At 42.5% G+C, this 57671-nt stretch carries 49 protein-coding genes and 3 tRNA genes (1 of these 52 running past the window's edge); 23 read left to right on the top strand and 29 right to left on the bottom strand.

Annotated elements, in window-relative coordinates; all coding sequences use genetic code 11:
• Nucleotides 1-374: 374 nt before the first annotated feature.
• Complete coding sequence (locus BUB08_RS10975) at nucleotides 375-2837, top strand: ABC transporter permease (RefSeq protein ID WP_073001745.1); 2463 nt, start codon at nucleotides 375-377, stop codon at nucleotides 2835-2837.
• Between the two features lie 329 nt (nucleotides 2838-3166).
• On the opposite strand, the gene BUB08_RS10980 is transcribed toward BUB08_RS10975, so the two are convergent.
• The gene (locus BUB08_RS10980; protein WP_073001747.1) at nucleotides 3167-4360 is read right to left on the bottom strand and encodes a M24 family metallopeptidase; all 1194 of its coding nucleotides are present in this window, start codon (nucleotides 4358-4360) and stop codon (nucleotides 3167-3169) included.
• A gap of 311 nt (nucleotides 4361-4671) precedes the next feature.
• Between BUB08_RS10980 and BUB08_RS10985 the strand changes: the two genes are divergently transcribed.
• Complete coding sequence (locus tag BUB08_RS10985) at nucleotides 4672-5358, top strand: ABC transporter ATP-binding protein (protein WP_073002250.1); 687 nt, start codon at nucleotides 4672-4674, stop codon at nucleotides 5356-5358.
• Between the two features lie 43 nt (nucleotides 5359-5401).
• Here BUB08_RS10985 and BUB08_RS10990 read toward each other — a convergent pair whose 3' ends face one another.
• Nucleotides 5402-6178, bottom strand: coding sequence for a type III pantothenate kinase (locus BUB08_RS10990; RefSeq protein WP_073001749.1), 777 nt, complete (start codon nucleotides 6176-6178; stop codon nucleotides 5402-5404).
• Nucleotides 6179-6300: 122 nt separating this feature from the next.
• Nucleotides 6301-9498 (bottom strand): UvrD-helicase domain-containing protein, encoded by a 3198-nt coding sequence (locus tag BUB08_RS10995; RefSeq protein ID WP_073001751.1) that lies wholly within the window; start codon nucleotides 9496-9498, stop codon nucleotides 6301-6303.
• Between the two features lie 510 nt (nucleotides 9499-10008).
• Here BUB08_RS10995 and BUB08_RS11005 point away from each other — a divergent pair.
• Complete coding sequence (locus BUB08_RS11005) at nucleotides 10009-10302, top strand: hypothetical protein (protein WP_073001755.1); 294 nt, start codon at nucleotides 10009-10011, stop codon at nucleotides 10300-10302.
• 1 nt (nucleotide 10303) lies between these two features.
• Here BUB08_RS11005 and BUB08_RS11010 read toward each other — a convergent pair whose 3' ends face one another.
• Entirely contained in the window at nucleotides 10304-10693 is a 390-nt protein-coding gene (locus BUB08_RS11010; protein WP_073001756.1) for a DUF3859 domain-containing protein, read from the bottom strand.
• 112 nt (nucleotides 10694-10805) lie between these two features.
• On the opposite strand from BUB08_RS11010, the gene BUB08_RS11015 reads away from it, so the two are divergent.
• From BUB08_RS11015 to BUB08_RS11025, 3 genes are all read left to right on the top strand, one after another.
• A complete protein-coding gene (locus BUB08_RS11015; RefSeq protein ID WP_139249679.1) occupies nucleotides 10806-11150 on the top strand; it encodes a hypothetical protein in 345 nt (114 codons plus the stop codon).
• Between the two features lie 132 nt (nucleotides 11151-11282).
• The gene (locus tag BUB08_RS11020; RefSeq protein ID WP_073001760.1) at nucleotides 11283-13646 is read left to right on the top strand and encodes a TonB-dependent receptor; all 2364 of its coding nucleotides are present in this window, start codon (nucleotides 11283-11285) and stop codon (nucleotides 13644-13646) included.
• Between the two features lie 123 nt (nucleotides 13647-13769).
• Entirely contained in the window at nucleotides 13770-14663 is an 894-nt protein-coding gene (locus BUB08_RS11025; protein ID WP_139249680.1) for a hypothetical protein, read from the top strand.
• A 76-nt stretch (nucleotides 14664-14739) separates the two neighbouring features.
• Here BUB08_RS11025 and BUB08_RS11030 read toward each other — a convergent pair whose 3' ends face one another.
• Both BUB08_RS11030 and BUB08_RS11035 read right to left on the bottom strand, forming a co-directional pair.
• On the bottom strand, nucleotides 14740-15690 hold the full coding sequence (locus BUB08_RS11030; protein ID WP_217651603.1) for an aldo/keto reductase: 951 nt from the start codon (nucleotides 15688-15690) through the stop codon (nucleotides 14740-14742).
• Nucleotides 15691-15898: 208 nt separating this feature from the next.
• Nucleotides 15899-16978 (bottom strand): DUF3810 domain-containing protein, encoded by a 1080-nt coding sequence (locus BUB08_RS11035; protein WP_073001762.1) that lies wholly within the window; start codon nucleotides 16976-16978, stop codon nucleotides 15899-15901.
• A 142-nt stretch (nucleotides 16979-17120) separates the two neighbouring features.
• On the opposite strand from BUB08_RS11035, the gene BUB08_RS11040 reads away from it, so the two are divergent.
• Nucleotides 17121-18068: a hypothetical protein gene (locus tag BUB08_RS11040; RefSeq protein ID WP_073001764.1), complete on the top strand. Its 948-nt coding sequence runs from the start codon at nucleotides 17121-17123 to the stop codon at nucleotides 18066-18068.
• A gap of 117 nt (nucleotides 18069-18185) precedes the next feature.
• A complete protein-coding gene (locus BUB08_RS11045) occupies nucleotides 18186-19352 on the top strand; it encodes a dipeptidase (RefSeq protein WP_217651604.1) in 1167 nt (388 codons plus the stop codon).
• 30 nt (nucleotides 19353-19382) lie between these two features.
• On the opposite strand, the gene BUB08_RS11050 is transcribed toward BUB08_RS11045, so the two are convergent.
• The 4 genes from BUB08_RS11050 to BUB08_RS11065 all read right to left on the bottom strand — a co-directional run bounded on the left by BUB08_RS11050 (nucleotide 19383) and on the right by BUB08_RS11065 (nucleotide 22286).
• A tRNA-Val gene (locus BUB08_RS11050) sits at nucleotides 19383-19457 on the bottom strand.
• 68 nt (nucleotides 19458-19525) lie between these two features.
• The gene (locus BUB08_RS11055) at nucleotides 19526-20818 is read right to left on the bottom strand and encodes an NCS2 family permease (RefSeq protein WP_073001768.1); all 1293 of its coding nucleotides are present in this window, start codon (nucleotides 20816-20818) and stop codon (nucleotides 19526-19528) included.
• 11 nt (nucleotides 20819-20829) lie between these two features.
• The gene (locus BUB08_RS11060) at nucleotides 20830-21516 is read right to left on the bottom strand and encodes a DUF5020 family protein (RefSeq protein ID WP_073001769.1); all 687 of its coding nucleotides are present in this window, start codon (nucleotides 21514-21516) and stop codon (nucleotides 20830-20832) included.
• 110 nt (nucleotides 21517-21626) lie between these two features.
• Nucleotides 21627-22286 (bottom strand): DUF2461 domain-containing protein, encoded by a 660-nt coding sequence (locus BUB08_RS11065; RefSeq protein ID WP_073001770.1) that lies wholly within the window; start codon nucleotides 22284-22286, stop codon nucleotides 21627-21629.
• A gap of 45 nt (nucleotides 22287-22331) precedes the next feature.
• Here BUB08_RS11065 and BUB08_RS11070 point away from each other — a divergent pair, with 45 nt between their 5' ends.
• Nucleotides 22332-23000, top strand: coding sequence for a 2-C-methyl-D-erythritol 4-phosphate cytidylyltransferase (locus BUB08_RS11070; RefSeq protein ID WP_073001771.1), 669 nt, complete (start codon nucleotides 22332-22334; stop codon nucleotides 22998-23000).
• A gap of 16 nt (nucleotides 23001-23016) precedes the next feature.
• Here the strand turns inward: BUB08_RS11070 and BUB08_RS11075 are convergent, their stop codons facing one another.
• On the bottom strand, nucleotides 23017-24105 hold the full coding sequence (locus BUB08_RS11075) for a mannose-1-phosphate guanylyltransferase (protein WP_073001773.1): 1089 nt from the start codon (nucleotides 24103-24105) through the stop codon (nucleotides 23017-23019).
• 192 nt (nucleotides 24106-24297) lie between these two features.
• On the opposite strand from BUB08_RS11075, the gene BUB08_RS11080 reads away from it, so the two are divergent.
• Nucleotides 24298-25038 (top strand): MlaE family ABC transporter permease, encoded by a 741-nt coding sequence (locus BUB08_RS11080; RefSeq protein WP_073001775.1) that lies wholly within the window; start codon nucleotides 24298-24300, stop codon nucleotides 25036-25038.
• Nucleotides 25035-25793, top strand: coding sequence for an ABC transporter ATP-binding protein (locus BUB08_RS11085; RefSeq protein WP_073001776.1), 759 nt, complete (start codon nucleotides 25035-25037; stop codon nucleotides 25791-25793). Before BUB08_RS11080 ends, BUB08_RS11085 begins: the two co-directional genes overlap by 4 nt.
• Before the next feature lie 51 nt (nucleotides 25794-25844).
• On the opposite strand, the gene BUB08_RS11090 is transcribed toward BUB08_RS11085, so the two are convergent.
• From BUB08_RS11090 to tatC, 12 genes are all read right to left on the bottom strand, one after another.
• Nucleotides 25845-26930 carry a hypothetical protein gene (locus BUB08_RS11090; protein WP_073001778.1) on the bottom strand — a complete coding sequence of 362 codons (1086 nt, stop codon included), beginning with the start codon at nucleotides 26928-26930 and terminating at the stop codon, nucleotides 25845-25847.
• Nucleotides 26930-27169, bottom strand: coding sequence for an acyl carrier protein (locus BUB08_RS11095; protein WP_073001780.1), 240 nt, complete (start codon nucleotides 27167-27169; stop codon nucleotides 26930-26932). Before BUB08_RS11095 ends, BUB08_RS11090 begins: the two co-directional genes overlap by 1 nt.
• 5 nt (nucleotides 27170-27174) lie before the next feature.
• A complete protein-coding gene (locus tag BUB08_RS11100) occupies nucleotides 27175-27918 on the bottom strand; it encodes a GNAT family N-acetyltransferase (RefSeq protein WP_073001782.1) in 744 nt (247 codons plus the stop codon).
• Entirely contained in the window at nucleotides 27915-29405 is a 1491-nt protein-coding gene (locus BUB08_RS11105; RefSeq protein WP_073001784.1) for an AMP-binding protein, read from the bottom strand. The genes BUB08_RS11100 and BUB08_RS11105 overlap by 4 nt, the downstream gene beginning before the upstream one ends.
• Before the next feature lie 15 nt (nucleotides 29406-29420).
• Nucleotides 29421-30395: a polysaccharide deacetylase family protein gene (locus BUB08_RS11110; protein WP_073001786.1), complete on the bottom strand. Its 975-nt coding sequence runs from the start codon at nucleotides 30393-30395 to the stop codon at nucleotides 29421-29423.
• Nucleotides 30395-31318, bottom strand: coding sequence for a hypothetical protein (locus tag BUB08_RS11115; RefSeq protein ID WP_073001788.1), 924 nt, complete (start codon nucleotides 31316-31318; stop codon nucleotides 30395-30397). The genes BUB08_RS11110 and BUB08_RS11115 overlap by 1 nt, the downstream gene beginning before the upstream one ends.
• A complete protein-coding gene (locus BUB08_RS11120; protein ID WP_073001790.1) occupies nucleotides 31311-32633 on the bottom strand; it encodes a polysaccharide deacetylase family protein in 1323 nt (440 codons plus the stop codon). The genes BUB08_RS11115 and BUB08_RS11120 overlap by 8 nt, the downstream gene beginning before the upstream one ends.
• A gap of 20 nt (nucleotides 32634-32653) precedes the next feature.
• A complete protein-coding gene (gene radC / locus BUB08_RS11125) occupies nucleotides 32654-33352 on the bottom strand; it encodes a RadC family protein (RefSeq protein WP_073001792.1) in 699 nt (232 codons plus the stop codon).
• 121 nt (nucleotides 33353-33473) lie between these two features.
• On the bottom strand, nucleotides 33474-33725 hold the full coding sequence (gene rpsT, locus BUB08_RS11130) for a 30S ribosomal protein S20 (protein WP_073001794.1): 252 nt from the start codon (nucleotides 33723-33725) through the stop codon (nucleotides 33474-33476).
• Nucleotides 33726-33756: 31 nt separating this feature from the next.
• Nucleotides 33757-33828, bottom strand: a tRNA-Glu gene (locus BUB08_RS11135).
• A 164-nt stretch (nucleotides 33829-33992) separates the two neighbouring features.
• Complete coding sequence (gene lptB / locus BUB08_RS11140) at nucleotides 33993-34715, bottom strand: LPS export ABC transporter ATP-binding protein (RefSeq protein ID WP_073001796.1); 723 nt, start codon at nucleotides 34713-34715, stop codon at nucleotides 33993-33995.
• Between the two features lie 30 nt (nucleotides 34716-34745).
• Nucleotides 34746-35627 (bottom strand): twin-arginine translocase subunit TatC, encoded by an 882-nt coding sequence (gene tatC, locus BUB08_RS11145; protein ID WP_083570720.1) that lies wholly within the window; start codon nucleotides 35625-35627, stop codon nucleotides 34746-34748.
• Between the two features lie 186 nt (nucleotides 35628-35813).
• Here tatC and recQ point away from each other — a divergent pair, with 186 nt between their 5' ends.
• Nucleotides 35814-37997, top strand: coding sequence for a DNA helicase RecQ (gene recQ / locus BUB08_RS11150; protein WP_073001798.1), 2184 nt, complete (start codon nucleotides 35814-35816; stop codon nucleotides 37995-37997).
• Between the two features lie 91 nt (nucleotides 37998-38088).
• Nucleotides 38089-39507: an adenosylhomocysteinase gene (gene ahcY / locus BUB08_RS11155; protein WP_073001800.1), complete on the top strand. Its 1419-nt coding sequence runs from the start codon at nucleotides 38089-38091 to the stop codon at nucleotides 39505-39507.
• 54 nt (nucleotides 39508-39561) lie between these two features.
• Here the strand turns inward: ahcY and BUB08_RS11160 are convergent, their stop codons facing one another.
• Nucleotides 39562-39996 (bottom strand): Rieske (2Fe-2S) protein, encoded by a 435-nt coding sequence (locus BUB08_RS11160; protein WP_073001802.1) that lies wholly within the window; start codon nucleotides 39994-39996, stop codon nucleotides 39562-39564.
• A gap of 62 nt (nucleotides 39997-40058) precedes the next feature.
• Between BUB08_RS11160 and BUB08_RS11165 the strand changes: the two genes are divergently transcribed.
• The 8 genes from BUB08_RS11165 (at nucleotide 40059) to BUB08_RS11200 (ending at nucleotide 48958) form a co-directional block, all read left to right on the top strand.
• Nucleotides 40059-40445 (top strand): hypothetical protein, encoded by a 387-nt coding sequence (locus tag BUB08_RS11165; protein ID WP_073001804.1) that lies wholly within the window; start codon nucleotides 40059-40061, stop codon nucleotides 40443-40445.
• A 150-nt stretch (nucleotides 40446-40595) separates the two neighbouring features.
• Entirely contained in the window at nucleotides 40596-41069 is a 474-nt protein-coding gene (gene greA, locus BUB08_RS11170) for a transcription elongation factor GreA (RefSeq protein ID WP_073001806.1), read from the top strand.
• 8 nt (nucleotides 41070-41077) lie between these two features.
• A complete protein-coding gene (locus BUB08_RS11175) occupies nucleotides 41078-41470 on the top strand; it encodes an HIT family protein (RefSeq protein WP_073001808.1) in 393 nt (130 codons plus the stop codon).
• Between the two features lie 153 nt (nucleotides 41471-41623).
• Nucleotides 41624-45274 carry a DNA polymerase III subunit alpha gene (gene dnaE, locus BUB08_RS11180; RefSeq protein ID WP_073001810.1) on the top strand — a complete coding sequence of 1217 codons (3651 nt, stop codon included), beginning with the start codon at nucleotides 41624-41626 and terminating at the stop codon, nucleotides 45272-45274.
• A 45-nt stretch (nucleotides 45275-45319) separates the two neighbouring features.
• Complete coding sequence (gene trxA / locus BUB08_RS11185; protein ID WP_073001812.1) at nucleotides 45320-45637, top strand: thioredoxin; 318 nt, start codon at nucleotides 45320-45322, stop codon at nucleotides 45635-45637.
• A gap of 78 nt (nucleotides 45638-45715) precedes the next feature.
• A complete protein-coding gene (locus BUB08_RS11190; protein ID WP_073001814.1) occupies nucleotides 45716-46645 on the top strand; it encodes a DUF58 domain-containing protein in 930 nt (309 codons plus the stop codon).
• Nucleotides 46646-46756: 111 nt separating this feature from the next.
• A tRNA-Asn gene (locus BUB08_RS11195) sits at nucleotides 46757-46833 on the top strand.
• Nucleotides 46834-47062: 229 nt separating this feature from the next.
• Nucleotides 47063-48958, top strand: a complete 1896-nt coding sequence (locus BUB08_RS11200) for a CocE/NonD family hydrolase (protein ID WP_073001816.1) — start codon at nucleotides 47063-47065, stop codon at nucleotides 48956-48958.
• A gap of 417 nt (nucleotides 48959-49375) precedes the next feature.
• Here the strand turns inward: BUB08_RS11200 and BUB08_RS11205 are convergent, their stop codons facing one another.
• Nucleotides 49376-51040, bottom strand: coding sequence for an AMP-binding protein (locus tag BUB08_RS11205; protein ID WP_073001818.1), 1665 nt, complete (start codon nucleotides 51038-51040; stop codon nucleotides 49376-49378).
• A 183-nt stretch (nucleotides 51041-51223) separates the two neighbouring features.
• On the opposite strand from BUB08_RS11205, the gene BUB08_RS11210 reads away from it, so the two are divergent.
• Both BUB08_RS11210 and BUB08_RS11215 read left to right on the top strand, forming a co-directional pair.
• Nucleotides 51224-51892: an HD domain-containing protein gene (locus tag BUB08_RS11210; RefSeq protein ID WP_073001820.1), complete on the top strand. Its 669-nt coding sequence runs from the start codon at nucleotides 51224-51226 to the stop codon at nucleotides 51890-51892.
• A 24-nt stretch (nucleotides 51893-51916) separates the two neighbouring features.
• Entirely contained in the window at nucleotides 51917-52306 is a 390-nt protein-coding gene (locus BUB08_RS11215; protein ID WP_073001822.1) for a VOC family protein, read from the top strand.
• Between the two features lie 77 nt (nucleotides 52307-52383).
• Here the strand turns inward: BUB08_RS11215 and BUB08_RS11220 are convergent, their stop codons facing one another.
• The 4 genes from BUB08_RS11220 to BUB08_RS11235 all read right to left on the bottom strand — a co-directional run.
• Nucleotides 52384-53652 carry a family 10 glycosylhydrolase gene (locus BUB08_RS11220; protein WP_217651605.1) on the bottom strand — a complete coding sequence of 423 codons (1269 nt, stop codon included), beginning with the start codon at nucleotides 53650-53652 and terminating at the stop codon, nucleotides 52384-52386.
• Nucleotides 53653-53782: 130 nt separating this feature from the next.
• A complete protein-coding gene (locus tag BUB08_RS11225) occupies nucleotides 53783-55204 on the bottom strand; it encodes a DUF5018 domain-containing protein (protein WP_139249681.1) in 1422 nt (473 codons plus the stop codon).
• 38 nt (nucleotides 55205-55242) lie between these two features.
• Nucleotides 55243-56868: a RagB/SusD family nutrient uptake outer membrane protein gene (locus BUB08_RS11230; protein ID WP_073002255.1), complete on the bottom strand. Its 1626-nt coding sequence runs from the start codon at nucleotides 56866-56868 to the stop codon at nucleotides 55243-55245.
• Between the two features lie 45 nt (nucleotides 56869-56913).
• Nucleotides 56914-57671, bottom strand: the 3' end of a protein-coding gene (locus BUB08_RS11235; protein ID WP_139249682.1) for a TonB-dependent receptor. The gene runs 2689 nt beyond the window's last position; only the last 758 of its 3447 coding nucleotides appear in the window; its start codon lies beyond the right edge, outside the window — the gene reads right to left on this strand; its stop codon occupies nucleotides 56914-56916.

The following is a 57671-nucleotide window of genomic DNA, read 5'->3' on the forward strand; positions in this document are numbered from 1 at the left end:
TCTCATTTCAAATCAAAAAATCAAAGAACGCTCGTAGTAAATTATATATTAAACAATTACGATCAAACAGATTTAGATTAACGCATCACTAATAATAATTGGAAATGTGTAATGAATAATAAAAAAAAGAACAAAAGTATAACCGGCCGTTTACAAATTAAGAAAGCTACATTTCCGTAATTATCAATTGTTCATTACTCATTATTAATTAAAAAAACAGGCAGGCTACAGCCCGTAAATCTGCTAAAGCATTGCAATTTGAAGTATATAACTATATTTAAATTATCAGGATGAAAAAGTCTATAAAACAACACAATAATTTCTGACTCTAACGATTCACAGGAAATAATCAAACCTCAAAAAACCAATATATAATGAACATAACCATACACTCAATTCTGTCAAATCTAAAAAAAAGAAAAACTCTGGCAGCATTTCGTTTCGTAGGATTGCTAATTGGCTTTACTGTATTTCTGTATATCTTGGGATTAAATACCCGCGAAAAAAGCTACGACCGCTTTTGGGAAGATGCGGATAGAATTTACCGGACTAGTCTTTCTTTATCGCAAAACGGAGAATTAATGACCCGTTCGGCTAAAAATTTCCCGGGGTCGGTACACCTTTTAAAAGAAGAAATTCCGGGAATTGAAACCGCTTGCACTTTTTATAAAGACGTAATTACCATTTTTACCGAGCAGAAACAGTTTTCAGACGTGCAGTGGCTGTGGAGCGACACTACGTTTTTTAATGTGTTTCCAAGAAAAATAATTGAAGCATCCAGTTTCAATTTATTCAGCAATATACATGGAGTAATGCTTTCGGAGAGCTTTGCCCGGAAACTTTTTGGCAACGAAGATCCGCTTCAAAAGGTTTTTAAACTGAACGAAGGCTGGGAGTTTGTGATAATCGGTGTTTTCGAAGATATTCCTGCCAATAGTCATCTTTCGGTAGATGTGATTGCGGGGGTAAATTCGTTGTGGTACTACCTGAGCCATTTCGACAATAAAACCGGGAAGCTAAACGATAACCCCGAATATCGTCCGTCAAAACTCGATCCGTATGCACAGGGAGCCTGGAGTGCTCCTGCCGAGTATCGTCCGTATTGTTACCTGAAGCTGGCAGAAAACACAGCAATTCGCACGGTCGAACAGCAAATTCCGGTAGCGATGGAAAAAATAGCTCTCCCCAAACATTTAGCTGATACCGACATAAAGTTTGAACTTCAGCCAGTAAGCGAAATACATTTACGTTCGCATCTCGAACACGAGTACCAGACTAACGGCAGCCAGTCGCGGGTTAATTTCTTATACCTCATCGCCTTGGTGGTGCTTTTGGTGAGTACTGTTAATTTTATAAATCTGAGCAGCATTAGCTGCATGGAAAGTGGAAAGCAATTTGCAATTCGTATGATTAACGGAGCCAGCGAACTATCTGTTGCCCTTATTCTATTTTTCGAAAACTTTATGTTGAGTCTTGTGGCACTGCTGTTTTCTTCGGGACTGGCTGTTTGGGGGACGATAGAAATGCAGGAAGGGCTTATTTTTTATCTCGAAAATAATTTGTTATTGCTAGCCTTTGTGTTGGTAATTGCCCTGGTGGCAACGCTTATTCCGTATTATTCAACCCTAAAAGGACGTTTCCCCGACTATTTGAAAACGCAGACAAAAACGCTTCCCGGCAATTGGAAAGGACGGAAATCACTTGTCGGGCTACAGTTTACCATCTCCATTATCCTGATTGCAGGTACCCTGTTGATCGATAAACAACTGTCGTTTATGTCGAACTATTCGCTTGGTTTTCAGCCCGAGCAAACCCTGTTTTCGCTTTCACCAATGAGTATGAACGGAAAGCCCGATATTGTTTCACGTCTTTCGGCATTTAAAACCGAAGTGCGTAAAATTCCGGGCGTAAAAGATTTTGCTGTTTCTTCGTCGATTCCAGGCAAAGAAATCTCGCGTTATGCCGAAGACTTGCGACTCGACGAAAATGCCGAACCCTTGCCCGAAGTTTTTCAGTTGGTAAGTGCCAGCGAGGACTATACTTCGGTGTTTCAACTTAATCTTTTGGCAGGAACCAATCTTTCCGAACAAAAAGAGTGGCAGTCAAACGAAATATTGATAAACGATTTGGCTGCAAAAACCATGGGATTTGCCAATCCTGCTGATGCAGTAGGACAGTACATCGGGTTCAGGGGTAAGGTGAAGCAAATTGCCGGGGTATTTGCCAACTACCATCATCTTTCGCTAAAAAATGAAATTGCCCCGATGATACTTGCTCAGGATTTGGAATGGGATTACTCGGTAGGCTACTACACGCTACGCTACGAAGCTCGTCGCACTGCCGATGTGTTGGCAGCAGTAGGGCGTTTGTGGGAAGATATTTACCCCGGCGAAACCGCTGACTTCCAGTTTACCGACGAACGTTTTGCCAGTCAGTACCGTGACGAACGACTATTTAACCGGCTGCTGACCACGAGTTCGCTTATTGCCCTGTTTGTTTCCTGTATCGGGCTGTTTGCCATTGCTTCGTTCGATACAAAAAAGCGGGTACGTGAAATCGGTATTCGAAAAGTAAACGGTGCAAAAACATCTGAAATTCTAACCTTGCTAAACAAGGACTTTGTAAAATGGACAACCGTTGCCTTTGTTATTGCTACGCCAATCTCTTGGTACGCCATGAATAAGTGGCTCGAAAACTTTGCATATAAAACTACGCTGAGTTGGTGGATTTTTGCCTTAGCTGGTTTGTTGGCACTGGGAATTGCACTGTTAACGGTGAGTTGGCAAAGTTGGAGAGCAGCGACGAGGAACCCGGTGGAAGCGTTGCGAAATGAATGAGTTAATAATGAACAATTGGGAATGTGTAATGATTAATTTAAGAAATGACCAACGTTGTAACCAATCGTTTACCTAAAACGGAAAGCTACATCTCCGTAATTACTAATTGTTCATTACTCATTATTAATTAAAAAAAGCGGGCAGCAACAAAAAACCCGATGGAAGCGTTGCGGTATGAATGAGTTAATAATGAATAATTGGGAATGTGTAATGAATAATAAAAAAGGAACAAGAGTATAACCGATCGTTTACTAATCAAAAACGCTACATTTCCGTAATTACTAATTATTAATTACACATTACTAATTGAAAAAAGTTGATTTTTTGCTCTATTCGACCAAAATCAGTCCCGGGTTATTACCGGTAAGACACCTTCCGCCGCCGGGAGCAACCACAAATGTATTTTCGATGCCCACCATTCCGATGCCTTCAATGCCTTTTTTCGGTTCAACCGCAAAAACCATATTTTCTACCAACGGGGCTTTAAATCCTTTTGCCAAAACCGGATACTCATCAACCGTTAAGCCAATGCCGTGTCCCAAAAATTTCACCTGGCGGCTGCCGAATCCCATAAAATTCTTCAAAAATTCGGAGCTGAGTCCTCCCATTATGGTTTCATAAATAGTTTCAGGAACATTTCCGGGAATAAGCATTTCAGCCACCCGATTTTGCACGTCAACACATTTTTGATGAATTCGCTGCACTTCGTCAGAAAGTGGCTTGCCAAACATATACGTCATGGTTTTATCGGAGTGGTAACCGTTTACAGCAACCGCCACATCAATAAAAACAAGATCGCCTTTTGTCAGCTTCCGGTGCCTGCTACCAAAGCTGGGAACAGCAGGGCTTAATCCCAGGTTTCCTCCCGGCCCGTCGAAATTGGTAGGATGCAACGAGCTTTCACCAAATCCCAGCTGCCCAAGAGCCATTTCAGTATCGAGCATTCCAAAGCGCACACTCCCCTGATGCCCTTCTTTCACCATCACCGGATACATTTCAGCAGCCAAATCAGCCTCCGACATCCCTTCCCTGAGCAGTTCGGGAACACGTTCTTCCAGCACGCGCTGATGTATGGCAGCAGCCTTTTCCATACACTTCAACTCCCAGTCGCTTTTTACAGAGCGGGTTTGTGCAATCTGAAAATCAATGGGTTTATAAGAAACAAATGAGAAATGCTTTTGAAAACGCTGAAACATAGCCAACGGAACAAACTCTGTTTCCAGAAATACTTCACCGGGAAATTTAGAGTATTCACGTGCGGCGTCCCGATAGCTGTTCATGTGTTTTATTAACGGAAATTCCGACTCTTCCAGCGAACGCTCGTAGCCATGACGTGCCCACAAAACAGCCGCATTTTCCCGCTCAATTATCAACATTCCGTCGGGCATCGAACCTGTAAAATACAACAGGTTTATCTTGCTAAAAACAACAGCCAGTTTCCAATCCGGACACTGTTCATCCATTATTTCCCGAAACTTGATTAAGCGTGTCTCCAGTTCTGAAGCAGGTACGCGGTCGTTCATAATTTTCAATTTATTGAAACAAAAATAGCAGAACGATTATAAAACAGGCGGTTGACGCCATTTTGTCCATCTAAAGTTAGCTCTATGTAAACTTTAGAGGACGGAGAGTTGAAACAACGCAACATATCTCCGCTTGACAAAATATCATACAAGCGCTGTCAATTTTTTTGACACTCATTTGTTCTGCTTACCTTCTACTTTTCTGTATATCTTTTATTTACGAAAAAGGCATTGTTATTGACCCGCTTTTTGCGAAACCGCGTAATTTTAACCTAATTTGGTCAATCGGTTCTACGCAAAAAAGATTATACATGATACTTCTAAAAAATGTCGACAAATACTACGATTCCAGATTTCAACGGACTTTCGTTTTAAAGGGTGTGAACCTCGAAGTGAACCAAGGGGAGTTTGTTTCCATTATGGGGCCGAGCGGAGCAGGAAAATCAACCCTGTTAAATATCATCGGTCTGCTGGACGAGCCCGGCGCCGGCGAATACTATTTTTGGGATGCTCCGGCTCATCAGATAAAAGAGAAACAAAAAGTACAGTACCACCGCAGCCACATCGGGTTCATTTTTCAGGCATTTCATCTGATTGATGAACTTAATGTTTACGAGAACATTGAAACGCCGTTGATTTACCGCGGAATTAAAGCGAAAGAACGAAAAGCGCTGGTTGCCGACCTGCTCGATCGGTTCAACATTGTAGCCAAAAAAGATTTGTTTCCGAACCAGCTTTCAGGCGGACAGCAACAACTGGTGGCAATTGCACGGGCAATTATCGGTAATCCCAAACTGCTGCTTGCCGACGAACCAACCGGAAACCTGCACTCTGAGCAGGGCGAAATGATAATGAAACTGTTGAAAAATCTGAACGAAGAAGGAATGACCATCATACAGGTTACACATTCCGAAGAAAATGCACGATATGGAACACGCATTGTGCGCCTCATCGACGGTCAGGTGCAAGAAGACTCTCCGGTTGTTAACCGCAAATAAGTTTCTGGAATACAATAAAAATTCAGCAAAAAGGCTGATTCTGTTATTTTGGATCTGTGCAAAAAGCGTTTATCTCCACCAGCCCGTCCAGAGTCAGCATGCGCTCAATATTCCGGATATTTTTTGTTAACGGGGCAACCACCGAACTCAACCCGCCGGTGGCAACCACCGAAATTTTCTCGCCTATTTCTGCTTCGGTTCTTTCAATCATCGAGTCGACCAGCCCGGTATAGCCGTAAACAATACCCGATTGAATTGCATGAATGGTATTTTTCCCTAAAACCGACGGAGGCGTAGTAAGGTGAACATGCGGAAGCTGCGCTGTTTCTCCGGCCAGTGCAATCACCGCAGTCTCCAGCCCCGGAGCAATGGCCACCCCGCGTATTTCGGCATTTTTGCCAATGGTTGTAAACGTAAGTGCAGTGCCAAAGTCAATTACCATGGTCAGCTCACCATATTTCTGAAAAGCGGCCACTGCATTTGCGACCAGGTCAGCGCCTATTTCGTATGGATTCAGAATTTTAATGGGCAACCTGGAATAAATTTCAGGACCTACAACCGTAATTTTAGCACTGGCAAACAAGCCCTGCAACATTTCGGAAAACGGGCGAACCAACGACGGAACAACGCTACTCAGAATAATATTATGCACGCCCGACCGGAAAACTTTTCCGGCCGCAAGCAACGAGCGAAAAATAACTTCGTATTCATCAGCCGTTTTGTGATGATCGGTCTGAATACGCCAATGATTTTTCCATTCGCCGTTATCGTTTATTCCAAAAACAACGTTAGTATTTCCGATGTCAATTGCCAGCAACATAATACGCTTGTTTAATTTCAAAGTACAAATATCAAATTATTTTTAATACCTGCCTGTTTCAAACCCGCCCATCTGCAATTTTTCCTGTTTCTAAACTTTTTGATCGGCCTTTCAATTCACCTTCAAAACAAACTCAGCTGATTGTCTTTCTCTTCCGGTTTTTGGCACGAACCGCTTTTCTCCTGTTGAACCAGCTCCTCCTGAATTGCACCCAAAAAAGGGCTTTTTGCAAAAACAAATTTCCGGCCCCGCAAAACCCTGCTCCGCGCATTGGTCAAAAACAGCAGTTTTTTTGCGCGGGTCATTCCCACATACAGCAGCCTTTTTTCTTCCTCCTCGTCCACTTCTTTTTTATACAAATTATAGGGAAGCAACCCGTCTTCGCACCCGGGAATAAACACACATTCAAACTCCAACCCTTTTGAAGCATGCAGCGTCATTACCGAAACGGCTTCCAGGTTTTTATCATGGGTGTCACTTCCGGCACCAAGTTTCAGAAATTGAATCAATTCATCTGCAGAGTTCATTTTTTCTGACAGATGCAAAAACCGGTTCCAATCCTCCGGATTAAATGCCTCAGCCGAAAAATGCGTTTCCTTAACAAAATTCAAAAATGGAAGCAACCGGCTATCTTTCATCTTATTGCGAGCCAAATCAAATTCCATTTTAGATATCGACTGTTTTCTGAGTTGAAAAACCGGAGCTGCCTGTTCGTAAGAATCAAAAGCAAAAGCACTGAGCATGTCGCAGAAAGCAGAAAAAGGCTCCCGCTGAAAAAAAGCGTCTGTGCCACTTTCCTGATACGGAATGTGGTGGTCGCACAATGCTTTTACAACAGCTTCAAACTGGCTGCGGGTGCGACATAGCACGGCAAAATCTGACAAGCTGTTAATGGTTTCACTTTTATCGCCACCAGACACCGAACTGTCGATTGAAAAGAAGCTGACTCCGCCAACCAACTCCTCAATTTTCCGGGCAATAAATTCGGCTTCGGCAGCGCCGGTCGGCTGTTCCGAGATGGAAATCTTTACTCCTTCATTTAACCCTTCGAGAAAATCGGAACTTTGATTCAACACATTGGAAGAAGCTGATAAAATGGTCTGCGAACAACGGTACGAACGCGTAAGCCGGAACACACCGGCATCGGGATAATCTTCAGCGAACTTTTTAATGTAACCTGCATCGGCTCCCCTAAAACCGTAAATCGACTGATTGGCATCGCCCACCACGCACAGGTTCGAATCGGAATCGGGCGCCAGCAATCGCAGCAGCTGATACTGTGTATCGTTGGTATCCTGATATTCGTCTACAAAAATGTACCGGAATTTCTGACGATACTCCCCTGCCGCTGCATCGTTTTGCGACAAAAGTTGCAGCGGCTTCTCAATCAGATCATCAAGATCGAACGCATTTAACTTCTGCAATTGAGTTTCGTACAGCGAGAAAAGCGGTGTTGCCAGATGGCTTCCCTTTTTTATTTCAGAAATTTCCGCGGAAATTTTCCTGGCTTCGTTTCGGTTAACTTTCTGTATCGATTTTATAATTTCCAACTTCAAATCTTCATCCACCAACAGAAAATTTTCGTTCCGCCCCAACTCTCCATAAAACGATTTCAAAATGGAAAGCCCGAATGCATGAAAAGTAGAAACAGCTATTTCTGCAGCTTTTAATCTGTTTTTCAGGAGAGTTTCCAGCCGTTCTCTAAGTTCAGCGGCGGCTTTATTGGTAAAAGTAATGGCCAGTATTTCCTGAGGCAAAGCAATATGGTTGCCCACCAGCCACGCAATTTTGCTAGTCAGCGTCTTGGTCTTCCCGGTTCCCGGCCCGGCAACAATCAACGACGGCCCGCAGGTGTGTTGCACTGCTGCCAGTTGTTCAGGATTCAAATCGTTAAAAACACTGTTTTCCGAAGGAGAAATCGCTTTGTCTTCATCTTTTTCAGCATCCTGATTTTGGATCTGCTCTTTTTGATGCAGCAGATTCCTGATACCTTTCAAATCAAAATCAATCAGCGCTCTCTTCGAAGGAGGCAATGGTTTTTCCTCCTGAAAGAGCGAATTTGTGGCTTCAAAGCTTTTCGCCTCGCCAGGCTTAAAAACATTAATTACTCCGTACTCTCCGTCAAATCCCTCCTGAATGTAAACTTCCCGATTTCTCATCCGGCGAATTGCCTCGGCCAGTATCGGAGATGACTTCGATTTGATTTCTTCCAGCGGAACTTCTAACAAAATATCAAGCTCTCTGCCCAGCTTCTGAATCGTTTGCATGTACTTGCCATCCACTTTTTTTGAGTTCACTCCCACACCTGTAATTTCCGCCAGCATCTCTTTTAGCGGAATTATCGATTGAAAAGGCAGCCGGTTGGGGCGTTCTTCTACATTTACCCGGTCAGACAAATGAATTACACGGTTCATCACACCAACTGTTACCGGCTTTCCACACTCCGGACAAACATAGTTGTTACGCAACGTGTTAACCGGATCCCAACAAATGTTACACTTCCGGTGCCCGTCGTAATGGTACTTCCCTTCCTGCGGAAACATGTCGATGGTTCCCTGGTATTGCTCCGGATTTCCGGTACGCAAAGCGTCGGTTATTGCGCCGTAACTAACATCTGTATTAAAAATATTAGCGTTGCGCCCGAGGCGTTCGGGCGAATGAGCATCAGAGTTGGAAACCAGCGTAACTTTATCCAGAAACGAACAAAGCCAGTTCATGGGCGGGTCGGTAGACAATCCGGTTTCGATGGTGTTAATGTGAGGAGACAAATCAGCAAAGCATTCTTCCAGCGAATCGAACCCCGATTTTGATCCCAGCATGGAAAACCAGGGGGTCCAGATATGGGCAGGAATGAAATAGTTGTTTTCATTGCAATCGAGTACTATTTCCAGCAAATCGCGGGAGTCGAGTCCCAGAATTGGCCGCCCGTCGGAGGTAAGATTTCCGCCCAGGTTAATCAGCCGCTGGTTAATTTTTTCGGCATCTTCAAACCCGGGAGCCAGAACCACATTGTGTACTTTTCGAACCTTTTCTCCCCGTTTATAAATATTACTGATTTCTGCAGTAAGCAAAAACCGTGTTTCGTTATTGCCAAACGGCGAATCAAGCCGGTATTCTTTTTTCAGTTTAAACAAGCCGTTTCCATCAGGTTCGGTTTTTTCCTTCAACTCATTGAGCCAGCCCGGGTGGGTAAAATCGCCCGTTCCCACTACTTTTATTCCTTTTAGTCCCGCATAATAATCCAGGTATTCTGGAGTAAGCATTTTACTGGTCGCCCTCGAATAATGAGAATGTATGTGTATATCTGCTACAAATTTCATGATACTGTTTGTTACTTACAAAGATGCAAAGGGCAAAGCAAAATTGTCCTTCTTTTTCTGAAAACAAACTTAAAATTATTGTTTCGCTTCGCCTTTTTCCGCGAAACTGCGTTTCTCCGCTCCCGGGTTTTCCGGGTCATTTTCGTTTCAAAAAGAATAATGGTTGAAGTTGCACCCACCAGATTATAAGCTTATTTCACTATCATTTTCACAGAACATTCGCAAACCCGATTGAATGATTCAAATTCAGAGACTGCCAATGAAGCCATTTCATCAACAAGAAAACAGATACGCGTTCGTTTCGTTACGTTACTACTTTAGCGGGGATTCTGCTTCAAACAAAAAATCAGGAAATTCGTTTTGGGCAGCAGAAAACAAAACTGCGTTTTTTGCAGTTCAAACACCGGACGGCGGGAAAACCGATGAATTTACTGAACATGTTTTTTTTCAGGACATCCGATTTGAAAATTTGTTAACTTGCGAGCCAAAATAACGTAATTTACAAAAGCTATGGCAAGCAAAAGAGATTTAAAAAAAGATATTGATTTATTGATGTCGATGGTGCTGAACGATTGTTTTTACGCCCTGGAATATAACTCAAAAGTAGATGCACAGGCCGTAATGAAAATTGCCAGCGATGTTATTGAAAAACACCGCGAATTCAGAATCAGAACCAACCACACCGACGGGAAAGACAACCCAAAATTGGTAAAAGAATACTATAAAGCGCTGGTAGCCGACTTATTAAAAACTGCAAACGAAGCTTTTGATTCGCTTTCGGAAGAAATAAAAAAAGTAGCCTAAATTACTTTTTGACCAGTTCAAATACTTTGCGGGCAACCACTTTTCCTTTGTGATAAGTGGTTAGCTCCCAGTTACCCAATTTATCGTCCAGGGGTTCCCACACACAATCGCCCAAATAAAAACGAAAATCGTTGGTACGGACAAACTGCTCGCCTTCAAAGGGCGGCGCGGTATTTCCGTCCTCATTTTTAAATGGCGGATGCTCAATTTTAAAAGACACAGCCTCCCCTTTTCCTCCTGCAATGTGCAAAACGTAACCGAACTCTGTTCCGATTTCGGCCTCAATGCGTGTGGTAAAATCCAATATTTTAGGAATATCGGAACTCTCCCGCTCCCATTGGGAATACTCTCCGTAACTAATCATTTTAAACACCGGTTTACGTTTCGCCATTGTTAAATAATATTTCAAGGTGTGAATAAAAGAATTCCTGTGAAATTTTATCTACTATTTTTATATCAATTTAGTAAGGAAGGTGGTTTTTATTAGAAAAAACAGCAAGTTGTTGTTTGCACTGTTCGTGCCGATATACTTTTTTATCGCACAAAATTCTCTTCAGAACAGGCATACACACATCAGTGCCCATGGCATTGTAATAACTCACTCACACCCTGTAAATCACAACAACAGTGAGCCAATTAATGCCCACGACCACTCAAAATCAGAGATTTGCTTTTACCACCTCGTTCAATTCGGTTATTTTGTAACAGCCCCCGAAATTCATTTCACCCCCCAGGCTCAGCCTCTTCCTGAGAATATTTTCATTCCGGAAGAAAAAGCAACCCAACAACTATTTTTCTGCCATCACCTTACGCGTGGCCCTCCTGCATTTTTAAATCCCATCGTTTAACAGGCATGTAAAATCACAATTATTAGGGATTTTACAACTTACTACATCAACCTACTTTTACGCCTGTAAGAAAATTCAAAAAACCAAAATTTAAACGAAAACCGAGTTTCGTTTACCAAAAACATTTACCAGATGAGATTTTATGCAATTCTTAACTTATTTTTCTATTTAATTATTACAAGCAACCTAAACGCCGATGAGCCGGATAAACGGCTAAATACCGATGCGATGCTTTTTGGCGATGTAAAATCAGGAGGCGAGCATATTCCGTTTGCTTCAATAACTATTAAAGGCACAACCATTGGCACGGCGGCAGATGCAACCGGCCATTTTAAACTTACTGACTTGCCAACGGGAATGCAAACAGTAATGGTTTCTGCGGTTGGATACAAACCTTTTTCAAAAGAGATGGAGATGAAAGCCAACAGCAGTGTTACTATTCTGGCAGAGCTGGAACCCGACAATATCGGGATTGAGCAGGTAGTGGTTTCGGCCGACAGAAATGCCAAAAGCAGAAGCAAAACCCCTACCATTGTAAACAGTATTAATCCAAAGCTATTTCAGCGTACCCAGAGTGTGACACTGAGCGACGGACTGAACTTTTCGCCCGGACTTCGCATGGAAAACAACTGTCAGAACTGTGGTTTTTCACAGGTAAGAATGAACGGGCTGGAAGGGCCATACACGCAGATACTTATTAATTCCCGCCCGGTGTTCAGCGGGCTGGCCGGTGTTTATGGCCTCGAACTAATCCCCGCAAATATGATTGAACGGGTGGAAGTAATCAGGGGCGGCGGCTCAGCCATGTACGGAAGCAACGCCATTGCCGGAACTGTTAACCTGATTACAAAAGATCCCATTGCCAATTCGTTTTCTGTTGCAAGCAATTACAGTTCGGTCGGAATGGGCGCCAGTCCTGCCGGAGATTTCAACCTGAACCTGAATGGTTCTTTTGTAACCGACGACTACCGCACCGGAATAACCATGTACGGGTTTTACAGGGACAGAAATCCGTACGATGCCAACGGCGACGGCTACTCCGAACTTTCTGCCATTGACAACAACACGTTGGGGGCACGCTTTTTTCAGCGCGTGGCAACCCGCGGAAAAATCACAATAGACTATTTCCATATTAATGAATTCAGAAGAGGCGGAAATAAGTTTGACCTTCCGCTTCACGAATCCGATATTACAGAAAGTGTTGATCACTCCATTAACTCCGGCTCAGCAACATTTGATTTATTGATGCGCGAAGCCGACAAACTGACTGTTTTCTTTTCGGCACAGCAGGTCGACCGGAACTCATATTACGGAGCGAACCAGGATCTTTCAGCTTATGGAGAGACAAATGACTTTACATTTTCGTCGGGAGTACAGTACCTGCGGCAGCTTGACTATTTTATTTTTGCGCCCGCTACATTAACCGGAGGTCTGGAAATAAACGGGAGCCAGCTCCAAGACAAAAAACTTGGATATTATGATATTGAAAAGCAAGTTCATATGGAAAATACACCCGTTGCCGACCAGCACATTACTACAGAAGGCGCTTTTTTGCAATCGGAGTGGAGCAAAAAAAAATGGACAATTGCCACCGGTGTAAGATACGACCACTACCAGATTACCGATGATATCAGCTCAAATAAAAAAGTTTCGGGAGATGTTTTCAGCCCGCGTTTGAGCTTACTTTATAACCTCAGCCATGAAGTCCAGGCCAGAGTTGGTTTTGCTAAAGGTTTCCGGGCTCCGCAGATTTTCGACGAAGATTTGCACATTGAAACATCAGAATCGAGGCAGGTACTCCACAGGAACGACCCTAACCTGAAACAGGAAACCTCCAACAGTTATACTGCCTCGCTGAGTTACACGCTTGAATCGGGAAAATGGCAATATCAATTTCTGGCCGAAGGATTTTACACCAGGCTAAGCAACCCTTTCTCTAATGAATATGGTGATAGCGATGAAAACGGAACCGTTATTTACACCCGAAAAAATGCCGAAAAAGGAGCTAAAGTACAAGGTGTGAATCTGGAATTTAACGCCTCACCATCGAACAGGTGGCAGTTTCAGTCGGGTTTTACCATGCAAAAAAGTGAGTTTGAAGAACCGCAGGAATTTAACGAAACCCGTTTCTTCAGATCGCCCGACAGCTATGGATACCTGAGCATGAATTACCAGCCGTCGCCGCGGCTGAACATCTCCGCAACCGGAAACTACACCGGACAAATGCTGGTCCCGTACTTTGGCCCCGCACTTGAAGAACCTGAAGAAGGAGAGCTGAGAGAATCTCAAGCGTTTTTCGACGCCGGGCTAAAAGTTTCCTATTCCATAAAAATTACAGATTACATAAAAATGGAATTAAATGCAGGCATGAAAAATATATTCAACTCTTACCAAAATGATTTTGATTTAGGTGCAGACCGCGACCCGGCCTATATTTACGGGCCTACCTCGCCACGTACAATCTATTTCGGACTCAGATTTGGCAGCCTCTTGTAAACATGCTGTACAAAACAATAAAGGTTGCTTGTTAAACAGGCAACCTTTTTTTTATTTGTAGCAGACAAAAGATTATTAATTTTGTCACGTTCTATGACTTAGATATATTTTACTATGAATGAAATGGATGATCTTAAGAAAATGAAGGCCAAAGAGCGCAGAAACAACATTATTGTAATTGCTCTTGCTGCAATTCTTATTGTAGTTGGAGTACTGTATTTTCTGCAGAACAGGGAGCACCGGGGGATTGTTAGTGAGTTGAAAGCCGAAAAAGATTCCATTCAGATGGAACTGAGCGGACTTGTGGTTGGTTACGATTCGTTACAGACAGAGAACGATACCATTAACGAACAACTGTTTGTTGCCCAGGCCAAAGTAAAAGATTTACTGATTGAAATTGAACAGACAAAGAAGGTAAGTGTCGAAAAAATAAATTCTTATCAAAAACAGGTAACCACATTACGTAGCATTATGCGCGACTTTGTGGTGCAAATCGACTCGCTGAACCGCAGGAATCAGGAACTTCTGGCAGAAAATCTGGAAGTTAAGGAACAATACAAACGAGCCGAAACAGAAAAACAACAACTGAGCGAAGAAAAGGAACGCCTGGAGCGCAACCTCCAAAGAGCTGCCGTTCTTCAGGTACGGGAACTGCGAGCTGAAGCGTTGAATTCGAGAAACAAGGAAACCCGTTTTGCCGGCAGGGCAAATCGCATTCGGGTTTACTTTATCATAAACGAAAATATTACCGCCCGAAGAGGAACCAAAGATATTTATGTCCGAATTATGCGGCCCGACCAGTTGCTAATGAGCAAATCGGCCGACAACCTTTTCAAATTTGAAGATTTGAGAATTCAATATTCGGCCATGCGCGAAGTGGTTTACGAAGGACACGATTTGCCGGTTGCCATTTTCTGGGACAATTCCAACGAGCCGGAACTCATGTCGGGAACATACACAGTCGACTTGTTTGCCGACGGCAACAACATCGGCACAACCACTTTTGAACTCAGATAACATCAGCCTTTCGGCAACAAAAAAGGTACACCAGCAAATAAACGGTGTACCTTTTTTTGGTTAATACAGCCTGAGGTCAGGCATGCATAAAAACAGGTTTGGTTACATTCGAAAGTTCTTTTAACCGGTTGGTTTCTTCAGCAGTAATTTCCCCAAAATCGTTCATAAATTCCAACGCTTTTAAAAACAGGGTATTCTTTCCGGGAGGCACTGCTGCGGTTATGTTTTTCGACAAGGTGAACTTCAACGCCATTTTCATAATCTCCTCATCCAAAATGGGCTTGTACCACACATTTTTGTAGAACTTCTCCTCCCCGTCGGCCAGCCGGGTTAAGGCCATCGCTTTCAATGCAAGAATACCCATGCCCCGCTTTTCTGCTTCGGCATAAACCTGCGGACCAAAATCGCCCGCGTTCCAGCAGGCAAAATTCAAGGGAAAAAGGATGGAGTCGAAATCAAAATTTTTCATGGCCAGCAGAGCCGCATCAACCGAGTGCGCAGAAAATCCCAAATGTTTCACTTTCCCCTCCTGTTTCGCTTTCACAAAAACTTGCATGGCACCGTCGGGGGCAAAAACCTTTTCTACCTCTTCCACTGAACTGAGCGCATGCAGTTGGTACAAATCAAAATGATCTGTCTGCAGCAAACGCAACGAGTTCTCCAACTCTTCCTGTGCACCTGCCGCATCTCGTTTGCCGGTTTTACATGCCAGGAAACAATTGTTCCGGTATGGTTTTAAGGCGGGACCCAGGCGTTCTTCAGCATTTCCGTAAGAAGGCGCCACATCGTAATAATTCACCCCCAACTCGTACGCTTTTGCCACCAGCTCATTGGCAAATTCCTGCGGATTATCGTTCAGCATTATCCCTCCAAAACCGATAATCGACAGTTTTTCTCCTGTTTTGCCCAGCGTTCTTCTGGGAATCTGATAGTCAGCAGAAAAGTTATTTCCGAAGCTTCGGATAGCTGGGATGGAAAGCCCCAAAGTCCCCAGTGTACTGTTCTTAAGAAATTCTCGTCGTTCCATATTCAACTGTTTTTTTGATTTCATTATTCAAAATCCTCAAATATATCGATATAAAAAATTCTATTTTTAAACGAACCGAAAGCCGATGCTCTTAAAACTGAGTTTGAAAAACGCCGGGCTTATTCATCCCCTCATATTTTAGTCGCATTCCGAAAACACTCTATTGCTTTTCTTCATACGATGAAAAAGCCGTTTTGTTCAGCCAATTTTACAACTCCACTTTGGACTGAAACGCCGAATCGGCAGAAAAGTCCATTACAAATTTCACCACCCCGGTGTAATCTTCAATTCCGCCTGTTACTTTATTGCTTTTCAGATACGCATCATTTACTTTGGACGCGGCCCGGTCTATTTTTTCATTGCGGAGTTCTACCCAGTGTTCCCGAATCCGGCGAAAATCTGTTTTTACCTTTTCATCCAGTTTTCCTGCAATGCCGGGAATTTGCTCTAACCGGCTTCCGTGAAACAAAAAGTAGCGAAAAATTACCAGATTAGCTGAATACCGAAGCTGTTTCGAGCTGCTTTGCGTACAAACCAGCCAGGCATAAAAATTGGCCTCGGCTTCGCTTGTTATTCCAAACTGATGGGCCTTTTCGTGCGCCAAAACAAAAGGGTATTCCACAGGCAAATTATACGGATTCACATGAACTTCGTTAAAAAACGGCCCGTAATATCCCGAAATCCCGGCCTGCGCAAAAAGCATTCCGGCGGTTATATTTTTTGCCCGCCTTTTTCCCGACGGATATTGAAGCTTCAACGCAGGCGCAATTCTTTTGTAGGATTCTTCCACTAAGGAATCAATATGTTCCTTTTTCATATTTTCGTAACCGGTCCAGTCAGCACTCAGTTTTTCCGCAAGCCCATCCAAAACAGCGACAAAAGCGTCAGTATTTGCGCGCTGTTCTGCCAATCCAAGCCGCTGGTTAAAGTCGCTCCTGTAGTAATTAAATCCCCACAAAAAATAAAAAGCAATGTAAATTCCGGCCAAAGAATTCAGTAGTATTTTCCCCGCCGCTTTCCACGACATCCTTTTCAGAACTGCAAGCAGAAGAAGAAACAGAGGCAACAAAATCAGCAGTCCGTAAAACAAATCATCAAGAGAAAATGCAACCCGACTGCTAATAAAAGAAAAAACAGAAGCAATTACCGGATAAATACCACGGGAGTAGTATCTCTCCACAAACGCAGGATTTCGCGCTGCTAACTCAGTCAGCAAAAAAGTAATTAATGCAAAAACAGGCGTTGCAATCCACCTCAAATTCCGTATCTTTTTATTTTGTGTAGTCATTTATTACCAGTTTCTGCGACCTGCAATTTACAGGTAGGCGTCAAAAGAACCAATATTTCTTTTTTATTCAAAAATAGAAAACTCTAAAGCAAAAAAATTGTTCCGATAAAAACGAATAAAAACAAATAGCTCTGCCGATGCAATGCGTTTAAAGCGAATTTATTCCATACGAATTTTATTACTGGCCGTCAGCGCACTGGCTGTTTACGGCCGAGCGCCGGGGCAGTCGCGAAGCCCAAAAGACTGGATTGACTTTGGGAGCAGTCATGTAAACAAATGGATGCAGGTGGCTCCGGGCACTTTAGGCCCAAATGCGCTTCCGGTTCCCGAAATGGATTATGCGCGGGTGGCGGGCTCGTCGGGCGTAGAGGCCGGCATTCACTCACATTTTATGATAGGCGACACAGCCGTAAACACATGGCTAAGCATCAACTGGGTTGTTGTGCCCGAAAAAGTGGAAGTAAGAATCTGGGGTTTTCCCTCTGAAACGTGTAGAATGACAAACGACATCAGAGACCAGCGGCAAATTTATTACGATGATGACGGCTGGACTACCCACCAGGGTGACTTGTGGATAAGCACAAGAATTCAGTTACTGAAAAATCACCGTTCTCTGCCCGACATCACACTAAACTACTCCTTTAAAAATACCACGGGGTTGATGAGGCACGGACGCTATTCCGACGCGGGAACCACCTATTTTTATGTAGCGATCGGAAAAAGTTTTTATCCGGCTTCGGGCTTTTTACATGAGATTAGAGTTGCCGGACTGGGAGGATTTTACATGTGGCAAACCAACAAGGTGGAAATGGCGCAGGACGAGGGGCCGCTGGTTGAAGCAGGGGTACAGTTTCGGCGAAACAACCTTACTTTATCCAACGAAATTGGCGGATATTTCGGGTACGATGTTTATGAATTCATTGGGGTAACCGGGAGTAACGATCCTTTGGTGTACCGGTTAAATTTTCTTTTTGGAGGAAAATCCGTTGACTACAAAGCGGAGTTCGTTACCGGGTTGCAAGACTATCATTACAAAACGTTCAAAGCAGCAATTATTTACCGGTTCGGCAAAAAAGAGCTCGATCCCTAATCTTTTTCATCCACAGAAGGATACTACAAAAAATACTTTTTTTATTATTGCAGATTCATACATTTATCTGCAACCATGAAACCAATTCCAGCCGTTTTTTTTGCCCTCCTTTTAACAATGTGTTCGCCGAAACAAAACACCGAGGAGATTGTAAAAAAGATTCATTCGAAAGCATTAACGGTTGACACCCATGTTGACACACCCATGGCATTACTAAATAATAATTTTGATGTAGGGAAAAGGAATGAGCTCCCTGTAAGCCGCGTGGATTTTGTGCGCATGAAAGCGGGCGGTCTGGATGCCATATTTTTTGCGGCTTTTACCGGGCAACGCGAATGTACCCCGGAATACACCGAACAAGCTTACCAAAAAGCACATCAAATGATTGACTCCACCCGGGCTGTTTGCAACAGGTACCGGAATATTGCAGAATTGGCCACATCATCGGCTGATGCAAAAAGGCTGGAGAAGGAAGGGAAACGGGCAATCTACATTGGCATGGAAAACGGGTTTCCCATTGGAACCGACCTTCCCCGCGTAGAAGAATTTTACCATTGCGGGGTGCGTTATATAACGCTTTGCCACTCGAAGAACAACGAAATCTGCGACTCGTCAACCGATAACGGCGGCCCCAAACACAACGGACTGAGTAAATTCGGAGAAAAGGTGGTTGAAGAAATGAACCGGCTGGGAATAATGATTGACGTTTCGCATATTTCGGACAAAACTTTTTACGATGTAATTGCAAAAAGCAACGCACCGGTTATTGCATCCCACTCTAGTGTACGTGCCATTGCCCGCCATCCGAGAAACATGACTGACGAAATGATTAAAACACTGGCTGCAAATGGCGGTGTTATCCAGATTTGCCTGCTTAGCGATTATGTAAAAGACCCGGACACCACTGCGGTCAGTTATCAAAAAATGCAGGAATTGAGGAGATCTTACAATACTGATTTTGAATCGATGACCAACGAAGAAAAAGACGAGTACCGAAAAAGAAGACGCGAAATCAGAACGAAATACCCCAGAAAACTTCCGACGGTAGCAGATTTGGTTGATCACATCGACTATGTAAAGCAACTGGTTGGAATCGACTATGTTGGCATAGGCAGCGACTTTGACGGCGGTGGTGGATTGTCCGACTGCGAAGATGTGAGCCAGTTTCCGAACATTACCCGCGAAATGCTGAAACGCGGCTACACCGAAAAAGAGATTAAAAAAGTGTGGGGAGGCAATTTTTTCAGAGTATTCAGCGAAGTGGAATCTCTGGCGGGGAAATAAAAAAGCCGGTAAAACCGGCTCACTTTTTTGTGGGTTGTACTGGATTCGAACCAGTGACCCCTACCCTGTCAAGGTAATGCTCTAAACCAACTGAGCTAACAACCCGCTTATTTCTGAATGCAAAAATAAAAAACAAGTTCGGATGCAAAACCCCGAACTTGTTTTTTTATCGTTTAAATGAAAAATTTCAAAATAAACAATGCCGCCAATACAATCATTACCACTGAAACGTCTTTCACTTTTCCGGTCAGAAGTTTCAATAAAACATACGAAAGCATCCCGAAAACAATACCTTCTGCAATGCTGTAAGTTAACGGCATAACCAGAATGGTAATAAACGCAGGAATTGCTTCTGTAAAATCTTCGAAATCAATTTTCAGAATCGGAGACATCATAAAAAAGCCTACCAGTACCAAAGCGGCAGTTGTTGCGGCCGGTGGCACCATGGTAAACAACGGGGCAAAAAACAACGCTACAAGAAACAACCCTGCGGTTGTAAGCGATGTAAGCCCGGTTTTTCCGCCTTCGGCAACTCCCGATGCACTTTCTACATAAGTGGTAACAGTACTTGTTCCCAGAATGGCGCCAACAGTTGTACCAATTGAGTCGGCAAACAGCGCCTGTTTTACTCTCGGAACCCGGCCCTCTTTATCCAACATTCCGGCCTTTGCTGAAACACCAACCAACGTTCCAACTGTATCGAACATATCTACAAAAAGAAATGTAAACAACACAATTAGCATGTCGAGGGTGAAAATTTCAGAAAATTCGAATTTGAAAAAGATGGGAGAAAGAGAAGGTGGTGCTGTTACCAGGTTACCTTCGGGCATATGTGTAACTCCTACCGGCAAACCGGCAATTGTTGCAGCAAAAATTCCAATAAGAAGCGCGCCTTTTACTTTAAGAGCCAGCAACACTGCTGTTAGAACAATTCCGCCCAAAGCAATTAAAACCGCCGGAGAACCCATGTTTCCCAGGCCAACAAGCGTAGCGTCGTTGTTAACAACCACACCTGCATTTTGCAGCCCGATAAATGCAATAAATAAACCGATACCTGCAGAAACAGCATGTTTTACAGAGAGCGGAATAGCATTTACTATAAGTTCCCGGATATTAAAAGCCGTCAGGAGGAGAAAGATAATACCTTCAAGAAATACCGCAGTAAGGGCAAATTGCCAGGAATGCCCCATTCCCAGAACTACAGTAAAAGCAAAAAAAGCATTTAAGCCCATTCCCGGGGCAAGCGCAAAAGGCAATTTTGCTACCAGTGCCATAACCAGGGTAGCCACCAGGGCAGACAACGCAGTTGCTGTAAACAGCGCGTTTTTATCCATTCCGGTAGCGCTCAGAATATCAGGGTTAACAGCAAGAATATAGGCCATCGTCATAAACGTGGTTATCCCTGCCAAGACTTCAGTTTTTACCGAAGTTTTGTTTTCTTTAAGCTTAAAAATCTTTTCAACCATAATCCTTATTTTTAGAAGGTGTATTTAACACCAAGAGTTGGCATTACCTTGAATTCGTTGGCTACAAAATTGTTGCTCAATTCAACTTCGCCACCTAACGCTAAGTTTTTGGTAGCGTTGAACCACAACTGCGGTTCAGACAAAAAACGGTAATGTGATCCCCAGAACATATCTTCTTTCCAGAAGTCGGCAAAACCGGTAAAGGTGAGTTTACCTTCCAGCATTTGTATGGTCCATACTGCAGTCAACTGGAACGAAGCATCTTCCTTATCTTGAATGTACTTGTAATTTGCCTGCAAGGTTAAAATTTTTGAAAAGTCGGCAGAAGCAAATGTTCTTTCAACACCACCCAACCAACAATTTTCAATCGGAATAAAACCGGATTCTACTCCATCCAGCTTCATTACACCGCCGTTAAATTCTACGCGGGGTTGAAATTTCTGGGTTTCGTTCCATTTGAAACTCCGGGCAATTTCCCAGTATGCCAACGAAACTCCGTTATCCACGTTACGTGTATCAGAACTGTAGTCCATGTCGATAAAGAAGAAAGTACTTCCCCAACTGTCGGGCCTGAACATCTCAACAGTGGAAGTAAAAAATCCTCTTCCATCACCCATGTCGTAGTGTAACTGTACATTCTGGGCTTTTACAGAAAATAGCATCGCAATAAAAAACAAGGATAGTAAAACTCTTTTCATGTTTTGGTTTTTTTTAAAAATTTTCAGGGCGTAAAAATAGAAAACTTATTTCAAAGAATTGCCCCCTCAACGGTCTATTCAAAAGTAAAAGTTTCAGAGTTCCAGCACTTCTATTTAATATCCCTCAATGAATCGTATAAATAAGCGTTTACCCGATGCAACTGTTTATATGCATTTACCGCCTCATCAATAAAACTGCCGCTTACAATTTTCGAATCCGAAACAGGTGCTGAAAAAGCGAATGATTTATAACGAAGTAAATGAATGTACGCATGATCTTTAGGAAATCCTTTGGGTGCAGTTTTCAACTTATCATCCAGCATTTCAGGGAAAACCGACTTGAACTCAGGAGCATTCAATAACTCTGTTAACTCTTCTGGAAAACGCGCAATATATTTACGAATAGCTTTTAACGGCTCGGCAGCAGGCATATAAATTCCACCGCCAACAAAGCTTTTCCCGGGCTCAATATGAAAATAGTATCCCGGATTCTGACTCTTTCGTCCCCCTTTTGCAATGAAACTTCCGAAGTTGGTTTTATACGGCCGTTTGTCATTCGAAAACCTCACATCCCGAAAAATACGAAACATGCAATCTTTAGGATTCAATACCGGAACTTCAGGATCAAACTTTCTGATTTCATTGCCCAGTATTTCAGTAATAAAAAGCACTTTCTCGCGGCTTTTTGCATAACGATCCCGGTTCTTTTCAAACCATTCGCGGGTATTGTTTTCAGCCAGCTCACCCAGAAATTGCAACACTTTTTCCATGCGTTATTTGAATTTACGTTACTTTTGAGCAAAGTAATCAAATTTATGAAAAAGTTTGCGCTTATAGTAGCAGGAGGAAGCGGTTCGCGCATGGGCTCGGCAACTCCCAAACAGTTTATAGAAATAGAAGGAAGGCCACTGTTAATGCATACTTTCGATGCTTTTTCAAAGGCAGATCCGGCCTTTAAGTTTATTCTGGTTTTACCTGAAAAAGAAACAGACACCTGGCATTCGCTGTGCACAAAATATGCATTCAGCACCAAGCATTTAGTAGTAACCGGAGGAGAAACCAGGTTTCATTCTGTAAAAAACGGGCTGGCAAAAATAAACGACGAAGGCATTGTTTTTATACACGACGGAGTCCGGCCGTTGGTGTCGGCACAAACCATCGAAAATTGTTACAAAACTGCGTTAGACAAAGGAAATGCTCTTCCGGTAATTGCACCTTCAGAATCTATCAGGGAGGTATTTAACGGACAGAATCGTGCAGTGGATCGTTCGCGGTATTTTCTGGTGCAAACGCCACAAACATTCCGGGTTTCGCTAATTAAAAAGGCATACGAACAGGAGTACGCCAGCGCTTTTACCGACGATGCATCGGTGCTCGAAAAAGCAGGGACAAAAATCAACCTGGTGGAAGGTAACCGCGAAAATATAAAAATAACATGGCCTGCCGATATAAAAATGGCAGGCACACTATTTCAAAAAAGATAAAAACCGATTGACGAGCCTACACCAAAGAATCACCTTTTTTTATCCTCACATCTGTAACAAACTGCTTAATTTGCTGCTCGTCTTCTTTGCGGCAAATCATCAGAGTATCGTTAGATTCGGCAATGATGTATCCATCCAATCCTTGCAGAACCGCCACTTTCTCTTTACTCAGATTTACAATACAGTTATTCAGATCGTAGGTTAAAACATTTTCTCCCAAAATAACATTTCCATTCGCATCTTTCTCTTTGTAGTCGTACAGAGAGCCCCATGTTCCAAGGTCGTTCCAGCCAAAATCGGCAGTAAGCACGTAAACATTTTGTGCTTTTTCCATAACGCCGTAGTCAATAGAAATGCCCTGGCATTCGGAATATGTTTTATTGATGAAATGCACTTCATCATCGGTATCGTACAACTTTAGCCCCTTGGCAAACAAAGAAGAAACATCGTTCAAATGCTTATCAAATGCCGAAAGGATAGATTGCAGCGACCAAAGGAAAATACCTGAATTCCAGAAAAACTCCCCGCTGTCCACAAAAATTTTGGCCATTTCGAGGTTGGGCTTTTCAGTAAAAGTTTTTACCTGGTATAAATTATCGAGCTGTTTAAAACCAACTTTTTCTTTCACCTGAATGTATCCGTAACCGGTTTCGGGTCTGCTGGGTTTTATTCCCAAAGTAAGCAGCACGTCGTTTTGTTCAACAAAATCGAGACCGTGTTTTATCTGCCGCAAAAACTCTTCTTCTTTAATAATCAAGTGGTCAGAAGGGGCAACAATAATATTTGCCTGCGGATTCTGTATTTTAATTTTGTAGGAAGCATAAGCAACGCAGGGTGCAGTATTTCTGCGCAAAGGCTCCAGCAATATTTGTGTATCCTGCAACTCCGGCAATTGTTCTTTTACCAGGTCTTTATACCTCACGCTGGTAACAACCAGTATATTTTCAACCGGAATAAAAGATGCAAACCGGTCGAATGTCTGCTGAATGAGAGTACGTCCGGTTCCTAAAATATCGAGAAATTGTTTGGGGCGTGCCTGCCGGCTTAACGGCCAAAACCGACTGCCAACTCCCCCCGCCATTATAACACAATAATTGTTTTTCATAGGGTTCCAATTTTACGTGCAAAAATAAGACTTTTTAAATGAATCGATTGATCCTGCACGATATTAAAAATCAGGCGACCAATGCCAATAAATCAAGTAAAGTTTTGTTTCAGCTATTAATGTTGTAATTTTATCCAATTCTTTTAACGGGATAAAACACCAAAAAGTGTTCTGAAAGAAAACAAATATAAAATGAAATTCTTTTTTCATGTAGGCAGATATTTTAAGTTGCTGGGCAGGGTATTTGGCCGGCCCGAAAAACACAAAATGTATTTAAGGCAGCTTTTTCATGAAATTGACAGCCTTGGGGTAAATTCGGTGTGGATTGTAATTATTATCTCTGTTTTTATTGGCGGGATTATGACCATCCAGTTTGCGTACAGCATGTCCAACCCAATTTATCCGAATACGCTAGTCGGGCTGGGAACACGTGACACGCTTATTCTGGAATTCTCATCAACCATGCTGGCCCTGATTATGGCCGGGAAAATAGGTTCCAATATTACCTCGGAGATAGGAACAATGCGGGTTACCGAGCAAATAGACTCGCTGGAAATAATGGGTGTAAATTCAGCCAGCTACCTTATTCTTCCCAAAATTGTGGCAGTGGTTTTTATCTTTCCGTTTCTGTTTATCATCAGTGTATTTTTCGGATTACTGGGCGGGTTGGTAACAGGCCCCATTGCCGGCGTTATTTCCATTCCCGATTATATCGACGGAATACAGTGGCTTTTTTATCCGTACTATGTAACCTTCTCCCTCATCAAATCAGTGGTTTTCGGATTTATCGTCGCATCTGTTCCGGCATACTATGGATACTACGTTCACGGGGGAGCGCTCGAAGTTGGTTCGGCAAGCACCAAAGCAGTGGTAAATACTAACATTCTGATTTTGCTGTTCGACCTGATTTTAACACGACTTTTATTGACATGATTGAGGTTAAAAACATATACAAATCTTTTGACGGAGTTCCCATCCTGAAAAATATTTCCACAGTATTTGAACAGGGAAAAACAAACCTTATAATCGGGAAAAGTGGCTCAGGGAAAACGGTGCTGCTAAAATCGATACTGGGGTTGTACGAAATTGATAAAGGGGAAATCTGGTACAACAAAAGGAACCTGGTTGCCACCCCCGAAAAGGAACGAAAAAAAATGCGGAGAGAAATAGGCATGGTTTTCCAGGGAGGCGCGCTTTTCGACAGCCTTTCGGTACAGGCAAACGTAAGGTTTCCGCTGGATATGTTTACAAAAATGTCAGCAAAAGAAAAACAAAACCGTGTGGAATTCTGCCTCGAACATGTGAATATTGAACCAACAAAATTTCATCTTCACCCAAGCGAAATAAGCGGCGGAATGCAAAAACGGGTAGCCATTGCCCGCGCTATTTCCCTGAATCCGAAATACCTTTTTTGCGACGAACCCAACTCTGGACTAGACCCTGAAACATCAACCGTTATTGATAAATTGATCCAGAGCCTGACCAAAGAGTTTCAGATGACTACAATTATCAACACCCACGATATGAATTCGGTTATTGAAATTGGTGAGTCTGTACTTTTTATTGCGGAAGGTGAAGTGGGCTGGCAGGGAACAAACAAAGAAATTCTGCAAACTCAAAACGAAAAGCTGAATGATTTTATTTTTGCCAACAAGCTTTATGCACAGATGCGCAGAGAGAAAAGCTGACCTTTTTACAGCGTGTTTTTAATATTGAACGACATCTCATTTAATCATACATCAGGTAAAAGCCACGTCGCCGTCGCCATCCTGAAACGCATATTCTTTTTCAGAAAAAATCGGTTTTAACTCGTTTGAATATCCGGCAAACCGAATAATCTCTTTACGAAGCAACCACTTTCTCCCGCTGTTCCTAAACGCTTTCTCCAACTCCGTATTAAAAACAACAAGACTGTTTGCTTTCATCTGAAAAAGATGTTTCCAAAGCAGATGCGCCACATCAGCCAAAACGCCCTCAGTACAGTAAATAAAAGGAATGGAAGCATGCTTGTCGCGAACCGAAAGCAACAACAATGCAACCAACTCATTGTCTCTTTTTACCTCCAGAAACTCTTGTCTGAAATGCGCCACATGATATGTAAACGGGTATTCAATTTCATCTTCCGGTGCGTTGCAGGCAACCCACGGATATTGAACCACCCAGTTCAGCTTTTCAGTATTCTGCCTCAGAAAACTGTTGCCGGGGTGCTTCTCAATAAACAATAAATGTTGTTCATCCAGCCTTTCAACGGCATTCAATGAATACGCTTTTAAATGGGATTTTTTAAAAAAGAACGAAAAACGCAAATCTACCGCAATATTAAAAATACTGTCGGCCGCAGAAAAAAAGCCTGAGAGAACCCGGTTTTTCCCTTTCCTGCGCAGCAAATTGCCCAAATAAAAACGCAGGAAAAACCGACTGCCCTTCACCTCCGGATCCATTGTAAACAAACCGGTTCTTTCTAAAATTGATTTGGTATGTGCGGTACTGTCGGTTAAAAACATCCTTCTTTCACAAAACTGAAAAGCCTTTAGAAAAACAGGCAGCCCAAACTTGCGACCCAGTTGTGGGTGAACCCACCAGCCCGAATTGGAAAAAACAGGTGCATCAACTCCTTTTGCACGGTGAGGAAGAATTCCGGCAAATGCAAGAAGCGTATTCTTTTCTGCGGCAAAAACCAACGCAACATCCTCATCCCGGGCATCCGGATTTTTAGCCTGCGAAATTGCCCGCAGCGGGCTTATTGGCTTCGGTTGCAGCCCGGCATACTCATCACTCCGAATAAAAGCGGGCAACTCACCTACTGTAATTTCCCTGACTTTCATTATTTGCCGTTTGCAAAAATGTAATTCACAATACCTGCAACATCTCTGATTTCAATAATTTCAAAAAGGTCGAACTTCATGTCAAACGCTTTTTCCAGTTCCTGAATTAAAATCACATGATTAAGCGAATCCCATTTTCCGATGTCATCAGCAGACGTTTGTTCGGTTAACCCATCAACTTCTCCAAAAACGTTTCGGAATGTGTCCAACGTTTTTTCTACAATTTCTTCTCGTGTCATTATTTTTACTGTTTCCAAAAAATCACTACTTTTTCCCGGGCAGAAAACCCGAGTCTCGAATATAAAGGTACTGCCTTTTGAACTGCCTGCAGCACCAGCATCTCCGATTTCTGCCGGCACAAATTTAATACATACCCGATTAAATCTGAAGCCAACCCTTTTCCCCGGCATTGCTGTTTTGTAACAATAAAATAGAGCCCGGTTGTTTTTTCTTCGGTAAAAGCCAGAAGCCCGCTAACCAGTTCGTTTTCCACAAACAGCCCGTAAATATTAACCGCTTCAGTTTTATTGAGTTCATTCAAAAGCGAACCTGCAATTTTCACAGACTGCATCAACTCTGTGTTTACCAAATTTGTAAATACTGCAATCTCGGCAGGAACTTTTATTTTTCGTATTTGAATATTTTCACGAAAAATTTTTGTGGGTTGAATGGAGGGCACCGCGTCCATCAATGTCCAGGTTCTGATGGGGAAAACCCCTTTTTCGCGCAGGTACTGCAACTCGTCGCTACCAAAAAGAGCGGCACTGCACACTGCAAACCCGGGAAGATTCTGCGCTTTGGTTTCAGACAACACCTGATCAAGAAAATACGCCGGATTTTCCGAAAAATCAAGTCCGAAAACCATTTGCGGCCATCTGTTTTCTTCTCCGCACACCACACTAAATCCGTTTTCGTCCAGAAGTAAAACAGAAGGACTGATTCCAGTGGCACGGTAAAAGCCAAACAGGTTAACTAAACTTTTATTCATTGTTTTGAATTTAAGTAAAAATCTGCAGCCAGTTTCTTCTTGTCTGTTTTTCCGGAACGATTAACCGGAAACACGGGTATGCCAACTATTTTTTCGGGGATTTTGAACTTTGGAAAGAACAAAGCCATTTTCTCCATAATCTCTTTTTCGTCACCCTTAAAATTCTCAACAAACACTACCAGTTGTTTCATTCCGGGCGACTTTTCAGCAGCAATTGCAGCCACATTTCCACCTACAGGAACGACTTTTCTCACCCCATTTTCAATTTCAACCAAATCAACACGGTAACCATTTATTTTCACCTGGTCGTTCAGCCTGCCCATAAAATAAAGGTCGCCGTCCGCATCAATCGTTACTTTGTCGCCGGTAGGATAAAACCGTTGCTGCTCACCGTCTGTCTCCAGAATTTTAAACGGCTGTTCTTCTGCAAACCAATACCCTTCCATCATCTGCGCTCCGCCAATATAAAGCTCCCCAACGCCATCTTCCCCGTCAATCTTTTGAATATGTATCCGCACATTTTTAAACGGCTTCCCAATGCTCACCACATTGTTCTTTTCTTTTAATACCCGACCAGGCAGACATTTAAAAATGGTTGAAGTAATGGTAGTTTCCGTCGGCCCGTATCCGTTCGATATTTCGGCATTGGGAACGTGAGAACGCCATTCGTTAATCAAATCGGCAGGCAATGCTTCTCCCCCAAAATGAAAATGCTTCAAGCCGGGGAGGTGAAGCGACGAAAAAAACGGCCGCAAACATGCCAGAAGCGTTGGCGTTGCCTTCACCCAGGTAATTGGTTTTGCCGAAAGAATTTTAGCCACCGCAAACGGTTTAAAATTACTGTGCGGCACAGAGTAAACCGTCGCGCCCAAAAGGAAAGGCACAAGGTAGCCGGTAAAAGATGCATCGGCAGTTAATTCATAAGTCTGCAAAAACTTATCCGACGCGCTCAACTCCGGAAACTTTTCAACGAATCCGTCAATAAAAGCAGAAAGGTTTTTCAATGTAATGGGTACACTTTTAGGCACTCCGGTACTGCCGGAAGTATTCAGCACATAAACAGTATGGCTCTCCTGCCACTGAAAAAGCGGAGCTGTTTCTTTGACGGAAACTTCTCTATTGCAAATAATTTTTGCGTTGTCAAAAGAGAACGAATCAGCGTTTTCAGAAGCGTAAAAAAGGTATTTAATCTGATGTTTTTTAACCAGCTCTTCGTTTAGCATTTTCGGCGCATCAGCATCCAACGGAACGAAAATACCGCCGGAAAACCAAATGGCAAAAACAGCAGCGTAAGTTTCCACACGCTCATTGCACAGAACACCAACGGGAGTTTGCGGCTCGTATCCGGGCTGAGACTCCAGAGCTTTCCGGCTTCCTTGAACCAATAATAAAAATTCGCGATAGGTGTATATTTCATCGTTCAGGCTAAAAGCTTCGTTGTTCCCGAACCGGTTAAATGCTTCAAAATATTTCTGAATGAGATTCATCGTTTTCTCCCCGTTTTAATGTTTCATTGTTGCCTTTCCCACCAGTTTTCGCAACTCATAATAAACAAATTCGCCTTTCAGATTTCGAACAAAACTGCCGGGTAACTCCACCGGATACCGCTGAAAGTGAGAACTGAACGGATCGTTTTTTACACCGGCTGTTCCGAAAGTGACATCACAAATATGTTCATCTTTAACAACCCTCAGCACCGAAGCCGGCACACCGTCGTCGGTAAACGGAAACGAAAATGCTTTTATTGGGGGACTTACCAATTCTTCAACCCGGGCCATGCTTTCTTTAATTTCCTTGATTTGCTCTTCTTCCGAGATTTTCCAAAACTCAGGATGACTGTGACTGTGGGCGCCTATTGTAAATCCATCCATGTTCAAACTTCGAATTTGAGAAGAAGAAAGATATGGCTTTTGTCGGTGTAAAAAGTCTTCAAAATCGATGCCCAGCATAGTTGCGGCTTCGTTTAAAATTCCAACACGGGAAACGTCAACCTTGAGAATTTCCTCCACCGCGAGCCCGTTTTTTTTCAGAAAGGCCAGTGTTTCAGGATGCGTTTTTTTCATCAGCCGGTTCAAAATAATACTTGCCTTGTATTTGTGAAAAAGCGCGTGATTGTCCACAAAAGCCGTGTTCACAAAAAACGTAGCAGGAATTCCCTTCTTCAGAAGTATCGGAGCAATTACATCGTAACTTTCCCTCAGACCATCGTCAAAAGTAAGATGAAAAATCTTTTTTCCGGAACTCTTTTCCGAAATCAGTTCTTCCAGCGAAACCGGCACAAAGTATTTCAAAAAGAAATCGAGTTCCTCTTCAAACCGGGCGATATTTCGGTACGGGTAATTTAAAATGTGTGGCAGTTTATTGTCGCTTACCACATGGTAAAAAGGCAAAAAGCAAGGCGTGTTTCGTTTAAACAGCCACTGTTCAGAACAAGCTGAACTTAATATTTTGCTTACGTTGCGGGCCAATTTTCTCATCAGATGTGTTTTTTAAGCCACTTTACGGGAAGCGGCAGCCGGTTGAAATTCATCCGGTAATAGGTTTCGGGGGTAGCGCCAAACCCTTCAAAAAAACGGGCAACTCCCGGAAGCATGGAGCCCTCAAAATCGAGTGTCAGGTTTTTCCCCGAACAGGATTTCAAAAAACGGTCGACCAGCAAAAACATAGCCCGCATCTCCTTGCCTTCGTCACTTGAGATGGCATTCATATAAATTAACCGGTTTTTCCACCGGAGAAAAAACACGGCGGCACACAATACATTTCCTTGAGAATAAACCCCTTTTATTTCACCGAATCCGTGGTACTGACTATGGGCAATAATGCTTTTCAGTTTCTGATAAGTATTTTTCGGGAGGTTAGCTGCCAGGTTTTGTTGTTTTAGCGCCATAAATTCTTCCAGGCTCACTCCTCCCGCGTAGTTCAGGCGATTGTTGTTGGCTTTGGCAATGTTACGATGAGTATTTTTTGAATATGCCGCAGAAAGAATTTCATAATCGGTGTCCAACAAAAGCAGAAAATTTTTTCGGGGCGAAAACTGAAGTTCTTCCAGTTGTTTGGGCGGGAGGTTGAATGCATTACACTGAATATCGGAATACCTGAATCTTTTATATATTTCAGCGTAAAACTCCAACGCAATATTGGCAGGCGCCGGAGGGAAAATTCCCAACTGCTGGCAATAAATAGGTTGATACAAATAATCCACCCCAAATTTTCTTTTGAAAGGCAGTGGCATCACAAATTCATAATCGCCACACACCAAGGCATTCCAAACTACCGCCGTTCGATCGAGGTACCAGGAAGCTGCATAAACTCGACTGTTGTCAGCTTCGTTTATGCAGCGGTTCCACCTTTTATAATCTATTTCGTTATGCTTTAAATATCGTAGTTCTTCTTTAGACATCAGCTAATTCAAATCCTAATTTGTTCATCTTTTCAAAAACCTCGCGGTACCCTTTCCAGTTTCCGTCGTCGTTAACTGTTTCGTTGTGCCAAATTGCAGAAAAAGTACCGCCAACCTTTTTAATTTCATTCATCAGGGACTCAATTTCGGCAGTTGCTTCTTCCGGTTTCAGGTTCATATAATTTCGCAAAGTTACATCCATAACCTGAAAAGGAACTATTTTCAACGAGGTTGCTGCCTCTCTTTTTAAATCGTAAAAATAGAACGGAGTACAAATTCCGGCCCTGAATCCTGTGCGCGATGGATACCCCATGGTGTAATCTTCCTGAATACCGGCATTTATCAAACGCCGATAGGTACGCGGAAACTTTAAACGAAGAAAATGTTGCCGGCTTTTTTCAACTTCAGAACCGGTAATTTTTTTCATCCGCGCAATCTCTTTCAACAGTTGTTTTCTTCCTCTTTTTTTGCTCGAAGAAAAAGAAGGATGGACCCCTACTGAATATTTCCGGGCCGTTTCCTGAATAAGTTTCTGCAGTAACTTGTTCTTCCAGAAAATATTTTTGTCGAAACGTGTAAAATCGCCCAGTAGAAAAAAGAACTGTACTCTTTTTTCTTTTCCGGCATAAACTTCATCCAGATATTTGTAAGTATCAAACGGATCTTTTTCCTTCCCTCGCAACACCCTGATTCGCCGTGCAGCGTCTGAAAATTTTCCTTTAGACACTCCTTTGAGCAGCGCTCCGACAGTGCGCCCCAGTCCCTTATTCGAAAACGCCCAGGCATTGTCCACATCAATGGTCGGAAGAAAATGAAATTTTGGTTCGGGAATAACAAGTTCGGGAAACCTTTCTTTCAGCTTTTCGCCCAACAGCCTGGCCCAGATATTTACCACCGGCTTTTTCAACAATCCGTATTTTTGAAGAATGCTGGCTTCTGCCGGAAAACGGTTGTGCCTGCCTTTCTTAAAATCGAGGTACTCTTCGTACCGGCTAACCAGATAAAACGATGCGGCCAGCGGATCGAAAGGCAAATCAGAATCGTTTGAGGTTTCAAAAAAATATTTTTCGCCATTGTACCTCACCGGCTGAATATTGGGCTGAATAAGCGCCTTGCAATGAATAAACCGATGTGGTTTAATGTAAAACTCCTCGCCAAATTTCTCATACGAGTAATTCAGCTTTGGCAGGTCGGATTTTAAAAACTCGGATGACTTACCGGTGAACGAAACTTCGTTCTGCAGAATAGTAGTGAAAATTAATTTTGAAATGAATTCAATACGGGGATTCAATTCGTCGGTATAAATTAATATCATAGCGGTAAAGGTATTGGTTTTTATAGCATCATTCCCTCGTCAGCAAAGCTAAGATAGTTGTTTTGTCCAATAATAATATGGTCGAGAACAGAAATGTCCATCAGTTCGGCTGCCTGTTTAATTTTCCGGGTGATTTTCAGATCGGCCTCCGAAGCTTTCATCGTTCCCGACGGGTGATTGTGTGAGAGGATAAGCGATACTGCCATTTTCTCCAGCGCATTTTTCAGGATAATCCGCACATCAATGACTGTTCCCGAAATTCCGCCGCGGCTAATCATAAAATGATCGATAATTTTGTTTCCCCGATCAAGCAAAAGCACCCAAAACTCTTCGTGATTGAGGTCGCCCAGCAACGGCATAAAAAAATCGGCAGCATCTTTACTCCCGGTAATTTTCTTCTTCACAAAAACCTCGGCATCTTTCCTGCGGTTGCCCAGTTCGAGCGCAGCCACAATTGAAACGGCCTTTGCTTCGCCAATTCCGTTAAACGTTTTAAGATAACCGATTCCATTTCTACCCAGGTCATTCAGGTTATTATTTACAGAGGATAAAATACGCCGTCCCAGCTCAACAGCTGTTTCGTTTAGGGTTCCCGAGCCAATAAGGATAGCAATCAGTTCTGCATCGGACAACGAGCGCGCTCCAAGAGAAAGAAGCTTCTCCCGGGGACGATCTTCTGCTGCCCATTCCTTAATTTTCAACTTTTTGTAATCGCTCATTTTCTCGGAGTTTCTTAAAAATAAGCATTTTTCAAAAATTGAGAAATAGGCAGCAATATTTTAGACACAAAAAAAGCCTCTCCGAAACCGAAGAGGCTATGTATATCGTTAAAAATGTATACTACAAGTTATTCACCTGAACCGCCAATTTTGACTTCAAGTTAGCAGCTTTGTTTTTATGAATGATATTTCTCTTTGCCAATTTATCAATCATAGAAGCTACCTTCGGGTAATCCTTTGCGGCTTCTTCCTTTTCGGTTTCATTCCGCAGTGCTTTTATTGCGTTACGAGTTGTTTTGGCGTAGTACCTGTTATTAACTCGTTTCTTTTCGTTTTGCCTTACTCTTTTTAAAGCTGACTTGTGATTTGCCATTTCTTTCTGTTAAAATCTTTAAAAATTTAAGTAGCCCGTAGGGGATTCGAACCCCTGCTACCAGGATGAAAACCTGGCGTCCTAACCCCTAGACGAACGGGCCTTACTTAATGTTTCCCTTGAAATTGGGATTGCAAAAATACGTCATTTTTATTATCCACCAAATTTTCTTCAGCTTTTTTTGCCGAAGAGATAATTTTTCTGGTTGATGTTAATTTTTTGTTTCCAAAACCACTTTTTGCGCTCCTTTTCATAACTGCCTAATTACTAACGCAGCTCAAAATTCTGCCCCAAATAGACTCTTCTAACATCCTCATCATTAGCTAAATCCTGAGCAGAACCGGCTTTCAGAATAGAGCCCTCAAATAATAAATAAGAGCGATCTGTTATTGAAAGAGTTTCGTGCACGTTATGGTCGGTAATAAGCACCCCAATGTTTTTTTGCTTCAATTTCATCACAATTTGCTGAATATCTTCCACCGCAATCGGGTCTACTCCGGCAAAAGGTTCATCCAAAAGAATAAATTTCGGGTCGATAGCCAGAGCGCGGGCAATCTCGGTCCGCCGACGCTCTCCTCCTGAAAGCTGCACACCTTTACTTTTCCGGATATGTTGCAGCCCAAATTCGGTTAGCAACGTTTCTACCTTCTCCCGCTGGTATTCCTTGCTGTATTTGGTCATTTCCAATACAGCCTTAAGGTTATCTTCAATACTCAGCTTTCTGAAAACCGAAGCTTCCTGAGCCAGGTATCCGATTCCTTTTTGGGCACGTTTATAAACGGGAAGCCTTGTTACATCCTCATTATCTATAAAAATCTTTCCGGACAACGGACGAATCAGTCCCACAATCATATAAAAAGAGGTGGTTTTACCGGCACCATTTGGCCCCAGCAACCCAACTATCTCGCCCTGTTTTACATCGAAGCTAACACCTTTTACAACTGTTCTCTTCCTGTATTTCTTTACAATATTTTCTGCTCGAAGAATCATGACAACAAATAACGTAATTTATTGGAAATCTTAAATTTCATCCATCTCTTTTTCACGATTTTTAACTACACGCTTCGAAATCAAAATCCCTATCTCATAAAGAAAAACCAATGGAAAACAGACCATTACCTGACTAAAAATATCAGGAGGCGTAATAATTGCCGAAAGCAAAAGCATAACTACATACGCGTGCCTCCGGTAGGTTTTCATAAACTGGGGAGTTAAAATACCGACCTTGCTCAAAAAGTAGGAGAATATCGGAATAAGAAAAACAACCCCGGAAGCAAACGAAATGGAAGTAAGCGTACTTATATATGAACGCGTGTTAATTTGATTGACCACTTCATCGCTTATATTATACGACCCCAAAAAGTGAATGGAAAGAGGCACAATTAAAAAGTACCCGAACAGCACGCCCAAAAGAAACAGAACAGACGTAAAAAACACTGCCCCGCTGGCGTACTTCTTTTCTTTATCGTAAAGCGCCGGCTTTATAAACTTCCAGAACTCATAAAAAACAACCGGCGATGCAATTATTAACCCGGCAATTATTGATACCATTATATGCATCATAAACTGATCGGCCATTTTTATGGCGATTAAGTTCAAATGGCGCTGGTTAATTTTCAAGGCATCGGTGCCTAACAGCTCTCCCAGCTTTTCAAACATCCGGTTGGTCCAGAATTCAGGATTTTTAGGAGCAAGAATTACGTTGTCGAAAATAAACCCCTTCATTATAAAAGCAACCACTGCAAATACCATTATAGCCAATGCAGATCGTATAATATGCCACCGCAGTTCTTCCAGGTGTTCCAAAAACGACATTTCTGCATACTCGCCTTTTATGTCTTTTTTCCTTCTGCCTCTCTTTTTCTTTCCGCTTTGCACTTCTTTGTTTGTATCTTCGCTCATCAATCCTGATTTTAAAAAAACTCCACAAATATAAATACTTCCTGCTATTCATCTGTTTTCCGTCTATCAATATTTAAATGATTGCTATTAAATCACAAAAAAAGCAAAAATGTATTGCCATTTTTCTTACTTTTAATAATTTAGGAATCCCATAAAAAAAAGAAGGAAGTTAGGGAGAAGAGTTTTATGAATAAAAGTGTTTCATTAACCGAGCACCTGCAGCATTTTTTTGGATTCGACCGATTTAAAGGTCAGCAGGAAGAAGCGGTCAAAAGTGTTATGGACGGCAAAAATACTTTTGTATTGATGCCTACAGGTGGTGGAAAATCGTTGATTTACCAATTGCCGGCTCTTTTACTTGAGGGAACTGCAATAGTTATTTCCCCTCTTATTGCTTTAATGAAGAACCAGGTGGATTCCATCAGAGGGATGCAAGCTGAAGACAATGTGGCACATTTTCTCAATTCGTCTTTATCGAAAGCCGCCATCAGCGAAGTAAAAAACGATGTATTGGAAGGCCGCACAAAGTTGCTGTACGTTGCCCCCGAGTCTCTCACAAAAGAAGAGAACATTGAATTTCTGAAAAACGTAAAAATATCGTTTTACGCGATAGATGAGGCACATTGTATTTCTGAATGGGGGCACGATTTCCGCCCGGAATACAGACGCATCAAACCCATCGTAGAAGAAATAGGCAAAGCTCCGGTAGTTGCGCTAACTGCAACAGCTACGGCAAAGGTTCAGCACGACATTCAGAAGAACCTGGGAATTCTCGACGCTCAGGTATTTAAAGCTTCGTTTAACCGGCCAAACCTCTACTACGAAGTGAGGCCAAAAGTAAAACCTGAAGCCCAGATTATTAAGTTCATCAAACAAAACGAAGGGAAGTCTGGCATTATATATTGCCTCAGCCGAAAAAAAGTTGAAGAGATTGCCGAAACCCTTCAAGTGAATGGAATAAAAGCACTCCCATACCATGCCGGGATGGACGCTGCAACCCGTTCGGGAAATCAGGATAAATTTCTGATGGAAGAAGTGGACGTAATTGTTGCAACCATTGCTTTCGGAATGGGGATAGACAAGCCCGACGTTCGCTTTGTTATTCATTACGATATTCCCAAGAGCCTGGAAGGATACTACCAGGAAACAGGGCGTGCCGGGCGCGACGGAGGAGAAGGACAATGCATTACTTTTTACAGCTATAAAGACATACAAAAGCTGGAGAAATTTATGCACGGCAAGCCGGTTGCCGAACAAGAAATTGGAAAACAGCTTTTGCTGGACACGGTGTCCTACGCCGAATCGGCCATTTGCCGCAGAATTATTCTGCTGCATTATTTTGGCGAAACCTTCCCGGGGAACTGCGGAAATTGCGACAATTGCCTCAATCCGAAAGAACAAGGCGAAGCAAAAGACGAAGTTGTAAGAGCATTAAAAGCCATTTTAGAGGTAAACGAAAAATACAAAGGCGAACACATTTCCAACATTCTTATCGGAAATAAAACCGCAGCAGTAAAATCGTTTAAACATTATAAACTAAAAGCATTCGGCTCCGGTAAAGATCACGACGAACGCTACTGGAATGCCGTATTCAGGCAATCGATGATAAAAGGCCTGATAAATAAAGACATCGAGAATTACGGAACGCTAAAAGTTACACCACAAGGGCACGAGTTTTTGGAAAACCCGACCAGTTTTATGCTGGTAAAAAACCACGACTACGAGGAAGAAGAAGAATCTGCGGCAGCATCCGGAGCACCTTCGGGAGCCACGGGTGGAGACCCGGCATTATTTGGCATGCTGAAAGATTTACGTAAGAAAGTTGCCAAGCGGAAAAATCTGCCCCCGTTCGTTATTTTTCAGGACCCGTCACTTGCCGACATGTCAATCCAGTACCCGGTGTCCATTGACGAGCTCCAGAAAATACAAGGAGTTGGCCAAGGGAAAGCACGCCGGTACGGAAAAGAATTTGTTGAGCTCATAAAAAAATACGTTGAAGAAAACGAGATAGAACGCCCCGATGATTTTGTTGTCAGAACCGTTGCCAACAAGTCAAAAATGAAAGTTTTCATCATTCAAAGCATCGACCGGAAGATTCCTTTTGAAGACATTGCCGATTCCAAAGGGGTAACCTTAAAAGAGGTTATTTCTGAAGTAGAAGCAATTGTGCACTCCGGAACCAAACTGAATATTGACTATTACGTAAACGACGTGCTTGACGACGAGCACCAGGAAGAAGTATTTGATTATTTCAGAGAAGCAGAGGATGATTCAGTTGAGAAAGCGCTAGACGATCTCGGGGAAGATGAATACTCGGAAGAAGACATCAGGCTGATGCGTATAAAATTTCTCTCCGACATGGGCAACTAAACGCAATTTTCAATTTCGCCGGCAATTTCCCATAATCTGAAAAATATTAACTTTGCACCTCTTTTTTAAACAATTAAAAGAATTAAAACAGATGAGCATAGCTGTAAATGAAAAACTAGAATACAAAGTTGCCGACATTAAACTGGCAGATTTCGGCAGGAAAGAAATTGAGATTGCAGAAAAGGAAATGCCAGGGCTAATGTCAATTCGCAAAAAATTTGGACCCGAAAAACCGCTAAAAGGGGCAAGGGTAATGGGAAGCCTGCACATGACAATACAAACTGCAGTGCTGATTGAAACCCTTGTAGAACTGGGCGCGGAGGTTCGCTGGGCCAGTTGCAACATTTTTTCCACGCAGGATCATGCGGCCGCTGCAATTGCCGAAGCCGGAGTTCCCGTTTTTGCATGGAAAGGCGAAACACTCGAAGAGTACTGGTGGTGCACCGCACAGGCGCTTAACTTTGGCGACGGGAAAGGGCCGCACCTTATTGTTGACGACGGTGGTGACGCTACACTGATGATCCATCGGGGATACGACGCAGAAAACGACGCTGCAATTCTTGACCTCCCCGCAGAAGGAGAAGATGAAGACGAGTTAAACAAAGCACTGAAAAATATTCTGAAAGAAACTCCCACACGCTGGCACGATGCAGTAAAAGAACTAAAAGGAGCTTCAGAAGAAACAACAACCGGCGTCCATCGTCTGTACCAAATGAAAGACGAAGGGAAATTGCTTTTTCCGGCAATAAACGTCAACGACTCGGTTACCAAATCAAAATTCGACAACTTGTACGGATGCCGCGAATCGCTGGCTGACGGCATAAAACGTGCAACCGATGTGATGATTGCCGGCAAAGTTGTAGTAGTGGCAGGTTACGGCGACGTAGGGAAAGGCTGTGCAAAATCGATGCGTGGATATGGCGCAAGGGTTATTGTTACTGAAATTGACCCCATTTGCGCACTGCAGGCTTCTATGGAAGGATTCGAAGTAAAACCCATGGAAGATGCACTTGACGAAGGCAACATTTTTGTAACCACAACCGGAAACAGAGATGTAATTACTGCCGACCACATGTCTAAAATGAAAGACCAGGCCATTGTTTGCAACATAGGCCATTTCGATAATGAAATTCAGGTTGCCAAGCTGCATAAATGGAAGGGAATTAAAAAGCTCAACATAAAACCGCAGGTAGACAAGTTTACTTTTGAAGACGGACACAGCATCTTTTTGCTGGCTGAAGGCCGTTTGGTAAATCTGGGCTGCGCAACCGGACACCCGTCTTTTGTAATGAGCAATTCGTTTACCAACCAGTCGCTGGCACAAATTGATCTTTGGCAAAACGATTACGAAGTAGATGTGTACAGACTGCCAAAAAAACTTGACGAAGAAGTAGCCCGGCTTCATCTCGAACAACTGGGAGTAAAACTCACCACGCTTTCAGATGAACAGGCGCAATATCTTGGAGTACCAAAAGAAGGTCCGTATAAACCGGAACATTACAGGTACTAATCGAAGAAATTAAATACCATATAAAAACGGGGTCTTTTCCAAAAGGCTCCGTTTTTAGTTATATACCCTGAGGGTAAAACTATTCATTATAGAAACATGATACTGCTTTAGCGGCAATGTAGCCGGCGACTTTGTCGGATACGCGCCGCTTATCAATACAAACTCAGATTCACAACAAGGGCAGGTAGCCAGCACCCCGTCGTTTTTCACAATACAACTGCGGCCGGCTTCATAAGTACAGGTGGCATCAAACGCATACCACGACCCCGGCATTTCACAATAAACAATTACACCGCCGTAACCAACATTTGGGAAATAAACCGAATTTCCCGATACATTCAATTCATTCACGATATTCAGGTTAACCGTAAACGACACATAAACGTCAGGTATTGGCGAATCATTTATTTTATCGCAAGAAGGTGAAAAGAGTGCGAGAAAAAGGAAAAAGAGGAAATACTTCAAACATTTTAAAACCACCTGCTGCATTTTTCTTATTTTTACTACAAACTTAAAGGTAAATATTTTATTGCCTCAAAAGTGCAAAGAAAATGGATGATATTGTAGTTTTAATATTAACACTAATATTTATTGCCGCCGGAATATTTGGCCAGGCAAAAAAGAAAAGGGTGGCTCCACAACCCGAAGTAAAAAACGTGCCCGAGCAGGACGATTTTTGGGAGATGCTCGATGACGAATGGAAAAAAACGAAACAGGCAGATATAAACACACCTCAAAAACCGAATTCTGAAGATTTAAAAAAGAATTTGAGGAAGGAATATCAGTTCAACGCAAAAACAGAAGGAGAAAGAATTGCACAAAAAATGCCTGTGGAGAAAATCAAAACGAACGAAAAATTGAGTGCAGTTAAAAGCGGTCGGTTTTCGTTGAGAGACGCTGTGGTGTACAGCGAAATCCTCAATCGGAAATACACCTAGCAACTCTTAAATAGTTCATTTTTAATAATCTTTATTAAAGTTGTTTTTAATATCAGGGAAATTATATACTTTTGCCAAAAGGAAGAGTTCCGGAAATCCGGAATTCTTTCTCTTTTTATATAGCTCAAAGTAAATGAGGAGGAAATTAATATGTCACAAGTTACATACTTAACAAAAGAAGGATTAGAAAAGATAAAAAAAGATCTGGAAAGACTTATCAATATTGAACGTCCTGCAATTTCAAAACAGATTGGAGAAGCCATTGAAAAAGGCGATATCTCTGAAAATGCAGAATACGATGCTGCTAAAGACGCCCAGGGAATGCTGGAGGCAAAAATTGCCGGGCTGCAGTCAAAAATCGCCAGTGCGCGCATTTTAGACGAGTCGAGAATTGACACCTCGCAGGTGCAGATTTTGAATAAAGTAAAAATCAAAAACAAAAAAAACAATGCCACCATGCAGTACACAATTGTACCCGAAGGTGAAGCAAACCTGAAAGAAGGAAAAATTTCGGCAACCACGCCTATAGCAAAAGGGCTAATGGGCAAAAAAGTTGGCGATGTAGTTGAAATAACAGTACCATCCGGCCTGATTCCGTTTGAAATTGTTGAAATCTCAATCTAATTAACACCATGGCAAGCATTTTTTCGAAAATAGTAAATGGAGAAATCCCGGCCTACAAAGTGGCTGAAGATGATAACTACCTGGCATTTCTGGATATTTCTCCGGTTGCCAAAGGACACACACTGGTGATTCCCAAAAAAGAAGTGGATTATCTTTTCGACCTCGACGACGATTTGTACACCGGACTTCAGCTGTTTGCGAAAAAAGTAGCAGTCGGGCTAAAAAAAGCAATCCCCTGCATTAAAGTCGGTGTGCTGGTTTTAGGACTTGAAGTACCGCATGCACACATTCACTTAATTCCCATGCAAAGCGAAGCCGACGTACTCAATTTTTCGAACAAACTAAGTTTAAGCCGGGAAGATTTTGAAGAAATAAGGGATAAAATTTCCAAAGAAATATAACAGTTTAATAAACTGATCGTTACTGAAAAACCTGGCAAAAACGCCGGGTTTTTTTATTTCAGTTTTTATTAACAACGCCCATTCGCCCCTTCAAAATATTTAACTTTATGCAACTTTTTAAAAGTTGTTTCATTTGACAAAACACGAAAAAAAATGATTCCGTTTACACATCTGCACGTACACTCCCAATATTCGATTCTTGACGGTGCAGCAAGCGTTGGCGACCTGGTAGCGAAAGCAAAAAAAGACGGCATGTCTGCAGTTGCATTAACCGACCACGGTATGATGTATGGCATTAAAGAATTTCATGTTGCATGCAACAAAGCCGAAATAAAACCTATTTTAGGTTGCGAAACCTACGTTGCAGAACGCAGTCTACACGATAAATCCGATGTAGTTGACCGCTACGGGCACCACCTGATTCTGCTGGCAAAAAATAGAACCGGCTACATAAACCTGATCAAGCTGATTTCGACGGCCAGCACCGAAGGTTTTTACTACAAACCCCGTATCGACAAAAAAATTCTTAAAGAACACAGCGAAGGGCTCATTGTTTCGTCGGCATGTCTTGGAGGAGAAATAGCTCAGTGCATCATGAAAAACAAGATAAAAGAAGCCGAAGATGCGTTGCTATGGTACAAAGGCATTTTTGGCGACGATTATTATCTGGAACTGATGCGCCACCCGGCCGAAGAGGCAGCACAGCGCGAGAATGTTTACGACAACCAGGTACTTGTAAATAAAAAGCTGATTGAGCTGGCAAAAAAACACAACGTGAAATTAATTGCCACCAACGATGTGCACTTTACAAATGCCGAAGATGCCGATGCACACGATCTGCTCATTTGTCTGAATACCGGAAAAGATGTAGACGACCCAACCAGGATGCGTTACACCAAACAAGAATGGTTTAAAACGCAAAAGGAGATGAACGAGCTGTTTGCCGACATCCCGGAGGCCATTGCAAACACTGCCGAAGTGGTAGATAAAGTAGAAAACTTCAAACTAAATGCAGATCCCATTATGCCGTTCTTCACCATTCCTGAAGAATTTGGCACAATGGAAGAATACCGGGAAAAGTTTCCCGAAGACAAACTACTAAAGGAGTTCGGGGAAAAAGCTTTCAACAGGTTAGGCGGTTACGAAAAAGTATTGCGGGTAAAGCTGGAAGCCTCTTTTTTGGGACACTTAACAATGGACGGAGCAAAAGAAAGATACGGGGATCCGATTCCGGAAGATGTGGCAACCCGGCTCGAATTTGAGCTGGACACCATTAAACTAATGGGATATCCCGGATACTTCCTTATTGTTCAGGATTTTATAAACGCCTCCCGCGAAATGGGAGTACTGGTTGGCCCGGGGCGTGGTTCTGCCGCAGGTGCAGCAGTTTCTTATTGCACCGGAATTACAAACATCGACCCCATAAAATACGATTTACTTTTCGAACGTTTTCTGAACCCTGACCGTATTTCGCTGCCTGATGTGGATATCGACTTTGATGATGACGGTAGGCAACAGGCGCTGGAATACGTAACAAAAAAATACGGTCGAGATAAGGTAGCCCACATTTGCACATTCGGAACCATGGCTACTAAACTGGCAATCAGAGATGTGGCGCGGGTTTTGAAACTCCCGTTGCCCGAAGCCGACCGTTTGGCAAAACTTGTTCCGGAAGCGCCAAAAATGACCTTCGAAAAAGCGTTTAAAGAAAGTCCGGATCTTAAAAAGGAAAGAACTTCAGACAACCCGCTAATCGCACAAACCCTCAAGTTTGCAGAAACGCTCGAAGGCTCGGTGCGGCAAACCGGGGTTCACGCCTGTGGTATTCTGATTAGCCGTGACACGCTGACCGACCACATCCCGTTGATGCCAACCAAAGACGAAGCCGTTCTGCCTACTACACAGTACGACGGACGATTTGTAGAAGACATCGGCCTGTTAAAGATGGACTTTCTCGGGTTAAAAACGCTTTCGATTATAAAAGAAGCACTCGACAACATAAAAATTTCAAAAGGAATTGATGTCGACGTCAACAATATTCCGCTGGACGATCCAAAAACATTTGAGCTGTTCAGCCGCGGAGAAACCACTGCTATATTCCAGTTTGAATCGGAAGGAATGAAAAAGCACCTGCGCGACCTGAAGCCTAACCGTTTTGAGGACCTGGTTGCGATGAACGCGCTTTACAGGCCGGGCCCAATGGAATATATTCCGTTGTACATTGCCCGTAAGCACGGCAGGCAAAAAGTGGAATACGACGTACCAATGATGGAAAAGTACCTTAGCGAAACGTACGGTATTACAGTGTTTCAGGAACAGGTGATGTTACTTTCCAGATTGCTGGCCAATTTTACCCGAGGCGATTCAGATACGCTAAGGAAGGCGATGGGTAAGAAAATGACCGCCCTCATGGACAAGCTCAAATTAAAATTTGTGGAAGGTTGCAAAGCCAACTTCAAATTTATGGACGAATGTAAACTGGTTGGCAAAAAACCCGACGATGTAATCGATAAAATCTGGAAAGACTGGGAAGCGTTTGCGTCTTACGCATTCAATAAATCACACTCGGTATGCTACGCTTACATTGCATACCAAACCGGTTATCTTAAAGCTCATTACCCGGGCGAATTTATGGCAGCCAACCTTAGCCGAAACCTCAGCAACATTACTGACATTACCAAGCTGATGACAGAATGCGCGAGCATGAAGCTGAATGTGTTGGGGCCGGATGTAAACGAAAGTTTTTCAAAGTTTACTGCCAATAAAAACGGGAACATTCGTTTTGGAATGGCAGCAATTAAGGGAGTTGGAGCAGGCGCTTCAAAAGACATTATAAAAGCCAGGGAAGAACACGGACCATTTAAATCTGTTTACGACTTCGTAGAAAAAGTAAATCTTCAATCGGTTAACAAAAAAAACCTGGAAGCACTGGCAATGGCAGGTGCTTTCGACAATCTGGGCGAGTTAAAACGAAGCTGTTTTTTTGCAGGCGAACATGAAAACGACAGCACAACTTTCATCGAAAAATTAATTAAGTACGGAAATAAAATTCAGATTGAGAGCCAAAGCATGCAACAAAGCCTGTTTGGAGATCTTGGCGGCAGTGTTGACATAAAAAAGCCCACAGTTCCGGATATCGAAGAATGGGCAAAAATTATTCTTCTTGAAAAGGAAAAAAGCCTCATCGGAATTTACCTCACGGCTCATCCGCTTGACGACTACAAAGTTGAAATTCAAAACTTCTGTTCGCGTGACGTTTCGCTCAAAGATTTGAAAAATGACATCGAAAAGTACAAGGATCGCGATTTGACTTTTGGCGGAATGGTTACTGCCTCCCGCGAAGGAACGTCTAAAAACGGAAAACCTTTCAGCACACTAACGCTTTCGGATTACACCGATTCCATGGAATTTTTCTTTTTCGGGCAGGACTACGTCAACTTCGCCAAATACTGCAAAACAGGATTGTTTATTCTCGTAAAAGGCACTGTAAGACGGCGTTTCAACAACAGCGACACGTTCGAATTTAAAGCGTCGCAGATTGAATTGCTTTCCGAAGCAAGAAAGAACTACGTAAAAAGCCTCACGGTAAACATTCCGTTAGATAAACTCAGCAAATCGGTAATTGAAGAAATCGAAAATCTTGCAAAGAACAATAAAGGGCAGGCATTGTTAAAATTCAATGTTTATGATCCTGAAAGCAACATGTTCATTCATTTGTTTTCGCGAAATACAAGGATTGAGTTAACCAACGGGTTTCTGGATTATTTTGAAGAAACGCCGGGATTAGGTTATAGAATTAATTAGCTAATTTTGTAAATTGAAATATTAACATTAATAAAAAACAGAACTATGGCAATAGAGATTACCGACGCTAATTTTGAAGAATTGGTTGTAAATGCAGACAAACCAGTTATGATTGACTTTTGGGCAGTTTGGTGTGGCCCATGCCGCATGATAGCTCCCATTGTGGAAGAAATGTCTCAGGAATACGAAGGCAAAGCTATAATTGGAAAGGTTGATGTGGACTCCAACCCGGGAGTTGCTACAAAATACGGCATTCGCAACATCCCTACCGTTCTTTTCGTTAAGAATGGCGAAGTAGTAGACAAACAAGTAGGCGCTGCACCCAAGCAGTCATTTGCCTCTAAACTGGATGCCCTCCTGTAAAAAATTTTTACCATCATATAATTATGAGGCGGCTTCAAGCAGTTTGGTGCCGCCTCAGGTATTTTAGACCAACCGGTTTTGAAAAACATTTTCGACATAGAACAGTTTCACCAGTTCGACAACCTGGGGTTAGTTGCGCAAGAGGTGGTTGAAGGATTTATCACCGGGTTACACCGAAGCCCGTTTCATGGCTTTTCCGTAGAATTTGCAGAACACCGGCAATACAATCAGGGGGAATCGACTAAACACATCGACTGGAAACTGTTTGCCCGCACCGATAAGTTGTTTGTGAAACAATACGAAGAAGAAACCAACTTGCGCTGCCAACTGGTAATCGACACTTCGTCGTCTATGCTTTTCCCCTATTTTAAAGGGAAAAAACATCTGGAGAACAAACTTGCATTTTCGGTTTACACAGCCGCCGCACTTATGTACCTGTTACGAAAACAGCGCGATGCCGTGGGGCTGACTCTTTTTTCAGACGAAATAGAATTCCACACCTCTCCCCGACTCTCATCGGTTAATGCCGAACTGATGCTTGGCAAGCTTTCGGAATTAATTAAACCGGAGAATGCACACCTGCGAAAGAACACGAATACAACAGACGTACTTCATCAGATAGCCGAGAACATTCACAAACGCTCGCTCGTGATTATTTTTAGTGACATGATTGACAGCCAGAAAACAGAAGAACTATTTGCTGCCCTCCAGCACTTGCGTTACAACAAACACGAGGTACTGCTTTTTCATGTAACCGATCACAAGCAGGAAAGGGAATTTCAGTTTAGTAACAGACCGCATAAGTTTGTTGATCTGGAAAGCGGTCAGGTGGTAAAGTTTAATCCCTGGGAAGTTAAAAATCATTACGTCTCTACCGTTAAATCTTATTTCAACGATTTGAAAGTAAAATGCGGCCAATACCAGATAGACCTTGCTGAAGCCGACATTAACAAAGATTTTAAAGACGTACTGCTGGCCTACCTGGTAAAAAGGGAAAGGTTATTTTAACAATGAACCACGGAAAACAATAAATCTTTTGAAAATATTTTTTCTTTTCGGAAAAGCTATTATTTTTGCATCGCTTTTGAAGGACAAGCGTTCTAATAACAAGAAATAAATTCCCTAGTAGCTCAGTTGGTTAGAGCGGCGGACTGTTAATCCGTAGGTCGTAGGTTCAAGTCCTACCTGGGGAGCCAAAAGGATAAGAGGTCATTTTCGACCTCTTTTTTTGTGCCCGGATTTTAGAAAAAACGGCTGCACGTAAAAACAACCGTGTTGTTTCACTCAACCTGAAATTCCATAAAATACTGATTATCTAAACTATATTTTTAAAACCAAAAGTATTAATGAAACTGCCAGAAAATCGAGCCGCACTACACATTAAACATCTGGTGCTTTAAAAACGTTTTCAAAAAAATTTCACCTATGACTAAAAAAACTCTTTTTTTCGTTGCTTCCCTTATTATTGCATTGTTTTGCCGGGGCCAGGTTCCTCAAAAAATTAACGAGTACAACGTTGATTCAATCAAAAAAAATTACACCCGCACAGAAATAATGATTCCCATGAGAGATGGAGTGAAACTTTTCACCTCTATATACTCACCAAACGATAATTTCACCAAATACCCGATAATAATTGTGAGAACTCCTTACGGAAGCGAATCTCATGCAGAAGAATGGAAAGGTATAAACTCGAAACTAAACTGGACTTCCCTGTTTGAAGAAAAGTATATTCTGGTTTTTCAGGATGTCAGGGGAACTTATATGAGTGAAGGCGATTTCATGGATATCAGGCCCTTTAATCCGGATAAAACAGGAAACGATACAGACGAAAACAGTGATGCTTTTGACACCATTGACTGGCTGATTAAAAACATCAATAACAATAGCGGGAAAGTCGGGATGATGGGCGTTTCGTATCCGGGATTCTACTCAACCCTTTCTTTACCAAATGCACATCCCGCACTAAAAGCAGTTTCTCCGCAGGCACCGGTTACCGACTGGTTTATTGGAGACGACTGGCACCAGAACGGAGCTTTTCTTTTGATGCCGGCATTCGGTTTTTTCTCGTCGTTTGGACAACCCAGGACACAACAAACAAGAACATCTCCAACGCGCTTCAATTATAACTCTGAAGACAATTACAATTTCTTTTTGAATATTGGCCCGGTAAAAAATGTAACGACCCAATATTTTGGCGACACAATTAAATTCTGGAATAATCTGATGAATCATTCAGATTATGATGTTTTCTGGCAGGGAAGAAACCCGACCAAATATTTAACCGACATTAAGCCTGCTGTATTAGTTGCAGGCGGCTGGTATGATGCTGAAGATTTATACGGAACACTGGCTGTTTATAATGCCATAGAACGTCAAAACCCTAAAAACAAAAACCGGTTAATAATGGGTCCCTGGTCGCACGGGCAATGGAGCAGATCCGGAGGTGGAGACTGGCTTGGCAATATTTACTGGGGAAGCAAAACTACCGATCTCTTTGTCGAACAGCAGCTATTATTTTTTAACTACTACCTAAAAGGAAAAGGTTCGATGAATTCGCCCGAAGCACTTGTTTTTATGTCGGGATCCAACGAATGGAAATCATTCGACAGCTGGCCTCCCAAAAATATTGAATCAGAATATTTGTATTTACAACCAAACGGAGAACTTAAATTCACCCCGCCGGCAGTGGATGAAAACTTTGATGAATACGTGAGCGACCCGGACAAACCGGTTCCTTATGCGGAGCATGTTCACATGGCAAAAACAAAAAATTACATGACTGACGACCAGCGTTTCGCAAGTCGCCGTCCCGACGTCATGGTTTATAAAACCGACGAACTCACAGAAGATGTCAGCATTACAGGCCCGATTAACGTCAGCTTTTTTGTTAGTACTTCGGGCACCGACGCAGATTTTGTGGTAAAACTAATTGATGTATTTCCGGAGCAAATAAAAGACTTTCCGGCAGAAAGTAAAAATCGAAAAACCTCCTCTCCTCTCGGTGGATACCAAATGCTGGTACGAGGGAGTGTTTTACGAGGCAAATACAGAAACAGCCTAGAAAACCCGGAACCATTTGTCCCGGGAAAAATCACAAGTGTCTCTTTCGACATGGCAGACATTGCCCACAAGTTTAAAAAAGGGCATCGAATAATGATTCAGGTGCAGAATTCGTGGTTTCCTTTAGTGGATCGGAATCCTCAAAAATTCGTCAACATTTACAAATGCAGCGAAGAAGACTTCACAAAGGCCACACAACGCATATATCACGACACAGAAAGACCGTCGCACATTTCAATTCGCGTACTGAGGGAATAATTTTCTACAAGATCTGGGGAGCAGAGCCTTACGTCTCGTCTGACCTTTGAAACCTTTCCGTCTGACAAACAGACAGTAGCAAGAAATTTTCAAAAGCATTAAACAGGCTCTCCGCAACGGATACAGTTTCTGATTTTAACAGGATTTCAGTTTAATCAATAAGAACTAAATTCAGCATCGAAAAAAAGTGCTGTGAATGAAAGTTGAACGGAAAAATCAGCTTCTTTTTCCTCTGGAGAAATAACGAATAAAACACCGACATTATACGGCAAGATTGCTTCCTCCGAGCAATTCAGAGAGTTAGAAACACCCTTTGCCGGAGTACACAAAATACATTTGGAGTTTTCCCTTCGTTTAACCACAAAATGCAGTTCCGAAAACGGAGGGAAAACTCCAAATTATTTTACCGGCATCAAATTATGCGTACAAAAAGCGCTTGATCTTTTTTGTTGGAGTTTTTTCAAAAGGAGTAGGCTGCAATACAACCACCTGCAATCTAGAGAACTTATTTAGTTGCGCATTTACTTTTCGCTGAATTTCGGCTAGAATATCGTCCGATTTTTCAGAGATGTACTGGTGTGCTCCTTCCTTCAGATACTTAAAATGCTGCTCTACTTCATCCATATTCAGATGCACCATGGCCACCAGCTTTCCTTTTTTCTCTACCACCAGCGATTCCAGTACAAACCGCATTTTATTAATTACAGACTCAATTTCTTCGGGATAAATATTTTCGCCACTGGCACCAACAATCATAGTTTTTATTCTTCCTTTTATGTACAGGAAGTTTTCTTTATCGTACCAGCCTTTATCACCCGTCTTAAACCAGCCATCTTTAGTAAAAACTTCCTGGGTTAATTCTGGAGACTTATAATAACCGCGCATCACATTTTCCCCCTTTGCCTGAATTTCGCCTTCTCCGGTTTTCAAATCGGCATCGCCCAATCGAAGTTTCACGCCGTCCATAGCAAGGCCGGTAGAACCAATACGCACATTTTTACCAACAGCGCCGGCAAGCAACGGCGAAGTTTCTGTCAACCCGTAACCAATTGCATACGGGAACTTCCCTTCATACAGGAACTGTTCTACGGCAGAGTCAAGTTTTGCTCCGCCAATACCGAAAAAGCGCAACTCTCCGCCAAATGTCTGGTACAATTTTTTTGCAGCCACCCGGTGTAAAACTTTTCTGAACGGAGGCAAAGAGTAGAGTAACCGTGTTACCGGGCTCTTTTGAAATTTCGGTAGAATTTTAGACTTAAATACTTTTTCTATGATCAACGGCACAACCAGCATCATTGTTGGTTTAACCTTTTTTAATGCAGGCAATAATACCGAAGCAACAGGAGGTTTTCTCAGGTAGTGTACCGATGCGCCAAATTTCACAGGAAAAAGAAGACAGAGTGTGTTTTCGAGCGTATGCGAAAGTGGCAGCACCGAAAGAAAACGGTCGTTACCATCTATTTGCTGAAGCGTGAAACTTTTTTCGGCAGTCCATGTCAGGTTTTTGTGTGTTAACATCACACCTTTTGAAGTTCCTGTTGTTCCTGATGTATAGATTATTGAAGCCAGATCGCTTTCAACCACATGTGCCGGCTCTGTCTGAATTTCCGAATCAGAAAGAGAGCTATCCAGTTTAAGCACCTCGTTGGCCGGTGTGCCCGCTGGAATAACGGCAAAATTTTCAACCAAAATAATATGTTCGAGCATTTGGATAGCTTCTTCATCCAAATGTTGATATAACAATTTGGAAACGAACAGCACTTTTGATTCTGAATGTTTAAGAATAGTTTTCACCTCGTTAATGTGAAAATCAGGCAAGATTGGCACTGCAGTAGCTCCTGCCCACGAAATTGAAAAAAACGCCAGACCCCAGTTGGGCATGTTGGTGCTCAAAATGGCCACGTTATCGGCTTTTTTAATTCCTAGTTTTTTCAACAATGCTGCAATTTTCTTCACATCGTTGCCCATTTGCCGGTAGGTATAATCTGTTTCTCCGGCGTAAACTAATGATGTATTGTCAGCAAATTTCTTCACAGATTCCTGAAGAATGGAAGGGATAGTATACTTAACTTTATTTGTCATTTCTATCGTTTCTCATTAAAATCCAACCAATTAACAACAGCAGGTTGAATAATGTTCAGCCTGCAAAATTAGTAATTAACGCGGGAAATTCACGTTTTCCACCTCGTTTAAAGTATTTTTAACACCTCAACTTCAGAGATTAAATATATATTTTTCTGGCAGAAAACATTGATAAAAAACAAAATGGAGCAAAAAAAAACAATTTCAGAAACGAAAAAATATGTACGGCAAATACTGGAAAACGACGGTTCGGGGCATGATTGGTGGCACATTTTTCGGGTAAGAAACCTGGCTCTAAAAATCGCAAGCATGGAAGGAGGAGATCTGTTTTTGATTGAAATGGCTGCATTGCTTCACGATATTGATGACTGGAAAATTTCGGGCGGCACAAATACTGGTAACGCAAAAAGATGGCTGCAAGAAGTAAATGTATCGCCGGCAACAGCCACAAAAATTATCGAGATAATCGACCAGGTTTCTTTTAAAGGAGCAGGAGTGGACACCACCCCGACAATACCTGAAGCGAAAATTGTGCAGGACGCAGACCGGCTGGATGCCATTGGCGCCATCGGAATTGCGCGCACATTTGCTTACGGAGGAAATAAAGGAAGACTTATTTTCAACCCCGAAATTAAACCAGAAAAACATGATGACTTTGACCAATACAAGAAAAGCACCGGGCCAACCATCAATCATTTTTACGAAAAATTGCTGTTGCTAAAAGACAGGCTGAACACAAAAACGGCAAAAAGCATGGCTTTAAAACGACATCAGTTTATGGAACTTTTCCTGGATAAATTTTTTGGAGAATGGTACGAGAATGAGGAGACACAGAATCGTTTTTTATCGTAAATTTGATTTTTAATCACCAAGAATATGAAAATCGATCATCTTGCCATATGGACCTACAACCTTGAAAGACTGAGAAATTTCTACATGCGTTTTTTTGATGCTTCGTCAACCGATGTGTACTACAACCACTCAAAAGAATTCCGGTCCTACTTTTTGTTGTTTGACAGCGATTGCCGACTGGAAATTATGGAAATGCCGAATGTTGCCAAATCGAAAAACGACCCGCATAAGCACTACATCGGAGTAGCTCATTTTGCCATAAAAGTCGGCAGTAAAGCCGAAGTGGATAAACTGACAGAACGGATCAGGAGCGACGGGTTTACGGTTGCCTGCGAACCACGTACTACCGGCGATGGGTACTACGAAAGTGTTGTGCTCGATCCGGAGGGGAACCGGGTAGAAATTGTAGCCTAACTGCTTATCGAAAACAAAAATGCCAGGACTAACAACTGTCAATCCCGGCATTTTGCATAAACACTATCAATAACGAATTACTCGTTTTCGTACCTGTCAATTCCTTTTTTCAACTCGTCCCAAAGGTCGAATTCAATAACCTGAACAATATCAAAAACCACCAATCCTTCTGAATCTTTCAAACACAAATAGGCAGCTTCTTCCATTGTATCGTAGTTTAGGGCATAAATACTTCCGTACATTTTACATGCACCGTCGATAATTGTTTTCCCTTTTGACAAGGCATATTCAATCGACTCCGGATTATCCATTCCATAAACATCATTCAGGTAGGCGCCATTCATAAAAGCATCCAAATGCTCTGCAAAACCGGCATTTTTATACCCCGAAGATGCCCACGAAGTATAAATCATCGAGGGATCGTAACTTTTGCTTCCCCAGTTTTGTCCTTGCGGATAAAGGGCATGATGCCATGATGCAGCCCAGTACTGAAGTTCAATTTCAGGGTTTACTTTTTTTATGGTATTCTTTGCTCTTTCAATAAAATCGTGAATAACCATTGCACGAAATTCGAACCATTTTTTGGCATGTTTTCCCAAAATACGCGAGGTGCCTTCCCACCTGAAAATATCTGACGGGAAATTCGCAACTTCCTCTCCAATGTATTTCTCGAATGCCACTTTTGAAGCTTCTGAAAAATCGCTCTCTATTCCCGAGTAGCGGCAATAATCCAAAACATACCCGTCAACATCGTAATTTTCAACAATTTCTTTTACAAAACTCAGCGCGTATTCCTGCGATTCGGGCAGCAGCGGATTTAAAAACACAGCTACTTTAGATGGGTCGTCTTTTATATCAATCATTCCGTTTGGCGTGTATTCAATGGAAGTCAACCCATCAAATTTATCAGACCTAAACGCAGGCCCCTCTTTGGTTGACGGGCGCCCTACAGGAAAAATTGTGGTAGACACCGTAACTTTCATATCCCGTTTTTTTGCCTCATCAATAAAAAACTGAAGGTAATCCCAGTCCCGTTCAATTTTGGTGTTTCCAACCTTGGTCAGCGGTTGCATGAGGGTAGTTTTAGAGTAAAGCACATCGCCGTAAATCGGACGCACATCAACTACTACTGTGTTAAACCCGGCTGCTTTTGTTTTATCGAGATAATAAACGATGCTGTCCTGACTGCCAAATCTCTTAAAATTGGCTTCCGCGTCAAACCACATAATTTTGGGTTTTTCCACCTTCTGTTTGTCTTCTTTATTTTCTACTTTTTCATTTTTATCCGCACAGGAAAAAAGCAGGAAAATACCGGCAAAAAGGCACATCAATTTCGTTCTGTTCATTTTATTCATTTAAATTTTATCCGGAATAAAAGTTTTTTCTGAAAAGCTTTTAACCCGGAAATTCTGATTACAAAAAAAGAGGCAAAGCAAGTGTTAAAAATCCTGCTTCACCTCTGCTAAAAGCTCTTTTCTATTTACTTGAAGTTCCGATATTGGTTAACTCGTAAGCGAATACTCCGGTATTCATTCCCAATACATAAACAAGTGCGGTTTTCCCGTCGTCCTGTACCTGTACTGCAATGTCTCCGGCATCGCCTGCGCTTAAAAACACAGCGTCTTCCACCAGCGGATTCAGTTTTGCATATTTTTCTGCGTCTGCTTTTCCGGCACCAATTAATGCAGGATCGTCCAGGCAGAAAATCAACAGCCTGAAATTGCCGGGCCAGCTGGCGGTGGTAAGTGCCAGGTATTTTGAATGGTTGAATTCGAAGTAAGTGGCGTTTCCAATAATTTTATTGAAAAAGTTGGAGTTGGCGGGGTCGGTTACAAACGGTGTGGTTCCGGCTTTTCCCGAATATGCAATTTTAGGAGGGAATCCCAACATGGCAGCTACATAAGGAGTGCGTCCTGTTTTTGACATGGCGACTGCCTTTCCGCTCCAGACTGTTCCAATTCCTGTGTTGAACACCTCAATTTCTTCAGACGGAACACCTCCACTTACCGAAATTCGTACTGCTCTGTCGTCGGCACTTCCCCGTCCGTCGATGTCGAGCATTATTTGGGCATCTCCACTGGTTGACCCCCAAATTGAAGCTTTCAGCCCAATTCCATGATTTCCGGTAGCCGGAATTTTGGATGTTGGCAGTTCGTAATATATTTCCGGCGCTTCTGCGAGGCCGTTGATCCAACGGTAAATTTTAAGCGTTGGAGTAGTTGATGCAGAAAAACTAACAAAAGTGGTAGCTAACAGCACCCCGTCTTCGTCGGCAAATATTTCGTAAAAGCTTTCGCCTTCGGGCATCGGAATTGTTTTTTCGATTTTTTCGCCGGTCAGTTTATTGTAAACCAAAAGTGGTCCGTCCAGAGCATTTACAATAAGCTCGTCGCCAACAACTGCACACGCACGTTGTTTCCCGCTGGTCCAGCCGCCCAACTCATCTTTAGTGAGTTCAAACAGTTTTTCGTATCGCCCAAATCCTCTTTCCAGTTCGGCAAAAGGAACCTGATATATTTTTAAAACCAACGCGCATTCAGCAGTTGTTTTTCCGTCTGGTGCCACAATCGAAACATCAACTGGTTCGGTAAGGTCTTTTACTCCTGTTACTGAAGGAATCAGTTTTGCGCCACTTGGAAGAGCTGCCGAAATTTGCCAGTCGGTAAAAGTGGGCGCTTCCTGATCCGGGTAATAAGTAACATCAAAATACACAGTATCTTTATTTTCGGAGTAAACTCCCTGGTAAATCTGGCCGCGGCCCGATAAACTTCCGTAGTCGAACTTTTGTATTTGAATGGAAGCAAACTCCGCTTTGTTGCTGTACAGAACTTCCTCTTCCTGACAAGAAAACAGAAAGGCCAGCAAAACAATTAAATATGAGATTCTTATATTCTTCATAGTTGTAATTTTTCTTTGAATTTTGAAAATCATTTTTATTACCACGGAAATGTTTGTTCGCAAAGCGAGTTATTCCTGATTTCGAGCTGAGGGATTGGTATTTTGTAATATTTTTCAGGGAAATAGCGGTCGTCGCTTTCTATTTCAGTAACCTGATAATCCCAGTTGCCTTCTTCGTTTTTAGTAATTTTTACTCCGTGTGCCCGCTTTCCGTTAATAATTTCTTCGGCGCGTTTCCATCTTCTGATATCCCAGTAGCGGTGGCCTTCAAAAGCCAGTTCGAGCATTCTTTCAGTTTCCAAATCACTCATAAAAATATCCAGCGAAGAGTTGCTTTGGCGTGGAGCAAGGTACCCGCCCCTGGTTCTTACCCGATTCAGGTATTCATAACCTTTGGCAATATCTCCGCTTTGAGCATGTGCCTCGGCAAGGTTCAGAAGCACTTCGGCAAAACGAAGTTCAACCCAATAAGTGTCACTTCCTTTGTCAACATCTTCGTTTCCTTCTTCCATGTATTTTTTCATAAAATATCCGGTAACGCAGCCGGTGTTGTTAGAACTGAAATCATATTCCATAAACCCGTCGGCACCGCCAACAAAAGTTTCAATTTTTCTGCCGTTCCAGTTAGCACCGTTATATAAAACAGACGCATAAAACCGTGGCTCTCTGTTGGCGTAAGGATTTTGGCTGTGTTCCGGGTTATTCCAGTCGAAGTTTTCGTATTTGCCGTCAACCTCTATTTGGTAGTGTTTTACCAGTTCTTCAGTCGGGCATGCCCAGCCACCCCGGTTGGCAAAGTCTCCGGTTGGTCCGAAATAACGATCGAAATAATGTACATAATCCGGTTTCTTAAACAATACGGGCAGAATAATTTCGCTGCTCGCTTTATTCTTGAAAATGTTGGCATATTGAGATTCCAGCGAGTAGCCCAGATCTTCCACCTTTTTCCCGGCCCAGATTACGTCATCGTAACGTTCAGCATATAATGCACAGCGTGTTAACAGGGCGTAAGCGGCTCCGGCGGTAATTCTTCCAAAATTTTCGCTGCTCCATTTGTGAGGCGCTAAAGTTTCGGCAACGTCTTTCAGTTCGTTAATTACAAAGTCCCATGATTCTTTTTCGCTTATCCGCGCTTTGTTGGCATCTTTGGCGTTATCCAGACCGCCGTCGGCTCCCGAGTTTTCGGTTCTGAGAATAATGCCGCCATGATTTCTGATTAGCTGATAATAAAGGAAAGCTCTCATAAAACGAACTTCGGCTTTTCTTACGGCAATAAAATCGGGGTCAAAATCTCCGGCCATTGTTTCCACGTCGTGCAAAAATTCGTTCTGCAGTTTAATCCGGTCGTAGTTTCCCCATTCGCTGAGTGCCCCGTTATTCGGAGTAATATAATTTTCCTGCAAAAGAACTTTATTCTGAAATGTATTTCCATCAATATTATTTACGCTGTATTTCAAAATATCGGACAAGCCGTCAGACATTTGCAGCGAGTGTATTTCCGCATTATCTCGCAGAGCTGCATAAAAGCCTTTTACGTACATATCCAATGCTTTTTCGTTCTCCCAAACAACACCGTTGGAATAGCGGTCGCCAGGCTCCACTTCCAAATCGCTGCAGGAAGTTACAATTAGCAATATGCTCAGGAAAAAAACTATTTTTTTCATCGTCATAAACTTTAATTTTTTAGATATCATACTTTCAGTTATGGGTTAAAAAGTAACATTTACACCAATGTCAAATGTTTTTTGCTGCGGGTAGTAACCGTTGGTATTGCTTGGCATTTCCGGATCCATAAAATCCAGATGATCCCAGGTAAGCAGGTTGGTTCCCGAAACATAAACCCTTAGTCTTTCCATATTCATTGTTGAAGCTATTCGTTTTGGAACAGTGTATCCGAGCGTCAGCTGTTTCAAACGCAGGTACGAACCGTCAACAACCCACCAGTCGCTGGTCCAGCCGTTGTTTCCGTTCCATGCTTCACCCAGCCTGGGGTATCTGGCGTTGGTATTTTCCGGCGTCCATGAATTTTCTACCAGGTAGTAAGGAGAGTTTCCTCCACCATAAAATGCACGGGCAAATTCGGTCTGATCCATAACTCCGTTGGGGTACAACCCAGAAATTATTACATCGCAAATGGCAGCGCCCTGAAGCTGAAAGCTGGCATCAAATCCTTTCCATTGCAAATCTCCCGAAAGAGAATAAACCATTTCAGGAATAGACGAGCGGGCAATGCGTTTCTGGTCGTAGTAATCGATTTTACCGTCTCCGTTCAAATCCTCATACATAAGGTCGCCAAGGCGCTGAACACCACCCGGGCCGGTCGGACGATTAATCAACTGTTCTTCGGTTTGATACAAACCGGTTGCATGAAATCCGTAAATTCCGCCAATTGGTTGTCCTATAATATTTTGCCACGATGGAATATTAGCCTGCTGTGTTCTTTCCAGCACTTTATTGCGCGCCCATG

Source organism: Mariniphaga anaerophila, from assembly GCF_900129025.1.
GTDB classification, from domain to species: Bacteria; Bacteroidota; Bacteroidia; order Bacteroidales; family Prolixibacteraceae; genus Mariniphaga; species Mariniphaga anaerophila.

Excerpts from the sequence above, each read along its gene's own strand:
- BUB08_RS10975 (WP_073001745.1), top strand. The coding sequence starts at position 375 with ATGAACATAACCATACACTCAATTCTGTCAAATCTAAAAAAAAGAAAA.
- BUB08_RS10980 (WP_073001747.1), bottom strand. The coding sequence starts at position 4,360 with ATGAACGACCGCGTACCTGCTTCAGAACTGGAGACACGCTTAATCAAG.
- BUB08_RS10985 (WP_073002250.1), top strand. The coding sequence starts at position 4,672 with ATGATACTTCTAAAAAATGTCGACAAATACTACGATTCCAGATTTCAA.
- BUB08_RS10990 (WP_073001749.1), bottom strand. The coding sequence starts at position 6,178 with ATGTTGCTGGCAATTGACATCGGAAATACTAACGTTGTTTTTGGAATA.
- BUB08_RS10995 (WP_073001751.1), bottom strand. The coding sequence starts at position 9,498 with ATGAAATTTGTAGCAGATATACACATACATTCTCATTATTCGAGGGCG.
- BUB08_RS11005 (WP_073001755.1), top strand. The coding sequence starts at position 10,009 with ATGGCAAGCAAAAGAGATTTAAAAAAAGATATTGATTTATTGATGTCG.
- BUB08_RS11010 (WP_073001756.1), bottom strand. The coding sequence starts at position 10,693 with ATGGCGAAACGTAAACCGGTGTTTAAAATGATTAGTTACGGAGAGTAT.
- BUB08_RS11020 (WP_073001760.1), top strand. The coding sequence starts at position 11,283 with ATGAGATTTTATGCAATTCTTAACTTATTTTTCTATTTAATTATTACA.
- BUB08_RS11025 (WP_139249680.1), top strand. The coding sequence starts at position 13,770 with ATGGATGATCTTAAGAAAATGAAGGCCAAAGAGCGCAGAAACAACATT.
- BUB08_RS11030 (WP_217651603.1), bottom strand. The coding sequence starts at position 15,690 with ATGGAACGACGAGAATTTCTTAAGAACAGTACACTGGGGACTTTGGGG.
- BUB08_RS11035 (WP_073001762.1), bottom strand. The coding sequence starts at position 16,978 with ATGACTACACAAAATAAAAAGATACGGAATTTGAGGTGGATTGCAACG.
- BUB08_RS11040 (WP_073001764.1), top strand. The coding sequence starts at position 17,121 with ATGCGTTTAAAGCGAATTTATTCCATACGAATTTTATTACTGGCCGTC.
- BUB08_RS11045 (WP_217651604.1), top strand. The coding sequence starts at position 18,186 with ATGTGTTCGCCGAAACAAAACACCGAGGAGATTGTAAAAAAGATTCAT.
- BUB08_RS11055 (WP_073001768.1), bottom strand. The coding sequence starts at position 20,818 with ATGGTTGAAAAGATTTTTAAGCTTAAAGAAAACAAAACTTCGGTAAAA.
- BUB08_RS11060 (WP_073001769.1), bottom strand. The coding sequence starts at position 21,516 with ATGAAAAGAGTTTTACTATCCTTGTTTTTTATTGCGATGCTATTTTCT.
- BUB08_RS11065 (WP_073001770.1), bottom strand. The coding sequence starts at position 22,286 with ATGGAAAAAGTGTTGCAATTTCTGGGTGAGCTGGCTGAAAACAATACC.
- BUB08_RS11070 (WP_073001771.1), top strand. The coding sequence starts at position 22,332 with ATGAAAAAGTTTGCGCTTATAGTAGCAGGAGGAAGCGGTTCGCGCATG.
- BUB08_RS11075 (WP_073001773.1), bottom strand. The coding sequence starts at position 24,105 with ATGAAAAACAATTATTGTGTTATAATGGCGGGGGGAGTTGGCAGTCGG.
- BUB08_RS11080 (WP_073001775.1), top strand. The coding sequence starts at position 24,298 with ATGAAATTCTTTTTTCATGTAGGCAGATATTTTAAGTTGCTGGGCAGG.
- BUB08_RS11085 (WP_073001776.1), top strand. The coding sequence starts at position 25,035 with ATGATTGAGGTTAAAAACATATACAAATCTTTTGACGGAGTTCCCATC.
- BUB08_RS11090 (WP_073001778.1), bottom strand. The coding sequence starts at position 26,930 with ATGAAAGTCAGGGAAATTACAGTAGGTGAGTTGCCCGCTTTTATTCGG.
- BUB08_RS11095 (WP_073001780.1), bottom strand. The coding sequence starts at position 27,169 with ATGACACGAGAAGAAATTGTAGAAAAAACGTTGGACACATTCCGAAAC.
- BUB08_RS11100 (WP_073001782.1), bottom strand. The coding sequence starts at position 27,918 with ATGAATAAAAGTTTAGTTAACCTGTTTGGCTTTTACCGTGCCACTGGA.
- BUB08_RS11105 (WP_073001784.1), bottom strand. The coding sequence starts at position 29,405 with ATGAATCTCATTCAGAAATATTTTGAAGCATTTAACCGGTTCGGGAAC.
- BUB08_RS11110 (WP_073001786.1), bottom strand. The coding sequence starts at position 30,395 with ATGAGAAAATTGGCCCGCAACGTAAGCAAAATATTAAGTTCAGCTTGT.
- BUB08_RS11115 (WP_073001788.1), bottom strand. The coding sequence starts at position 31,318 with ATGTCTAAAGAAGAACTACGATATTTAAAGCATAACGAAATAGATTAT.
- BUB08_RS11120 (WP_073001790.1), bottom strand. The coding sequence starts at position 32,633 with ATGATATTAATTTATACCGACGAATTGAATCCCCGTATTGAATTCATT.
- radC (WP_073001792.1), bottom strand. The coding sequence starts at position 33,352 with ATGAGCGATTACAAAAAGTTGAAAATTAAGGAATGGGCAGCAGAAGAT.
- rpsT (WP_073001794.1), bottom strand. The coding sequence starts at position 33,725 with ATGGCAAATCACAAGTCAGCTTTAAAAAGAGTAAGGCAAAACGAAAAG.
- lptB (WP_073001796.1), bottom strand. The coding sequence starts at position 34,715 with ATGATTCTTCGAGCAGAAAATATTGTAAAGAAATACAGGAAGAGAACA.
- tatC (WP_083570720.1), bottom strand. The coding sequence starts at position 35,627 with ATGAGCGAAGATACAAACAAAGAAGTGCAAAGCGGAAAGAAAAAGAGA.
- recQ (WP_073001798.1), top strand. The coding sequence starts at position 35,814 with ATGAATAAAAGTGTTTCATTAACCGAGCACCTGCAGCATTTTTTTGGA.
- ahcY (WP_073001800.1), top strand. The coding sequence starts at position 38,089 with ATGAGCATAGCTGTAAATGAAAAACTAGAATACAAAGTTGCCGACATT.
- BUB08_RS11160 (WP_073001802.1), bottom strand. The coding sequence starts at position 39,996 with ATGCAGCAGGTGGTTTTAAAATGTTTGAAGTATTTCCTCTTTTTCCTT.
- BUB08_RS11165 (WP_073001804.1), top strand. The coding sequence starts at position 40,059 with ATGGATGATATTGTAGTTTTAATATTAACACTAATATTTATTGCCGCC.
- greA (WP_073001806.1), top strand. The coding sequence starts at position 40,596 with ATGTCACAAGTTACATACTTAACAAAAGAAGGATTAGAAAAGATAAAA.
- BUB08_RS11175 (WP_073001808.1), top strand. The coding sequence starts at position 41,078 with ATGGCAAGCATTTTTTCGAAAATAGTAAATGGAGAAATCCCGGCCTAC.
- dnaE (WP_073001810.1), top strand. The coding sequence starts at position 41,624 with ATGATTCCGTTTACACATCTGCACGTACACTCCCAATATTCGATTCTT.
- trxA (WP_073001812.1), top strand. The coding sequence starts at position 45,320 with ATGGCAATAGAGATTACCGACGCTAATTTTGAAGAATTGGTTGTAAAT.
- BUB08_RS11200 (WP_073001816.1), top strand. The coding sequence starts at position 47,063 with ATGACTAAAAAAACTCTTTTTTTCGTTGCTTCCCTTATTATTGCATTG.
- BUB08_RS11205 (WP_073001818.1), bottom strand. The coding sequence starts at position 51,040 with ATGACAAATAAAGTTAAGTATACTATCCCTTCCATTCTTCAGGAATCT.
- BUB08_RS11210 (WP_073001820.1), top strand. The coding sequence starts at position 51,224 with ATGGAGCAAAAAAAAACAATTTCAGAAACGAAAAAATATGTACGGCAA.
- BUB08_RS11215 (WP_073001822.1), top strand. The coding sequence starts at position 51,917 with ATGAAAATCGATCATCTTGCCATATGGACCTACAACCTTGAAAGACTG.
- BUB08_RS11220 (WP_217651605.1), bottom strand. The coding sequence starts at position 53,652 with ATGAACAGAACGAAATTGATGTGCCTTTTTGCCGGTATTTTCCTGCTT.
- BUB08_RS11225 (WP_139249681.1), bottom strand. The coding sequence starts at position 55,204 with ATGAAGAATATAAGAATCTCATATTTAATTGTTTTGCTGGCCTTTCTG.
- BUB08_RS11230 (WP_073002255.1), bottom strand. The coding sequence starts at position 56,868 with ATGAAAAAAATAGTTTTTTTCCTGAGCATATTGCTAATTGTAACTTCC.